Below are 56,109 nucleotides of genomic sequence, written 5' to 3'. Positions count from 1 at the left end.
CGAGCGGCGGATCGTTGCTGCGGCTGACCGCCAGCAGATCGAAGGCACGCCGCGGCTTGCCGCGCAGGTAGGGCGCGAGGATGGAAAGGATGTGGTAGCTCGCACCGTGCAGGTGGTCGCGGATGGCGTTCGGGTCGTTGTACTGGCGCGGGTGCTGCACGAACTGGAACGACAGCCAGTAGGTCGCCACCACGACGATGTTGGTGCACATGACGTCGACCTGCTCGGGCGTGGCTTCCATCTCGCCGTCTTCGATGAACTGATGGCAGATGTCCATCGCGAAGTGGCGCTTCTGCTCGACGATGCGCTTGAAGTTCAGCTCCAGCATGCGGTTGCGCGCAAGCAGGTCGTTGATGTCGCGGTACAGGAAGCGGTAGTTCCACAGGAACTCCGACATGTACTGCAGGTAGCCCCACGTCTCGTCGAGCGTGGCCTTGTGGTCGTCGGGCAGCTTCAGGCGACGGCTCATCTCCTGCTCGAACTGCACGAAGATCGAGTTGATGATGTCGTCCTTGTTGCGGAAGTGGTAGTACAGGTTGCCCGGGCTGATCTCGAGCTCTTCGGCGATCGTCGTGGTCGTGACGTTGGGCTCGCCCAGTTCGTTGAACAGGCGCAGCGACACCTCGAGGATGCGATCGCGCGTGCGGCGGGGGCCGGTGGAGTGCTGCTTGGTTTCCATTGAACTGCCAAGGCCGGTGGCCCTGTCTCCGTGGCATGTAGGTGCCCGGATTATAAGAGATCGTGCTGCGGCAACGACGCCCCACCCGCAGCGGGCGCGGCGCCGCCAAACGTTGTCGTGCCGCTTTTCAGCGCAGCAGCGACGCGATCCACGGCCAGGCGATGGCCGCCCACGTGCCCACGCACAGCAGCAGGGCCAGCATGACGGCCGCGCTGCCGAAATCCTTCGCACGCTTGGACAGGCCATGCTGCTCGAGCGAGATGCGATCGACTGCCGCCTCCACGCTCGAATTGAGCAGCTCGACGATGAGCACCAGTACCAGAGTGCCGATCATCATGATGCGCTCCACCACCGTGGCCGGGATGACGAACGCACACGGCAGCAGGATCGCGCACAGCGTCAGCTCCTGGCGGAACGCGCTTTCCTCGTCAATGGCGAAGCGGATGCCGCTGATGGAATTCTTGAGCGCAAACCACGCGCGCGTGATGCCGCGATTGCCCTTGTGCGGGTTGTCGGCGGGCGAATACGCATCCGCCGCAGAAGGCGCCGGCGGCCGTTCCGGCGGGGAGGTCGGCTTCATGGAACGCAAGACTCAGGCACCCGCGGCTGTGGACGGTTGAGCGGTCTTGGCATCGCCCGATGCGGAGGCCGGCATGGGCCGCAGATGCGCAAGGAATTGCTCCGACGCCGCGCGCCATGAGAACTTCTCGGCATGCGCGCGCGCCGTGGCGCGGTCGATGCGCAGCGCTTCCAGGCAGGCCTCACGCAGGTCTTCGCGCAGGGCGCCGGCCGGGGAATCGCCCAGCACGTCGATCGGACCCGTCACCGGATACGCCGCGACCGGCAGCCCGCTGGCCAGCGCTTCGAGCAGCACCAGGCCAAACGTATCGGTGCGGCTCGGAAAGACGAACACGTCGGCTGACGCATACACCTTGGCGAGTTCCGGCTGCTTGAGCACGCCGAGGTAATTGGCGTTCGGGTATTTCGCCTTCAGCCCGGGCAGTGCGGGGCCTTCGCCGACGACCCATTTGGAGCCGGGAAGGTCGAGCTCGAGGAAGGCCTCGACATTCTTCTCGACGGCCACGCGGCCGACGTACAGGAAGATCGGATGAGCGGTGTTCAGGACGTTGCCACGCTGCGCCGTGAAGATGTCCAGATCCACACCGCGCGTCCACAGCACGCCATTGGTGATGCCGTAGTCGGCGAGGTCTTTCAGCACCACGGGCGTCGGCGCCATCACCGCCTGGGCGGGGCTGTGGAACCAGCGCAGGAAGCGGTACGTCCACGCCAGCGGAATGCCGAAGCGCGCCTGCACGTACTCCGGGAAGCGCGTGTGATACGCCGTCGTGTACGGCAGCTTGTGGCGCAGCGCATAGGCGCGCGCGGCCAGCCCCAGCGGCCCCTCGGTGGCGATGTGCAGCGCCTGTGGCGCGAATGTTTCGATGCGCTCCCGCACGCGCTTGGAGGGCAGGATCGACAGGCGGATCTCCGGATACGTCGGGCACGGCACCGTCTTGAATTCAAGCGGCGTGATCATGTCGACGATGTGGCCCATGGCTTCGAGTTCGCGCCGCGTCTGGGTGAGGGTGCGGACGACGCCGTTGACCTGCGGTTCCCAGGCATCGGTGACGATCATGATTTTCACGGGCTCTCCTTGCGGTGTGGCGGATGTCGGATGAATGGCGAGGGCGGGCTGAACGAGATCGATGCCGGTTTGGGTCATGTGGGGTTCCATCAGGCGGTGGCCGCCGCGGCACGGCGTGCGCGGCGGGACGTGCGCGGTGCATCGAGCAGATGCGTCCAGTAGACGATCTGCAGTTCGCCTTCCATCGTTTCGACCAGGGCGGAGAGGCTCTCGACCCAGTCGCCGTCGTTGCAATACAGCTGGCCGTCGATCTCGCGGATCTCGGCCTTGTGGATGTGTCCGCAGACCACCCCGTCGCAGCCGCGTCGGCGGGCCTCGTCGGTCATCACCCGCTCGAACGAGTTGATGAAGTTCACCGCGTTCTTGACCTGGTGCTTGAGGTATTGCGACAGCGACCAATACGGAAACCCCAGCCGCACGCGGATGCGGTTGAAGTGACGGTTCATGGCCAGGATGAAGGTGTAGAGCGAGTCGCCCACGTAGGCGAGCCAGCGCGCGTGCTGCATGACGCCGTCGAACAGGTCGCCGTGCACGACCCACAGGCGCTTGCCCGTGGCCGTCACATGCACGGCGTCTTCCGCGACTTCGATGTCGCCGAAGTTCAGGCCGTGGAACTGGCGCGCCATCTCGTCGTGGTTGCCCGGGATGAACACGACGCGTGTGCCCTTGCGCGCGCGGCGCAGCACTTTCTGCACGACGTCGTTGTGGGCCTGCGGCCAGTACCAGCCCTTGCGCAGCTGCCAGCCGTCGACGATGTCGCCCACCAGGTAGAGCGTGTCGGACTCGTTGTGCTTGAGAAAGTCGAGCAGGTAGGCGGCCTGGCAGCCCGGCGTGCCGAGGTGGATGTCCGAGAGCCAGATCGTGCGGTAGCGGTGCACGTTCTCGGCAGGCGGGTCGGTGTCCTTGTCCGCCGATTGGCCGGGCGTGAGCGCCTGGGTCGGTGTGCTGGCTGGCGTCTCGTGATCTCGCACGTCACCCCGACCGGCCGGCGCGGCCGAGCCGAGCGCACCGGCGGCGGACAGGCCCGCGGCCAATTGCATCAGGGGCGGTGGAGCGTTCCAGTCGGAACCGGTGAGGAGGGCAGCGCGAAAGCGTTGCGCGAGGCGGCGGAGAAAACCAGGGCGCGATGGCAGATTGGGCGAGACCATGTCGGCAACGGAGGCTGCGTTGGACCGATTTCGCCACCGCTGCGTGAACAAGCCATGTCAAAAACATGACCGTCACATGACGGGGTCGCCGCAAGACAAGGCGGCGTTGGCCCGAGAGTCGTGCCGGTGGCGCGTTTCAGGCCGCAGGGGCCGGGAGGCTCGCTTCAATGCGCGCCAGCTCTGCCAGCACCGCCTGGCGTATGCGCGCGTCGCATAGCAGCGACACATGGCCAATGCCGGAGAACGCAATGTGCCGTGCGCCATCGAGCCACGATGCGCCGGCCGGCCCGACTATGGAGTCGTGCCACGAGAAGATCGACGTGATGCGCGCGCGCGCGGCGGCCGTTTCAGACGCTGCCAGGCGCCGCAGCCACGGGCTGGCCCACGCCATCTGGCGCACGTTGTGGCCGCGGCCCGTGCGCGCCATCGCCGTACCACGGTGCGGTGTGCCGAGTGTGATGACGTGCGCGATGAAGTCGGCCTCGCACTGCCGAAGCGCAGCGCGTGCCGCGAGGCCGCCCATGCTGTGGCAGAGCAGGACGGGCGCGCGGCCGTGGGCGTGCGTCAGGCGCGCAACGGCAGCGGATATGTCGCTGGCGTAGTCGTCGATGTCGCCCAGCAGCGGCATGAGGTCGATGGCCTCGGTCGGGTGGCCGGCAGCGGCCAGGTGCTTCTGCATGGGCAGCCACACCGCGCGGTTGCAGCCATAGCCGTGGATCATCAGTACAGGCACGCGCCTGCCGTCACGCGCCGGCGCATCGAACGCAGCATGTGCGCGAAACGGCTGCAGCACGTTGAACATCCACGCCACGGATACACATTCGCGGAGCCAGCAGCCGACGAAGCCGAGGAGGCCGATGCGTTGCGTGCTGGGCACGGGCATGCGGTCCCACGTCGGGTCGTCCGGTATTGCCACGCCCAGGTTCGTCGACGAGACGAGAAACGCCCAGCCGACCGACAGCAGATAGGCCATCACCAGCACGATGCCGGCGAGCAGCGCGGCCATGGGCCAGCGCCATCCGCCCCAGTGATGCAGGCCCCATGTCACGGCGACCGTCGCAGCGCACTGCAGCGCGACGGCAACGCGGCGTGCCGTGGCCGCCGTCAGGAAGGAAAGGGGAACCGTGGAGGCGGGCAGGTCGGCGCGCGTCATGTTGAACCGGCCGCCTGCAGGGTGGGGTCAGTCGCGCACCAGCCGCGTGCCGGCCAGGCGATCGTGCAGGAACTGCCGTTGCGGATCGAGCCACGCCAGCGCGCCCCAGGCGAGCAGACAGACCGCTGCCACGGCCGCACCCGTCCAGCGGGATGCCCCGCTCAGGTGGATGATGCCGACTGCCGCGGCTACCCACATCCACGCCAGCACGTAGCGCGCAACGGCACGGCCGAACGAAATGCGCGAACCGTCGGCATTGACCACGCGCATGCGCCATGTCTGCATCGCCAGGGTCCGGCCGCGCTTGCACCAGAACCCGACGAAGTAGGCGCCCATCGCCAGGAAGCCCCAGACCTGCAGGCCCACATCGCCGGTGCGCGCCAGCGGCGGCACGATGGCCCGCAGAAGCAGGAACACGGCGGTCGCTCCGAACATCACGCCGAACAGCAGCAAGCCTTCATAGAGCATGCCCGCTAGACGGCGGCGCAGGGTGGGCGCTGCGAGCGCATCGTGCGCCGCAGCCGAGGAAGCAGGGGAAGCGGGAGTGGCCATCGAACGGGTGAGCGCGGCAAGCGCAATCCAACATCCGCCGGCAAGGCTTGCGCGGCGCTGTTCAGATTATGCCAAAGGGTGTGCCGGCTCAGCCGCCGAGCACCGTGGACGGGGGCGGACTCCCCGATTCGCCCCCCGTCGTGGTGGACGGCGCGGCGGGCTGCGCAGGGGCGGGGGGCGTGCTTACCGGTGCGGGTGCCGCAACGGCGGGCGCCGAGGCAGCGTTCGGAGCCGGCGTGGCCGCGGGGCTGGACGCTGTAGCCGTCACCTTGCCAGGCGGCGTCGTGCGCGTCGTGCCAGGCTTCGTGCGCCCATGATGGACCGCCTTGGCAGCATCCTTGGCGAGGCTCGCATTGCCGGGCAGCGCCGTGACCGCAGACGGATGTTTCTGCGCCTTGGCGGCGGCCGCCAAGGCCTTCTTCTGCTCATCCGACAGCTTCTGGTAGCTCTGCCAGGCCTCGCTTTTCTTCTGCAGCGGCACGGACTTGGTGGTCTGGAAGTTCTCACGCGCACGGTGGCGCTGCTCGGGCGTGAGCTTGACCCAGTCGGCCATGCGGGTTTGCAGGCGCTGCTGCTGGGCCGGCGTGTATCTCGGATACGCCTGCGCGATCTGCAGCCACTTCTTGCGCGCAAGCTCCGGCATGTCGTTCCACTCCGGTGCCAGCGGCGCCAGGATGCGCTGCTGCACGATGGTCAGTTCCGACCAGTTCGGGTGGACGGAGGGCCGCGGATTGGTTGCAGGCGGCGTCGGCAGGTCGACCGGGGCGTTGACGATGACCCCCGATGCAGCAGGCACCGGCGCCGAAGCGCTGGTGCCCTGTGCGATCGCGAGCCCTGCCGTCAGTCCTGCGGTACCAAGCAGCAGGGCCACGCTGTTGCGCAGACGCCGGATCCGATCGCCGCGCGGTGGTTGGCCGTGGGTGTGGAAGACGTTGCTCATCGATCAGCCTGTCACTGATCGTGCTTCAGGTACTGGTGGAAACCTTGGTCGGCGTAGGCCGCCAGCGGCAGGTCGTCGAGCAGCATGGCGGTGTCGACCTCGGCGAGCTCGTCCACGCGCTGCTGTTGCTGCCACTGGTAGATTCCAGCGAGGCCCGCAACCAGCGCGATGGTCGGCCACAGCAGGCCGAACCGGCGCAGGAACGCTGCGGCGCGTTGCAGCGGCGAGGCGCCGCTTTCCATCTCGAACGACGCCGAACCGCCACCGGGCAGCGCCAGGGCGGGCGCATGGACCGTCCGCGGGGCTTCCGCTTTCTTGTGCGCAAGCGCCGTGCGGCGCGCCGCTGCGAGGCGGTCGCGCACATCGGGCGGCAACTGCCCGGCCGACTCGTTCAGAGCGGTGCGGACGGCGTGCACAAAACGGCGTTCTCGGAGTTCTGCCTTGTTCATAGTCGGATACCTCGCGCCCGCAGCGCCTGGGCCAGGGCGTGTGTTGCCCGCGAGCAGTGCGTCTTTACGCTGCCCTCGGAACAGCCCATTGCCAGGGCCGTCTCGGCAACATCCATGTCTTCCCAGTAACGCATCAGAAAGGCTTCCCGTTGACGTGTGGGGAGCTTCTCGATTTCGCGCTCCAGGATCTCGAGCACCTGCGCACGTTCCACCTTGTCGGCGCTGGACTCCGCCGCTGTGGAGCCGGCTTCGCTTTCGATGAGTTCGAGCGGGTCGGTGTCGTCGCCCTCGGCATCGGAGCGGAAGCTCGAGAACAGGCTCACCCAGGTGTTGCGCACCTTGCTGCGACGGAACCAGTCATGGATCGTGTTCTGCAGGATGCGCTGGAACAGCAGCGGAAGCTCGGCTCCGGGCTTGTCGCCGTATTTCTCGGCCAGCTTGATCATGGCGTCCTGCACGATGTCGAGCGCGGCATCGTCGTCGCGCACCGCAAAGACCGCCTGCTTGAAGGCGCGTTTTTCGACGCTTAGGAGGAAGGCCGACAGTTCCTGTTCAGAGGCCATACAACGGCGAGTGCGAATCCTGTGGGGCAGCCGGGGCGAAATTCACACTGTCATATGTGATCCTAGCGCCGCGTGGCAGCGACGGCCAAGGCCGTCAAAAATGTTGCGATGCTAGCAAAAATGCGGGTCGGCGGACACCCCGAGTGTCTGGGCGGGCGGCCCGACGTGGCGAATCTTGGCGCTGCTGGACCGCCATGCGGCATTCCAGTATCATCCCCGGTTCACAATATCTGTGGTTTGTCTCATCTGGCTGCCCATCAGGCGGTCCATCCATGCAGACGCGCAACCGCTCAAACCCGCGCCACAAGCCCGGTAGAGAGCATCCGAACAATTTTTTGCCGAAAATTGCAAAGGACTGAAATGAATATGCCAAGCGCGGAATTTTCCCACGCCAATAGCGGTTCATCTGCCGACATGATGGGGGCTGACATCCTCGTCAATGCGCTCGCGGCAGAGGGCGTCGAGTTCGTCTGGGGTTACCCCGGCGGCGCGGTGCTCTACATCTACGACGCGTTCTACAAGCAGAACAAGATCGAACACATCCTGGTGCGCCATGAACAGGCGGCAGTCCATGCGGCTGACGGCTATGCGCGCGCCACGGGCAAGGTCGGTGTCGCCCTCGTGACGTCCGGCCCCGGCGTGACGAACGCCGTGACCGGCATCGCCACCGCCTACCTGGATTCGATCCCGATGGTGATCATCACCGGTAACGTGCCGACGCACGCCATCGGCCAGGATGCCTTCCAGGAGTGCGACACCGTCGGCATCACGCGCCCGATCGTCAAGCACAACTTCCTGGTCAAGGACGTGCGCAATCTCGCCTCGACCATCAAGAAGGCGTTCTACATCGCCTCGACCGGCCGCCCGGGCCCGGTGGTGGTGGACATCCCCAAGGATGTCTCGCGCGAACTGTGCAGGTACGAGTACCCGAAGACCATCGAGATGCGCTCGTACAACCCCGTCAACAAGGGGCACTCGGGGCAGATTCGCAAGGCAGTAAGCCTGCTGCTGCAGGCCGAACGTCCGTACATCTATTCGGGCGGCGGCGTGGTGCTGGCCGAGGCCAGCGAAGAGCTGCGCCAGCTGGCCGCACTCACGGGCTACCCCGTCACGAACACGCTGATGGGCCTGGGCGCATTCCCCGGCACCAGCAAGCAGTTCGTGGGCATGCTCGGCATGCATGGGACGTACGAAGCCAACATGGCCATGCAGAACTGCGACGTGCTGATCGCCATCGGCGCGCGGTTTGACGACCGCGTGATCGGCAGCCCGGCACACTTCTCGTCGCAGCCGCGCAAAATCATCCACATCGACATCGATCCGTCGTCCATTTCCAAGCGGGTGAAGGTCGACATCCCCATCGTCGGCAACGTCAAGGACGTGCTGCAGGAGATGATCGCCCAGATCCAGTCGGGCGAAGCCAAGCCGAACAAGGCGGCGCTCGCGAAGTGGTGGGAGCAGATCGAACAGTGGCGCAGCGTCGACTGCCTGAAGTACGACCGCACCTCCCAGATCATCAAGCCGCAATACGTGGTCGAGAAGATCTGGGAACTGACCAACGGCGACGCCTTCATCTGCTCCGATGTGGGTCAGCACCAGATGTGGGCCGCGCAGTTCTACAAGTTCAACGAGCCGCGCCGCTGGATCAACTCCGGCGGTCTGGGCACGATGGGTGTCGGCCTGCCGTACGCGATGGGTATCAAGAAGGCGTTCCCGGACAAGGAAGTCGTCACCATCACGGGTGAGGGCTCGATCCAGATGTGCATCCAGGAACTGTCGACCTGCCTGCAGTACGACACGCCCGTGAAGATCTGCTCGCTCAACAACGGTTACCTCGGCATGGTCCGCCAGTGGCAGGAAATCGAGTACGACAACCGCTACTCGCATTCCTACATGCAGGCGCTGCCCGACTTCGTGAAGCTGGCCGAATCGTATGGCCACGTCGGCATGCGCATCGAGAAGACGTCTGACGTCGAGCCCGCACTGCGCGAGGCTTTCCGACTCAAGGATCGGACCGTGTTCCTCGACTTCCAGACCGACCCGACCGAAAACGTCTGGCCGATGGTCCAGGCAGGCAAGGGCATCTCCGAAATGCTGCTCGGCGCGGAGGACCTGTAATGCGTCACATCATTTCCGTCCTGCTGGAAAACGAACCGGGCGCGTTGTCGCGCGTGGTGGGCCTGTTCTCGGCGCGTGGCTACAACATCGAGACGCTGACGGTCGCCCCGACCGAAGACGCCTCGCTGTCGCGCATGACCATCGTCACGACCGGTTCGGACGACATCATCGAGCAGATCACCAAGCACCTGAACCGCCTGGTGGAAGTCGTCAAGGTCGTCGACCTGACCGAAGGTGCGCACATCGAGCGCGAGCTGATGCTCGTGAAGGTGCGCGCCGTCGGCAAGGAACGCGAGGAGATGAAACGCACCGCGGACATCTTCCGCGGCCGCATCATCGACGTGACCGAGAAGACCTACACGATCGAGCTGACCGGCAACGGCAGCAAGCTCGACGCGTTTCTCGATGCCATCGATCGCACTGCCATTCTCGAGACCGTTCGCACAGGCGGCTCGGGCATCGGCCGCGGCGAGCGCATTCTGAAGGTTTGAACCGGCGCGTGCACCAGCGTGCAGCTGCGGCCGGACCCCATCGATATCGAAGTATCTGAAAATTAGGACATCAACATGAAAGTGTTTTACGACAAGGACGCCGACCTCTCCCTGATCAAGGGCAAGAACGTCACCATCGTTGGCTATGGCTCGCAAGGCCACGCCCACGCCCTGAACCTGAACGACTCGGGCGTGAAGGTGACGGTCGGCCTGCGCAAGAACGGCGCGTCGTGGAACAAGGCCGTCAACGCCGGCCTGCAGGTCAAGGAAGTGGCCGAGGCGGTGAAGGAAGCCGACGTTGTCATGATCCTGCTGCCGGACGAGCAGATCGCCGATGTGTACAAGAACGAAGTGCACAACAACATCAAGCAGGGCGCCGCACTGGCATTCGCGCACGGCTTCAACGTGCACTATGGTGCCGTGATTCCGCGTGCCGACCTGGACGTCATCATGATCGCCCCGAAGGCGCCGGGTCACACCGTGCGCGGTACGTACACGCAAGGTGGCGGCGTGCCGCACCTGATCGCCGTGCACCAGGACAAGTCGGGCACCGCGCGTGACATCGCCCTGTCGTACGCCACCGCCAACGGCGGCGGCCGCGCCGGCATCATCGAGACGAACTTCCGAGAAGAAACCGAAACCGACCTGTTCGGCGAGCAAGCCGTGCTGTGCGGCGGTACCGTCGAACTGATCAAGGCTGGTTTCGAGACGCTGGTCGAAGCGGGTTACGCTCCGGAAATGGCTTACTTCGAGTGCCTGCATGAGCTGAAGCTGATCGTCGACCTGATCTATGAAGGCGGCATCGCCAACATGAACTACTCGATCTCGAACAACGCCGAATACGGCGAGTACGTCACCGGCCCGCGCGTGGTGACGGAAGAGACCAAGAAGGCCATGAAGCAATGCCTGAAGGACATCCAGACCGGCGAATACGCCAAGAGCTTCCTGCTGGAGTACAAGGCCGGCCAGCCGACGCTGATCTCGCGCCGCCGCCTGACCGAAGAGCACCAGATCGAGCAAGTTGGCGCCAAGCTGCGTGCGATGATGCCGTGGATCGCCAAGAACAAGCTGGTCGACCAGTCGAAGAACTGATCGGACGCATCTTGTGCGAGAAAGCCAGCCTTCGGGCTGGCTTTTTTTTATGCTGATTCCAGGACGCCAGATACTGTTTCAAGTGCTGGCGCGGCCCCGTGTCGGCTAGAATGCCGCATTTCCTTCAAGACGCTGTCGAGGTCTGAGTTGAACAACACGTATCCGCATCCCATCATCGCCCGTGAGGGCTGGCCGTACCTGGGCGCGATCTTCGTCGTCTCGCTCATCGTGCAGATGGCCGCCGGCTTTGGCTGGGCGTGGCCGTTCTGGGTGCTGACGCTGTTCGTGCTGCAGTTTTTCCGCGATCCGGCGCGCCCCGTGCCAACGCAGGCCAACGCGATTCTCTCGCCGGCGGACGGCCGCATCGTTGCCGTCGAACAGGTGCGCGACCCGTACGCCGATCGCGATGCGCTGAAGATCAGCGTGTTCATGAACGTGTTCAACGTCCACTCCAACCGCGCGCCGGTCGATGGCACGGTGCAGCAGGTGCAGTACTTCCCCGGCAAGTTCGTCAACGCAGACCTGGACAAGGCGTCGCTCGAAAACGAGCGCAACGCCATCGTGCTGCGCCGCGGCGACGGCCAGCTCGTCACGTCCGTGCAGGTGGCCGGCCTCATTGCGCGGCGCATCCTTTGCTACACCAGGGTTGGAGAGACGCTCGCGCGCGGGCAGCGCTACGGTTTCATCCGCTTTGGCTCGCGCGTCGACGTGTATCTGCCGCTCACTGCCCGGCCGCGCGTGACGATCGGCGAGAAGGTGTCCGCCACCCTCACGGTGCTCGCCGAGCTGGACTGACCGGAGGCCGCCATGCCCGCGTTCAACCGCCGCAAGAAGCGCTTCACCGCCGGCAACGTGACGCACCTGCGTCCGCTGCGACACAACCAGCCGCGCTCGGATGACGACGATCTCGAAATCGTGCGCCCGCGCCGCCGCGGCATCTATCTGCTGCCCAACGCGTTTACGACGGCTGCGCTGTTCGCCGGCTTCTTCGCCATTGTGCAGGCGATGAACCTGAACTTCGAGACGGCTGCCATCGCCATCTTCGCGGCGATGGTGCTCGATGGCATGGACGGCCGCGTCGCGCGCATCACCAACACGCAAAGTGCATTCGGCGAGCAATACGATTCGCTGTCGGACATGGTGTCGTTTGGCGTGGCGCCGGCGCTGGTCATGTACGAATGGATCCTGCGGGATCTGGGCAAGTGGGGCTGGCTCGCCGCGTTCGTGTATTGCGCGGGGGCCGCCCTGCGCCTGGCACGCTTCAACACCAACATTGGCGCGGTCGACAAACGCTTCTTCCAGGGTATGCCAAGCCCCGCTGCGGCAGCCCTGATCGCCGGTTTCGTCTGGCTGGCCATCGACAACAAGCTGCCCGTCAAGGAGCTCTGGATGCCGTGGGTAGCATTCGGGCTGACGCTGTACGCAGGGCTGTCGATGGTGTCGAACGCGCCGTTCTACAGCGGCAAGGCGCTCGACGTGCGGCATCGCGTGCCGTTCGGTGTGATGGTGCTGGTGCTCGTGCTCTTCGTCGTGGTGTCCAGCGACCCGCCGGTCGCGTTGTTCGGGCTCTTCGTGGGCTACGCGGTGTCAGGCTACCTGCTCTGGGGCTGGCGCACGTTGCACGGGCAACAGGGCAGTCCGCGCCTGCCGAAACAGGTTTCCGACGATGTGCACGAGTGATCCGTGCGTGACGTTTTTGTGCGCTTGCGTCAATTTTTGAATTCGTCTATAGTCGTTCGCATGCTTTCGCGCCCGATTTCCATTCTGATTACGCTAGTCTCGATTGGTGGCCTACTAGGTCATCAGGTCGGGACACGCGCATAGGAAATCGCAAGACGAGGCAAGCAAAACCGCCAAGTTTTCGCGAACCAGGATTCAACAGCGCCCCGGCCTGCAACCATGCATGCCGGGGCGTTTTGCATTCTGCGCCGCAAAAAACGATCCGAGACACCATCAAGACCGACGCCAAAAACGTCACCCCCACCAAGGAGCCGCCATGAGCGACAAACTCATCATTTTCGACACCACCTTGCGCGACGGCGAGCAGTCCCCGGGTGCGTCGATGACCAAGGAAGAGAAGATCCGCATCGCCAAGCAGCTCGAGCGGCTCAAGGTGGACGTGATCGAAGCCGGCTTCGCAGCCAGCTCGAATGGTGACTTTGAGGCGATCCGCGCGATTGCGCAGTCGGTCAAGGATTCGCGGATTTGCTCGTTGGCCCGTGCGAATGATCGCGACATTTCCCGCGCTGCCGAGGCGCTCAAGCCGGCGGGGCAGTTCCGCATCCACACGTTCATCGCCACGTCGGCGCTGCATATGGAGAAGAAGTTGCGCATGACGCCGGACCAGGTGTACGAGCAAGCGCGTCTGGCGGTGCGCTTCGCGCGCCAGTTCACGGACGACATCGAGTTCTCGCCCGAAGACGGCAGCCGCTCCGACATGGACTTCCTCTGCCGCGTGCTGGAAGGCGTGATCGCCGAGGGCGCGACCACCATCAACCTGCCCGACACAGTGGGCTATGCGGTGCCGGAGGGCTACGCCGGGCTGATCCGCTCGGTGCGCGAACGCATTCCGAATTCGGACAAGGCGATCTGGTCGGTGCATTGCCACAACGATCTCGGCATGGCGGTCGCCAATTCGCTGGCGGCCGTCAAGCTTGGGGGCGCACGCCAGATCGAATGCACGATCAACGGCCTGGGCGAGCGCGCCGGCAACACGAGCCTCGAAGAGATCGTGATGGCGGTCAAGACGCGCCGGGACTACTTCAACCTCGATGTCGGCGTCGATACCACGCAGATCGTGCCGGCCTCCAAGCTGGTTTCGCAGATCACCGGTTTTGTCGTGCAGCCGAACAAGGCCGTGGTGGGCGCCAATGCCTTCGCTCACGCGTCGGGCATTCACCAGGACGGCGTGCTCAAGGCGCGCGACACCTACGAAATCATGCGCGCCGAAGACGTGGGCTGGACGGCCAACAAGATCGTCCTCGGCAAGCTCTCGGGCCGCAACGCATTCAAGCAGCGCCTGCAGGAACTCGGCATCGAGCTGGATTCGGAAGCCGAACTGAACGCCGCATTCCAGCGCTTCAAGGAACTGGCGGACCAGAAGGCCGAGATCTTCGACGAGGACATCGTCGCCATCGTCTCCAATGAAGCGCAGCACAGCGAGGGCGAGTACTTCCGCTTCGTGTCGCTGTCGCAGCGCTCGGAAACCGGTGAGCGCCCGCACGCGCGCATCGTCTTCGTGGCCGACGGCAAGGAAGTGACCGGTGAAGCCGAGGGCAACGGCCCCGTCGATGCCACGCTCAACGCCATCGAAAGCCGGGTCGCCAGCGGCGCGGAGCAGCTTCTGTATTCGGTCAACGCCATCACGACGGGCACGCAGGCTCAGGGCGAGGTGACGGTGCGTCTGTCCAAGTCCGGCCGCATCGTCAACGGCGTGGGCACCGACCCGGACATCGTCGCGGCGTCGGCCAAGGCCTATCTGGCCGCCCTGAACAAGCTGCAGGACAAGAGCAGCGAGAAGCTCAATCCGCAGATCTGAGCGCCGGCCTCAACGCACACCCCAGGAGCGACTCGACCTACACGATCACAACAGAGCGCGCACCCGGTTACCCGCCGGGCCGCGAAGCGGGTGCGGCGGCACCGGACACGCCAAGAGCGTGATTGCCGTGCCGGCCGCCTTTGAGAGCGATGTCCGTGCCATCCACGACGCCGCCGACCCGAACATCCACGCCAGGTGATGCGCCTTGCGTGGATGTTGCCGTTGCGACGAACCGTCCTCTGTTGACCAGCGGCTGCGCGTGCCTTGTGTTGGCGTGCGCAGCCGCTTTACCATCCGCGCTTCACGGAGGTTTGACATGGTGTTTCGTTGGTTCGTGACCGCGCTGGCGGCTGTGGGGATGTGCGGGGCCGCAGCGGCCCAGCCTGAAGCTGGGCCCATTCGGTTGGCCTTGATCGAGGGGCTGTCAGGACCGTTCGCCAATGCGGGTGAGGCGGTGGACCGCAATCTGCGCATTGCCATCGAAGGCGTGAACGCGCGCGGCGGCGTGAAGCTGCCGGATGGGCGTCATCCGCTTGCGCTGGTGCGTTTCGACAGCAAGAACACGGTCGATGAGTCGCTGCTGCAATTGCAGGCGGCCACCGATGCCGGCATCCGGTTCGTCCTGCAGGGCAACAGTTCATCGGCCGCGGCGGCCTTGTCGACGTCCATTTCGCGCTACAACGAGCGACATCCGGACGCGCGCGTGCTGTTCCTGAACTATGCGGCCGTCGACCCCGCGCTCACCAACGAGGCGTGCAGCTTCTGGCATTTCCGTTTCGATGCGTCGGCCGACATGCGCATGCACGCACTCACCGAAGTGATCCGCACCGACAAGGCCGTCAAGAAGGCCTACCTGATCGGCCAGGACTACACGTTCGGGCGCCAGGTCGCGCAGCTGGCGCGTCAGCAGTTGGCCGAAAAGCGCCCCGACGTGGCCATCGTCGGCGAGGTACTGCACCCGATCGGCAAGGTGAAGGATTTTGCGCCATACGTGGCGCGCATCGCGGCGTCCGGCGCCGATACGGTCATCACCGGCAACTGGGGGAATGATTTGACGCTGCTCGTCAAGGCGGCGCGGGATGCGGGGCTCAAGGCCCGGTTCTTCACGTTCTACGGCAACTCGCTCGGCGCGCCGGCGGCCATGGGCGAGGCAGGGGTCGGCCGCGTGGTGGCCGTGGCGGAATGGCATCCGAACCTGGGTGGCGTGAAGTCGGATGCGTTCTACAAGACCTTCCGTGCGCGCTATCCAGCACCCGCAGACGACTACCCGCTGCTGCGCGATCAGATGATGATCGACATGCTCGCGGCCGCCATCGAGCGCGCCGGCACAACGGAGGCAACAGCCGTGGCGCGTGCACTGGAAGGCGCTTCCCTTGACACCGGCTTCCACCGGATCACGCTGCGTGCCGACGACCATCAGGCCATCCAGCCGCTTGTCGTGATGCAGATGGAGCGGGCCGGCACGGGTGCTGCGCCCTTCGATATCGAGGGATCGGGCTACGGCTTCCGTACGCTCAGAGTGATTCCCGCGCCGCAAACCGCCTTGCCGACCACGTGCAAGATGGTGCGCCGTTAAGCGCTCCTGGCGCGGAGTGTCGTTGCGGGCCGGTTCTGCGCTATAATCGCGGTCTTGCCGTCCAGACCGGTCTTGGGATGGATGGCCGGATCATTGTTCAACACGGCACCGGCGGCGGCTAATGAGGCGCTGCAGTGTCCGCAAGTCAAAGGAATCGAAATGTCCGTCGCTGACATCAACAAGCAAGAAATCGTCAAGGATAACGGCCGCAGCGCCAACGACACGGGCAGCCCGGAAGTGCAGGTTGCACTGCTGACCGCCCGCATCAACGAACTGCAGCCGCACTTCAAGGCGCACATGAAGGATCACCACAGCCGTCGCGGCCTGCTCAAGATGGTGAGCCGTCGCCGTCGTCTGCTGGACTACCTCAAGAGCAAGGACGCTGACCGTTACACCGCGCTGGTTGCCAAGCTGGGTCTGCGTAAGTAATGGTGGGTCTCACGCACTGCGCGTGATGAACAAGTGCCTGCGTCAGCATGCTGATGCAGGCATTTTGTTTTTGGCGGCCGCGTTGGCGGCTGCGCCGGGCAACCGGCAATGATGGCGATCGGTGATGAAGCCGGTCGTTGGGACCGGGGGCGGCAGGAAGCGGAATCTTGTGTCATTCCAGCGCGGCATTGGGCGCCAGCGCTGCGCTGGAATGGCATAAACACACTTCTGCAACCGCACCGTCTCCCGGAACGTGTTTGTCGTGGCGAAGCGTCATGAAGCTCGCCGCGAATACTGAACAGGAGATGCTATGACCATGTTCAACAAGGTCGTCAAGGAATTCCAATGGGGCGGCCACAAGGTCCGCATGGAAACGGGTGAGATCGCCCGCCAGGCGAGCGGCGCTGTGCTGCTCGACATGGAAGACACCGTTGTGCTCGCCACCGTGGTGGGCGCCAAGAACGCCAAGCCGGGCCAGGACTTCTTCCCGCTGACGGTCGACTACATCGAGAAGACCTATGCCGCCGGCAAGATCCCGGGCGGCTTCTTCAAGCGTGAAGGCCGTCCGTCGGAAAACGAAACGCTGACCTCGCGCCTGATCGATCGTCCGCTGCGTCCGCTGTTCCCGGAAGGCTTCTACAACGAAGTCCAGGTCGTCGTGCACGTGCTGTCGATGAACCCCGAAGTGCCGGCTGACATCCCTGCGCTGGTGGCGGCTTCGGCTGCGCTGGCCGTGTCGGGTCTGCCGTTCAACGGCCCGGTGGGCGCTGCCCGCGTCGGCTACAAGGATGGCCAGTACCTGCTGAACCCGAACCGCGCGCAACTGGCGCATTCCGAGCTGGATCTGGTTGTGGCCGGTACCGAGCGTGCCGTGCTGATGGTCGAGTCCGAAGCCAACCAGCTGTCGGAAGAGGTCATGCTCGGCGCCGTGGTGTACGGTCATGAGCAGATGCAGATCGCTATCAACGCGATCCACGACCTGGTGCGTGAGGGCGGCAAGCCCGAGTGGGATTGGCAAGCCGCTCCGAAGAACGAAGCGCTGATCGCCAAGGTGTCGGAACTGGGGCTGGCCGATCTTCAGGCCGCTTACCAGCTGCGCCAGAAGCAGGCACGCAGCCAGAAGCTGAAGGAAGTCTACAAGTCGGTGGCAGAGAAGCTGGCCGAAGCCGGCGTGGAAGCCGACGGCGTGGAAGTGGACAACATCCTGTTCGAGCTCGAGTCGAAGATCGTGCGCGGCCAGATCCTCAACGGCGAGCCCCGTATCGACGGGCGCGACACCCGCACGGTGCGCCCGATCGAGATCCGCTCGTCGGTGCTGCCGCGTGCGCACGGCTCGGCGCTGTTCACGCGCGGTGAAACGCAGGCGCTGGTGGTGGCGACGCTCGGCACCAAGAGCGACGAGCAGATCATCGACGCGCTGCAGGGCGAGTACCGCGACCGCTTCATGCTCCACTACAACATGCCGCCGTTCGCCACCGGCGAAACCGGCCGCGTGGGCAGCCCGAAGCGCCGCGAAATCGGCCACGGCCGTCTGGCCAAGCGCGCACTGATCCCGGTGCTGCCGAAGGAAGATGAATTCGCCTACACGATCCGCCTGGTGTCCGAAATCACCGAGTCGAACGGTTCGTCGTCGATGGCGTCGGTGTGCGGCGGCTCGCTCGCGCTGATGGACGCTGGCGTGCCGATCAAGGCGCACGTGGCCGGTGTGGCCATGGGCCTGATCCTCGAAGGTAACAAGTTCGCCGTGCTGACGGACATCCTGGGTGACGAAGATCACCTGGGCGACATGGACTTCAAGGTGGCGGGTACCGATGCCGGTATCACCGCGCTGCAGATGGACATCAAGGTGCAGGGCATCACCAAGGAAATCATGCAGGTCGCGCTGGCGCAAGCCAAGGAAGGCCGTCTGCACATCCTGGGCAAGATGCAGGCTGCCATGGGCGGCGCACGCACCGAGCTGTCGGAGCACGCTCCGCGCATGATCACCGTCAAGATCAACCCGGAGAAGATCCGTGACGTGATCGGCAAGGGCGGCTCGACCATCCAGGCGCTCACCAAGGAAACCGGCTGCACGATCGACATCCAGGAAGACGGCACGATCACCATCGCGTCGACGTCGTCCGAAGGCATGGCCGAAGCCAAGCGCCGTATCGAAGCGATCACGGCCGAAGCCGAAGTGGGCAAGATCTACAACGGCACCGTGCTCAAGCTGCTGGACTTCGGCGCGATCGTGAACATCCTGCCGGGCAAGGATGGCCTGCTGCACATCTCCGAGATCGCCAACGAGCGCGTGAACCAGGTCTCCGACTACGTGAAGGAAGGCCAGGCCGTGCGCGTGAAGCTGCTCAGCACCGACGAGAAGGGCCGCATGCGTCTGTCGATCAAGGCCGCCAAGGCTGAAGAAGGCGACGTGCCCGCCGCTGCCCCGCAGGCGCCGGGCGCTGGCGACGCTGTCTCGCAACAGCAGCAGCAACAGCAGCAGTAAGCGAGCGGTTTTCGCAGCGAAGAACGGCTGGACGATGTCCAGCCGTTTTTTTGTTTACACTGCGTCGCGAGTTCTCCACCTGGGCCTGACCATGAGCCGCCTGTTCGAGCAAAATCGCATCGCCATCGTCTGGGATTTCGACAAGACGCTGATCCCGCGCTACATGCAAGTGCCGCTGTTCGAGCGCTTCAACATCGCCGAGCAGGCCTTCTGGGACGAGGTCGCCGCCGGTTCGAAGGCAATCGAATCGCGGGGCCAGAAGGTCAACCACGAGACGTTCTACCTCAATGTGCTGCTGCGCCATGTGCGCGACGGCCGCATGGGCGGTCTGGATAATGCTACGTTGCGCGAGCTCGGGGCCGACCTCGAGTTCTTCCCGGGCGTGACCGACTTCTTTGAGCGCAGCAAGGCCTGGGTGCGCGAAAACGCGGCGTATCAGGCGTTCGACATCAAGCTTGAGCACTACATCGTCAGTACCGGCCTGACCGAGATGATCAAAGGCTCCCCCATCGCGCCCTACATCGACGGCGTGTGGGGATGCGAATTCCTGGAGGCCCCCGATGCAAGCGGCCGGCCGGTTATCTCGGAGGTGATCTATGCCATCGACAACACCACCAAGACCCGTGCGCTCTTCGAGATCAACAAGGGTGTCAACAAGCACCCCGAGGCCGTCAATGTGAACTCATCGATTGCCGAGGACGAACGCCGCGTGCCGTTCGCCAACATGATCTATGTGGCCGACGGCCCGAGCGACATTCCGGCGTTCTCGGTGGCGCGCAAGGGCGGCGGTCGCACGTATGCGGTCTACAACCCCGAGAGCCCGCGCTCGTTCGAACAGGCCGACAACCTGCGTGCTGATGACCGCGTCGACATGCTGGGCCCGGCCGACTACCGCTCCGGATCACCGACCGAGATGTGGCTCAGATTGCATATCGGCAAGATTGCCGACGCCATCGTCCACGGCAAGCAGGAAATCCTGCGCGAAACCACGCGCGGCATCCCGCAGCACTTTGTCGAGCCCAAGCGCGCTGCGTCATAACCCTCACCGATCCGATTCTCATGAAAGCGATTGAAATTACCGAGTACGGCGCTCCCGAAGTCCTGAAGCTCGGCGAGCGCCCGATGCCTGAGCCCAAGGCGGGTGAAGTGTTGATCCGCGTACGTGCCGCCGGCGTGAACCGTCCCGACGTGTTTCAGCGCACCGGCAACTATCCGGTGCCACCGGGCGCGTCGGACATTCCCGGCTTGGAAGTCGCAGGCGAAATTGTGAGCGGCGATCTTTCACATGCCGACAACCGCTACGGGTTGAAGGCCGGCGATCGGGTTTGCGCGCTGGTGCAGGGCGGCGGGTATGCGGAATTCTGCACCGCGCCCCTGGGCCAGGTGCTGCCGGTGCCGACCGGGCTGTCTGATGTCGAGGCTGCCGCGCTGCCTGAGAACTACTTCACCGTGTGGTCCAACGTCTTTGATCGCGGCCTGCTCGGCAAAGGCGCACACGGTGCCGATGAAACGCTGCTCGTGCAGGGCGGGTCCAGCGGCATCGGCACGACGGCCATCCAGATCGCGTCGGCACTCGGCCATCGCGTGTTCGCCACGGCGGGGAGTGCCGACAAATGCGCCGCCTGCGTGGAGCTCGGTGCCACGCGTGCGATCAACTACAAGACCGAGGATTTCGTCGAGATCGTCAAGGCAGAAACGGGGCGGGGCGCCGACGTCGTGCTCGACATGGTCGGGGGCAGCTACGTTGCACGCGAGATCGCCTGCACGGCCGACGATGGCCGCATCGTGCTGATCGCACTGCTGGGCGGCGCCAAGGCCGAAGTGCCGCTCGCCGACATCCTGCGCCGGCGCATCACGCTGACCGGCTCGACGCTGCGCCCGCGTCCGGTGGCGTTCAAAGCCGCAATCGCCGCCCATCTCTACGAGAAGGTCTGGCCGCTGCTGGCGTCCGGGCGCATCAAGCCGGTGATCCATGAGGTCATGCCGACCGCACAGGCTGCGCAAGCCCATGCGCTGATGGAGTCGAGCGCCCACATCGGCAAGATCATGTTGGTTTGGGACTGACCGCGGGACGCCAAAATTGACCCTGTTTTTGCCGCCACGGTAGAATGCCGGGTTTATTTGACAGTCGACCGGGCAAAAAACGTGAACGCTAGACCGAAGCTGGTGGTGGGTAACTGGAAGCTGCATGGCAGCCTGAACACCAATGCGGCACTGCTCGAGCAGATCAAGGCTGCCGGAAAGACCCGTGCTGCACTGGCGGTCTGCGTGCCGTTCCCTTACCTGGCGCAGTGTCAGGCGCTGCTGGCGGGCTCGGCGGTGGGTCTCGGTGCACAAGACGTATCGACCGAGACGCGCGGAGCGTTCACCGGCGAGGTGGCGGCATCGATGCTGACGGAGTTCGGCTGCGGCTACGTGATCGTCGGCCACTCCGAGCGCCGCACGTATCACGGCGAGACGGACGCACAAGTGGCGACCAAGGCGCTGCGCGCACTCGAGCATGGGATCACCCCGATCGTCTGTGTTGGCGAAACGCTGGCCCAGCGCGAGGCCGGCGAAACCGAGCAGGTGGTGGGCCGCCAGCTGGATGCCGTCCTGGAAGCGCTGTCCGTCGAGCAGCTGGGTCGTATCGTCGTCGCCTACGAGCCCGTGTGGGCGATCGGGACCGGCAAGACGGCCACGAGCGAGCAGGCGCAGGCGGTGCATGCCTTCCTGCGTGCACGTGTTGCGGCCCGGGATGCGGGTGTGGCACAGCGGCTGCCGATTCTGTACGGCGGCAGCGTCAAGCCCGATAACGCGGCAGAGCTGTTTGCGATGGCTGACATCGATGGCGGCCTGATCGGCGGGGCGTCGCTGAAAGCAGAAGATTTCGTGGCGATCGGCCGCGCTTAAACGGCCGTTCGGGCCGTCATGTGAAAGCGCTGACGCTCGCAACATATTATTGAGAGAAATGAAATGGCAATTCTGAAGACTCTGCTGGTCGTGGCGCAAATCCTGAGTGCGCTCGGCGTGATTGGCCTGGTGCTGCTGCAGCACGGCAAGGGCGCCGACGTGGGTGCGGCTTTCGGCTCTGGCGCGTCGGGCAGCCTGTTCGGTGCGACCGGCTCGGCCAACTTCCTGTCGCGCACCACGGCGGTACTGGCAACGGTGTTCTTCGTGGCCACGCTGGCGCTGACGCTGATTGGTACCAACAAGGGCAGCGTGTCGGCGGGTGTGATGGGTTCGGTTGCGCCGGTTGCGCCTGCAGCATCGGCTCCGGCCGCTTCTGCGCCCGCTGCTCCGGCCGCTGCTTCCGCGCCTGCCGTTCCCAAGTAATCTGATGTAACGGAAGGGGGTGTGCCGTCGGCTTTTCGGTGGGCTCCCGAGCATAAGTTTTTTGTTTGTGCATTGAACAAAAGCTGCGCTTTGCGGTAGAATGCAAGGCTTGAAACAACACGGGAAACGGCAACGGCGCCTAGCCTGATCCGGCCTCCTGATCGAGTTTCTTCCCCCAGCCGACGTGGTGAAATTGGTAGACACGCTATCTTGAGGGGGTAGTGGCGAAAGCTGTGCGAGTTCGAGTCTCGCCGTCGGCACCAATCAAATTTCGGGGTCTGTTCAACGGGAGTGTTCCGCGCAGGCCCCTCCGCAAGGCGGCGCGCAGTCAGGCGTCGTGAGGCTGCGGACCCGGCGCCTTTGATGGGGCGACAAGGCGCCGCCTGCGGGCAGTGCTGTTGCAACCATTCAAAAAGGCGGGCGTCCCTTGAACCTCGAAGCCTATTTCCCCGTACTGCTGTTCATCGTTGTCGGCGTTGGCCTTGGCCTGGCGCTGATGACCATCGGCCGTGTCCTCGGTCCGAACAATCCCGATCCTGACAAGCTCTCGCCGTACGAGTGCGGCTTCGAAGCATTCGAAGACGCGCGCATGAAGTTCGACGTGCGCTATTACCTCATCGCCATCCTGTTCATCCTGTTCGATCTGGAGACTGCGTTCCTCTTTCCGTGGGGCGTGGCGCTGCGTGAGATCGGCTGGCCGGGCTTCTTCGCGATGGGCGTGTTTCTTCTCGAGTTTCTCGTGGGCTTCGTCTACATCTGGAAAAAAGGCGCGCTCGATTGGGAGTGATGTGAAATGGCGATCGAAGGCGTACTCAATGAGGGCTTTGTCACGACCACCGCTGACAAGCTGATCAACTGGACCCGTACCGGGTCGCTGTGGCCGATGACGTTCGGCCTGGCCTGCTGTGCCGTGGAAATGATGCACGCCGGTGCGTCGCGTTATGACCTGGACCGCTTTGGCGTGGTGTTCCGCCCGTCGCCGCGTCAGTCCGACGTGATGATCGTGGCAGGCACGCTGTGCAACAAGATGGCGCCGGCCCTGCGCAAGGTGTACGACCAGATGGCCGAGCCGCGCTGGGTCATCTCGATGGGCTCGTGTGCCAATGGCGGGGGGTATTACCACTACTCGTATTCCGTCGTGCGCGGCTGCGATCGTATCGTGCCGGTCGACGTGTATGTGCCGGGCTGTCCGCCGACGGCTGAAGCGCTCATCTACGGCATCATCCAGCTGCAGGCGAAGATCCGCCGCACCAACACCATCGCGCGCAAGGGCTGAGATGACCGACAAGCTAGCCACCCTGAAGGCCGCGCTGGAGAAGGCGCTCGGCAACCGCATTCAGAGCCTGACCGAGGCGGTTGGTGAATTGACTCTCGTGGTCAAGGTTGTCGACTACCTCGACGTCATGCGCACGCTGCGCGACGACGCATCGCTGAAGTTCGAACAACTGATGGATCTGTGCGGCGTCGATTACGCCGACTACGGTGACGGCGCCTGGAACGGCCCGCGCTTTGCCGCCGTATCACACCTGCTGTCGGTGTCGCACAACTGGCGCGTGCGTGTACGCGTGTTTGCGCCCGATGACGATTTCCCCGTCGTTCCGTCGGTGGTCGACATCTGGAACTCCGCCAACTGGTTCGAGCGTGAAGCGTTCGACCTGTACGGTCTGGTGTTCGAAGGCCACCCGGACCTGCGCCGTATCCTGACCGACTATGGCTTCATCGGCCATCCGTTCCGCAAGGACTTCCCTGTGTCGGGCTATGTGGAAATGCGCTACGACCCGGTGCAGCGGCGCGTGGTCTACCAGCCGGTGACCATCGAACCGCGCGAGATTACACCGCGTGTGATCCGCGAGGATCAGTACGGTGGTCTGAAGCACTGAAGGGCGCCCGATCATGGCAGATATCAAGAACTACACTCTGAACTTCGGCCCGCAGCACCCGGCCGCACACGGCGTGCTGCGCCTGGTGCTTGAGCTGGACGGCGAAGTCATTCAACGTGCCGATCCGCACATCGGCCTGCTGCACCGCGCGACCGAAAAGCTCGCCGAACAGAAGACCTGGATCCAGAGCGTGCCGTACATGGACCGGCTCGACTACGTGTCGATGATGGTCAACGAGCACGCGTACGTCATGGCCATCGAGCGCCTGCTCGGCCTCGAGGTGCCGCTGCGCGCGCAGTACATCCGCGTCATGTTCGACGAGATCACGCGGATCATGAACCACCTGATGTGGATCGGTTCGCACGCGCTGGACGTGGGCGCCATGGCGGTGTTCCTCTACGCCTTCCGTGAGCGCGAAGACCTGTTCGACATGTACGAGGCAGTGTCGGGCGCGCGCATGCACGCGGCTTACTATCGTCCGGGCGGCGTGTATCGCGACCTGCCCGACACGATGCCGCAATACAAGGCATCCAAGGTGCGCAACGAGAAGGCGCTGGCCGCCTTGAACGAGGCGCGTTCCGGCTCGCTGCTGGACTTCATCGAAGACTTCACCAACCGCTTCCCGAAGTACGTCGACGAGTACGAAACTCTGCTGACCGACAACCGCATCTGGAAGCAGCGTCTGGTCGGCATTGGCGTGGTCAGCCCGGAGCGTGCGCTCCAGAAAGGGTTCTCCGGCGCGATGCTGCGCGGCTCGGGCATCGAGTGGGATGTGCGCAAGAAGCAGCCGTACGAAGTGTACGACCGCATCGACTTCGACATCCCGGTCGGCGTGAACGGCGATTGCTACGACCGTTACCTGGTGCGCGTGGAAGAAATGCGCCAGAGCAACCGCATCATTCGCCAGTGCATCGAGTGGCTGCGCAAGAATCCCGGCCCGGTGATCACCGACAACCACAAGGTGGCACCGCCGTCGCGCGTGGACATGAAGACCAACATGGAAGAGCTGATTCACCACTTCAAGCTCTTCACCGAAGGTATCCATGTGCCCGAAGGCGAAGCCTATGCGGCGGTCGAGCACCCGAAGGGCGAATTCGGTATCTACGTGATCTCGGACGGTGCCAACAAGCCGTATCGCCTGAAGATTCGTGCCCCCGGCTTTGCGCATCTGGCCGCGCTCGACGAGATGGCGAAGGGCCACATGATCGCCGACGCCGTGACGATCATCGGGACGCAAGACATCGTGTTTGGCGAGATCGACCGCTGAACCCGCAAGAAAGAACGGTTTGACGCGCAGGCAAGCGCGGCTGTGAAACGAGGACGCACGCCGGGGCCGACAGAAGCAACAGGCCCCGCGTCCCGCACCAATCGCAACGAAAATGCTATCAGCAGAAGCTCTCAAGGAAATCGACCGGGCGGTCGCGAAGTATCCCGCCGACCAGAAGCAGTCCGCCGTGATGGCGGCGCTGGCGGTCGCGCAGAGCGAAAAAGGCTGGGTATCGCCCGAAGTCATGCAGTTCGTGGCCGAGTACCTCGAAATGCCGCCGGTGTGGGTCGAGGAAGTGGCGACGTTCTACAACATGTACGACACGAAGCCGGTGGGCCGCTTCAAACTGACCGTGTGCACCAACCTGCCGTGCGCGCTGTCCGGTGGCGAGCGTGCTGCGGAATACCTGAAGAAGAAGCTGGGCATCGGCTTCAACGAGACCACGCCCGACGGCAACTTCACGCTGAAGGAAGGCGAGTGCATGGGCGCGTGCGGCGATGCACCGGTCATGACCGTCAACAACACCCACATGTGCAGCTTCATGAGCAACGAGAAGCTGGACGCACTGATCGCCGACCTCCAGGCGAAGGCGTCCGCCAACGGAGCAGGCAAGTAAATGACCTCCCTGCACGATCGACACATCCAGCCGCTGATTCTCGCCGGCCTGAACGGCGACAACTGGCACCTCGAAGACTACGTCAAGCGTGGTGGCTATCAGCAGCTCAAGCGCATCCTCACCGAGAAGGTCTCGCCCGAGCAGGTCATTGCCGACGTGAAGGCGTCGGGCCTGCGTGGCCGCGGCGGTGCGGGCTTCCCCACGGGCCTGAAGTGGAGCTTCATGCCGCGTCAGTTCCCGGGGCAGAAGTATCTCGTCTGCAATTCGGACGAGGGCGAGCCGGGTACGTTCAAGGATCGCGACATCCTGCGCTACAACCCGCATGCGCTGATTGAAGGCATGGCCATCGGCGGTTATGCGATGGGCATCACCGTGGGCTACAACTACATCCACGGCGAGATCTGGGAAGTCTACAAGCGCTTCGAAGAGGCGCTGGAAGAAGCGCGCGCCGCTGGCTTCCTGGGCGACAACATCCTCGGCTCGGGTTTCAGCTTCCAGCTGCATGCTCACCATGGCTATGGCGCGTACATCTGTGGCGAAGAAACCGCGCTGCTCGAGTCGCTGGAAGGCAAGAAAGGCCAGCCGCGCTTCAAGCCGCCGTTCCCGGCGAGCTTCGGCCTGTACGGCAAGCCGACGACGATCAACAACACCGAAACCTTTGCCGCAGTGCCGTTCCTCCTGGCGATCGGCCCGGACAACTACCTGAAGATGGGCAAGCCCAACAACGGCGGCTCGAAGATCTTCTCGGTGTCCGGCGACGTTGAACGCCCGGGCAACTACGAAATTCCCCTCGGCACGCCGTTCCCCAAGTTGCTTGAATTGGCCGGCGGCATGCGCGGCGGCAAGAAGCTCAAGGCCGTCATCCCGGGTGGGTCGTCGGCGCCGGTCGTGCCGGCCGACCTGATGATGGCCTCGGACATGGACTATGACTCGATTGCCAAGGCCGGGTCGATGCTGGGTTCGGGCGCGGTCATTGTGATGGACGAAACACGCTGCATGGTGAAGTCGCTGCTGCGCCTGTCGTACTTCTATTACGAAGAATCGTGCGGCCAGTGCACGCCTTGCCGCGAAGGTACGGGCTGGCTGTACCGCGTGGTCGATCGCATCGAGCACGGCAAGGGTCGCCAGGAAGACCTGGACCTGCTGAACAGCGTGGCCGAAAACATCATGGGCCGGACCATCTGCGCGCTCGGCGATGCCGCTGCGATGCCGGTCCGCGGCATGCTCAAGCACTACTGGGATGAGTTCGCGTATCACGTCGAACACAAGCAGTGCATGGTGCCCACCTACATTTAAGCGTGGCAGAACATGGTTGAAATCGAAATCGATGGCAAGAAGGTCGAGGTTGCCGAAGGCAGCCTGGTGATGGAGGCGGCTCGCCAGGCGGGCACCTACATTCCTCACTTCTGCTATCACCGCAAGCTATCGGTCGCGGCCAACTGCCGGATGTGTCTGGTCGAGGTCGAGAAGGCGCCCAAGGCACTGCCGGCCTGCGCCACGCCGGTGACGGCGGGCATGAAGGTCTTCACCAACTCCGAGAAGGCGGTGAAGGCGCAGAAGTCCGTGATGGAGTTCCTGCTGATCAACCACCCGCTGGATTGCCCGATCTGCGATCAGGGCGGCGAGTGCCAGCTGCAGGATCTGGCCGTCGGGTACGGCAAGTCCGAATCGCGCTACAAGGAAGAGAAGCGCGTGGTGTTCCACAAGAACGTGGGCCCACTGATCTCCATGGAAGAGATGACGCGCTGCATTCACTGCACGCGTTGCGTCCGCTTCGGCCAGGAAGTCGCTGGCGTGATGGAGCTCGGCATGCTCAACCGCGGTGAGCATTCGGAAATCACGACATTCGTTGGCCAGACGGTCGACTCCGAACTGTCGGGCAATATGATCGACCTGTGCCCGGTCGGTGCGCTGACCAGTAAGCCGTTCCGCTACTCGGCCCGCACGTGGGAGCTGGCACGCCGCAAGTCGGTGTCGCCCCACGATGGCCTGGGCGCCAACGTGATCGTCCAAACCAAGAACCAGCGTGTGATGCGCGTGCTGCCGCTGGACAACGAGGCGATCAACGAATGCTGGCTGTCCGACAAGGACCGCTTCGCCTACGAAGGCCTGAACAGCGACGACCGCCTGACCCAGCCGATGCTCAAGCAAGGCGGTCAGTGGAAGGCCGTCGACTGGACCACAGCGCTGGAATACGTCGCCAACGGTCTGAACAGCATCAAGCGCGACCACGGTGCCGAGCAGATCGGCGCGCTCGCCAGCCCGCACAGCACGCTGGAAGAGCTGTTCCTGCTTCAGAAGCTGGTGCGTGGCATCGGCAGCGACAACGTCGACTTCCGCCTGCGCCAGTCCGATTTCTCGGTCAAGCCGACCGGCGCACCGTGGCTGGGCATGCCGATCGCCGACGTTTCGCTGCTGCAGCGTGCGCTGATCGTGGGTTCGTTCCTGCGCAAGGATCATCCGCTGCTGGCCGCGCGTCTGCGCCAGGCCGGCAAGAAGGGCGCGCAGTTGAGCGTGATCGGTGCCGGTGGTGAAGATCTGCTGATGCCGGCTACGCAACTGCTGGGCGCGCCGTCGCAGTGGCTTGCGTTGCTGTCGCAAGTCGCGGTGGCCGTGGCGGCTGCCAACAACGTGGCCCGTCCGGGCGGCACCGACGGCATCGAAGCCGGTGACGTTGCCAAGCGCATTGCCGCGAGCCTCGCTTCGGGCGAGCGCAAGGCCGTGTTCCTCGGCAATGCTGCGGTGGCGCATCCGCAATTCTCGCGACTGCACGCGCTGGCCCAATGGGTTGCGCAGCAGACCGGTGCCACGCTGGGCTTCCTGACCGAAGCAGCCAACACCGTGGGCGGCTACATTGCCGGCGCACTGCCGCAAGGCAACGGCCTCGACGCCGCGGCCATGCTCGCGCAACCGCTTCGCGCCTATGTGCTGCTGGGCGCAGAGCTGGAGTTCGACTCCGCCAATCCGGCACAAGCGCGTGCGGCGCTGGACCAAGCTGATACCGTGGTCGTGCTGTCGCCGTTTGCATCGCGTGCCGCGCTCGAATACGCAGACGTACTGCTGCCGACGGCACCGTTCACAGAAACCTCGGGCACCTTTGTCAACTGTGAAGGCCTGCCGCAGAGCTTCAACGGCGTGGTCCGCAGCCTGGGCGATTCGCGTCCGGCGTGGAAGGTCCTTCGTGTGCTGGGCAACCTGCTGAACGTTTCGGGCTTCGAGTACGACAGCTCCGAAGCAGTGCGTGACGAAGTGCTCGCCACGCCGGCCGCCGATCGTCTGTCCAACGCAACCACGGCGCAGACCACGGCTCCGGCAGTCACCAACGCCGGCATTGAGCGCCTGGCCGACGTGCCGATTTACCACGCCGATCCGATCGTTCGCCGCGCGGGTTCGCTGCAACTGACGGCCGCCGCACGTGCTGCAGTGCGTGCCAGCCTGCCGGCCGATCTGTACGCGCAACTTGGTCTCTCCAATGGCGATGCCGTGCGCGTGACGCAAGGGCAGGCCAGCGTGGTGCTGCCGGCCGTGCTGGACAAATCGCTGGCCTCTGGCGTGATCCGTGTGCCTGCCGCCACCGAAGCCTCGGCTCAACTGGGCGCGATGTTCGGCGCGGTAAGCGTTGAGAAGGTTGAATCGTCCGCGCTGGCGGCTACGGTGTAAGGGTCAACATGATCGAGTCGATTACTTCTTTCGGTACCGCCACCTTTGGTGGCTGGTGGCCGCTGATCTGGACGCTGGTCCGCGCGGTCTGCATCGTCGTGCCGCTGCTGCTCTGTGTGGCGTACCTGATCCTCTGGGAGCGCAAGCTCATCGGCTGGATGCACGTGCGCCTGGGTCCGAACCGGGTGGGCCCGATGGGCCTCCTGCAGCCGATTGCCGACGTGCTGAAGCTGCTGCTCAAGGAAGTCATGGTGCCGAGCGCGGTCAGCCGAGGCATGTACATCATTGCGCCGCTGATGGTGCTGATGCCCGCGGTGGCGATCTGGGCGGTGGTGCCGTTCCAGGCGGAAGCCGTGGTATCGAACATCAACGCGGGCCTGCTGTACGTGATGGCAATCAGTTCGGTGGGCGTGTACGGTGTGATCCTGGCGGGTTGGGCCTCCAACTCGAAGTACGCATTCCTGGGTGCGATGCGTGCGTCCGCTCAGATGATCTCGTACGAAATCGCCATGGGCTTCGCGCTGGTGACGGTGCTGATGGTGACGGGCAGCCTGAACCTCTCGGACATCGTCAACTCGCAGAACCGCGGCTTCTTTGCAGACCACGGCGTCAACATCCTGTCGTGGAACTGGCTGCCGCTGCTGCCGATGTTCGGCGTGTACTTCATCTCCGGCGTGGCCGAAACCAACCGCCATCCGTTCGATGTGGTCGAAGGCGAGTCTGAAATCGTGGCCGGCCACATGATCGAGTACTCCGGTATGGCGTTCGCGCTGTTCTTCCTGGCTGAGTACATCAACATGATCGTCATCTCGGCGATGACGGCAACGATGTTCCTGGGGGGCTGGGCTCCGCCCATCGACGCGCCGGTGTTCAACTGGATCCCGGGCTTCTTCTGGCTGCTGATCAAGGTCTTCCTGCTGCTGTCGGTCTTCATCTGGCTGCGTGCATCGTTCCCGCGCTATCGCTATGACCAGATCATGCGCCTGGGCTGGAAGATCTTCATTCCGCTCACTGTGGGCTGGCTGGTCGTCGTCGCCATCTGGTTGGTGTCGCCGTGGAATATCTGGAAGTAACGGGACAATAGGAAGGCACCATGTTGCTTGCCATCAAGGAATTCTTTAACAGCCTGCTCCTGAAGGAACTCTTCAAGGGGCTGGCGCTGACCGGGCGCTACCTGTTTGCGCGCAAGATCACCGTTCTCTTTCCGGAAGAGAAGACGCCGCTGTCGCCGCGCTTCCGCGGCCTGCATGCGCTGCGTCGCTATCCGAACGGAGAAGAGCGCTGCATCGCCTGCAAGCTGTGCGAAGCCGTCTGCCCGGCCCTGGCCATCACGATCGAGTCCGACCAGCGCGACGACGGCACCCGCCGTACCACGCGCTACGACATCGACCTGACCAAATGCATTTTCTGCGGCTTTTGCGAGGAAGCTTGCCCGGTGGACGCCATCGTCGAGACGCACATCCTGGAATACCACGGTGAGAAGCGCGGCGACCTGTATTTCACCAAGGACATGCTGCTGGCCGTGGGTGACCGCTTCGAGCCGGAAATCGCGGCCAACAAGGCGGCTGACGCAAAGTACCGCTGATTCAGGACGCCCGCCGGGCAGTTGGCGGGCGGCGCAGTTGAACTCCCGCAAGGACTTCGGCTCCTCGTGAGCCAACCAGCTATGGCGGCAAGTCGCAATCTTGCCGCCACGGCTTTGGACAAGCGCGTGCCGCAAAACGGCACGCGTCAGGATCATGGAAATCACGACGATCATCTTCTACTGTTTCGCGCTCGTGCTGGTGCTCTCAGCGCTGAAGGTCATCACCGCGAAGAATCCCGTGCACGCGGCGCTGTTCCTCGTGCTCTCGTTCTTTACCGCGGCGGCGATCTGGATGCTGCTCAAGGCCGAGTTTCTGGCCATCACGCTGGTGCTGGTCTACGTGGGGGCGGTGATGGTGCTGTTCCTCTTCGTGGTGATGATGATCGACATCGACATCGAGCACCTGCGGCGGGATTTCTGGACTTACGTGCCCATGGCCGCCTTCGTGGGTGTTGTCATCATCCTGGAAATGGCCGTGGTGCTGACCAAGACCTTCATGGGGCGCGTACAGCCGGTGCAGGAATTGCCCAAGGGTTTCAACGGCCCGAATACGCAGGCGCTCGGCAAGCTGATCTACACCGACTACATCTACGCCTTTGAAGTGGCGGGCGCGGTGCTGCTGCTGGCGATCGTCGCAGCCGTTGCGCTGACGGCACGCCGCCGCAAGGACACCAAGACACAAAACCCGGCCGAGCAGATCCGCGTGCAACGCAAGGACCGCGTGCGCCTGGTTTCGATGCCGGCGGAAAAGTCGTCTGGCGCAGCTTCGGCTGAATCGAACAGCTGAGCCCCGGGAGAACCCACATGTCTTCGCTATCCCTTGCCCATTACCTCGTGCTCGGTGCGGTGCTGTTTGCCATCAGCATCGTCGGCATCTTCCTGAACCGCAAGAACGTCATCGTGCTGCTGATGGCGATCGAGCTGATGCTGCTCGCGGTCAACCTGAACTTCGTCGCGTTCTCCCATTACCTGGGCGACCTGGCGGGGCAGGTGTTCGTGTTTTTCATCCTGACGGTGGCCGCGGCGGAATCCGCGATCGGTCTCGCCATCCTGGTGGTGCTGTTCCGTAACCTGGACACCATCAACGTCGACGATCTGGACAGCCTCAAGGGCTGACCGGCGCAACCACTGATAAGAAGCTCCATGGCAACCACGCTCAATCCCAACCTGCTGCTGGCGATTCCGCTCGCGCCGCTGGCCGGCGCGGCGATCGCCGGGCTGTTCGGCACGAAGTTCTTCGGCGAGAAGATCGGCCGCGCGGCGTCCCACAGCGTCACCATCCTTGGTGTTGCGATCGCCTTTGTTCTCTCGGCGCTCACGCTGTCCGATGTCATGAATGGTGCGGGCTACAACGGCACCGTCTATGAATGGATGACGCTCGGCCCGCTGAAGATGGAAGTCGGCTTCCTCATCGATTCGCTCACGGCGATGATGATGTGCGTGGTGACCTTCGTGTCGCTGATGGTTCACATCTACACCATCGGCTACATGCACGAAGACCCGGGCTACAACCGCTTCTTTGCCTACATCTCGCTGTTCACGTTCTCGATGTTGATGCTCGTGATGAGCAACAACTTCCTGCAGCTGTTCTTCGGCTGGGAAGCAGTGGGCCTGGTCTCGTACCTGCTGATCGGTTTCTGGTTCAAGCGTCCGACGGCCATCTACGCCAACATGAAGGCGTTCCTGGTCAACCGCGTGGGTGACTTCGGCTTCGTGCTCGGTATCGGTCTGCTGCTCGCATACAGCGGTAGCCTGAGCTACGCAGACGTGTTTGCCGCTCGTGACAAGCTGGCCGCCATTGGCTTCCCGGGCACCGACTGGCACATGCTGACGGTGGCCTGCATCTGTCTGTTCATCGGTGCGATGGGCAAGTCCGCACAGTTCCCGCTGCACGTGTGGCTGCCGGACTCGATGGAAGGCCCGACGCCGATTTCCGCATTGATCCACGCGGCGACCATGGTGACGGCCGGTATCTTCATGGTAGCGCGCATGTCGCCGCTGTTCGAGCTGTCGGACGCCGCGCTGTCGTTCGTGCTGGTCATCGGCGCCATCACCGCGCTGTTCATGGGCTTCCTCGGCATCATCCAGACCGACATCAAGCGCGTGGTGGCGTACTCGACGCTGTCGCAGCTCGGCTATATGACGGTGGCGCTGGGCGCTTCAGCCTACCAGGTGGCCGTGTTCCACCTGATGACGCACGCGTTCTTCAAGGCGCTGCTGTTCCTTGGTGCCGGCTCGGTCATCATCGGCATGCACCACGATCAGGACATGCGCAACATGGGCGGCCTGCGCAAGTACATGCCGATCACGTGGCTGACGTCGCTCGTGGGTTCGCTGGCGCTGATCGGTACGCCGTTCTTCTCGGGGTTCTATTCGAAGGATTCGATCATCGAGGCGGTGCGTGAATCGCACCTGCCGGGCGCGCAGTTCGCCTACTGGGCGGTGCTGGCCGGCGTGTTCGTGACCGCGTTCTATTCGTTCCGCATGTATTTCCTGGTGTTCCACGGCGAGGAGCGTTTCGGCAAGGCCGATCAGCATCACGACGAGCACCACGAAGAGGAAGACGGCGGCAACGAGCACCATGGTCTGGCGCCGGGCGAGAAGCCGCACGAGTCGCCATGGGTGGTGACGGTGCCGCTGGTGCTGCTGGCTATCCCGTCGGTCATCATCGGTGCGATGGCGATCCAGCCGATGCTGTTCGGTGAGTTCTTCAAGCACGGCGTGGTCTTTTCGGAAGTCATCTTCAACGGCGAAAACCATGAAGCCATGAAGGTGCTGGCCGAAGACTTCCACGGCTGGGTGGCGATGGCGCTGCACGGCTTTACATCGGCACCGTTCATTCTGCTGGTGGCGGGTGTCGTGCTGTCATGGTTCTTCTACCTGAAGCGGCCGGATATTCCGGCGGCGATCGCCAAGCGTTTCTCCGGCGTCTACAAGCTGCTGGACAACAAGTACTACATGGACAAGATCAACGAGATCGTCTTTGCCAACGGGGCGGTCAAGTTCGGCCGCGGCCTGTGGAAGGGCGGCGATCAGGGCGTGATCGACGGCGTGGTCGTCAACGGCAGCGCGCGTCTGGTGGGCTGGTTCGCGAGTGTCGTGCGCCTGCTCCAGTCCGGCTTTATCTATGACTATGCGTTCGCGATGATCATCGGCACGGTAGCGCTGCTGACGTACTTCGTGTTCCTGGCAGGCAAATAAGGGATTACAAAAATGGTTCTGTCTTTTGCGATCTGGCTGCCGATCTTCTTCGGCGTGCTGGTGTTGGCCTCGGGCTCAGACCGCAATCCCGGTTATGTCCGCTGGATGTCGCTGATCGGCTCGCTGATCAGCTTCGTGATGACGCTGCCGCTCGTCACGGGCTTCGACAAGTCGACGGCCGCGATGCAGTTCGTCGAGAAGTCGACCTGGATCGAGCGCTTCCACATCAGCTACTACCTCGGCGTGGACGGCCTGTCGATGTGGTTCGTGGTGCTGACTGCCTTTATCACCGTGATCGTCGTGATCTCGGCCTGGGAGGTGATCACCGAGCGCGTGGCCCAGTACATGGCTGCGTTCCTGATCCTGTCGGGCCTGATGATTGGCGTGTTCGCGGCGCTCGACGGCCTGCTGTTCTACGTGTTCTTCGAGGCCACGCTGATTCCGATGTACATCATCATCGGCGTGTGGGGCGGACCGAACCGCGTGTATGCAGCCATCAAGTTCTTCCTGTACACGCTGCTCGGCTCGCTGCTGATGCTGATCGCACTGCTGTACCTGTACTTCCACAGCGGCACGTTCGAAATCCTGCAGTGGCACCAGGTCAAGCTGTCGATGAACGAGCAGATCCTGTTGTTCATCGCTTTCTTCATGGCGTTCGCCGTGAAGGTACCTATGTGGCCGGTGCACACGTGGTTGCCGGACGCCCACGTGGAGGCGCCGACCGGCGGCTCCGTCGTGCTGGCCGCGATCATGCTGAAGCTCGGCGCGTATGGCTTCCTGCGGTTCTCGCTGCCGATCGCACCCGATGCGAGCCACAGCCTGTCTGCGTTCATCATCGCGATCTCGCTGGTGGCCGTCATCTACATCGGCCTGGTGGCGCTGGTGCAGGCCGACATGAAGAAGCTGGTCGCGTATTCGTCGATCGCCCACATGGGCTTCGTCACGCTGGGCTTCTTCATCTTCAACGAGATCGGTATCGAGGGCGGCATCGTTCAGATGATCTCGCACGGTTTCATCTCCGGTGCGATGTTCCTGTGCATCGGCGTGTTGTATGACCGTGTGCACTCGCGCCAGATCGCCGATTACGGCGGCGTGGTGAACACGATGCCGAAGTTCGCAGCGCTGTCGGTCTTCTTTGCGATGGCCAACTGCGGTCTGCCGGCCACCTCGGGCTTCGTGGGCGAATTCATGGTGATCCTGGGTTCGGTCCAGTTCAATTTCTGGATCGGTCTGCTGGCAGCCACCGCGCTGATCTTTGGTGCGGCGTATTCGCTGTGGATGGTCAAGCGCGTGATCTTCGGCGATGTGACGCACAAGCACGTAGCCGAGCTGAAGGACCTGAATTGCCGTGAGTTCTTCATGCTGGGCGTGCTGGCGATCGCCACCCTGTACATGGGCCTGTATCCGAAGCCTTTCACCGATGTCATGCATGCGTCCGTGGTCAATCTGCTGAACCACGTGGCCCAGACCAAGCTGTAAGCAGCGAGAAGAAACTATGCAATCGTCCTCCTCCATTGCGGCTGTTGCCCCAATCATTTTTCTCGCGCTAGGCATTGGTGCCGTCAACTGGATCGATCTGGCGCGCGGCAAGAACCGGAGCAGCGTTGCCTATCCGGTCTCGCTGGTGATCACGCTGGTGCTGACGGTCTGGTTTGCGTTGAATGCCGCCGCCGGTGAAACGCACTACGCATTCGGCAACATGGCCGTGATCGACCCGATGGCCAACGTGCTGTCGTCGTTCTGCGCGCTGACGCTGTTCGTGACGCTGGTCTATACGCGCCGCTATCTGAACGATCGCGAGATGTCGGCCGGCGAGTTCTACATGTTCGGCTTGTTCACGTTGGGTGGGCAGGTCGTTATGATCACCGGCAACAACTTCCTGGTGCTGTACCTGGGCCTGGAGTTGCTGTCGCTCGCTTCGTACACGCTGGTTGCTCTGCGCCGTCGCTCCAACGTGTCGTCCGAATCGGCGATGAAGTACTTCATCCTGGGTGCGCTGGCTTCGGGGCTGCTGCTCTACGGCATGTCGATGCTCTACGGCGCAACCGGTTCGCTCGAACTGGGCAAGGTGTTCGACGCCATCAAGAGCGGTGAGATCAACAAGACGATCCTCGTGTTTGGCGTGGTCTTCATCGTTGCCGGCCTGGCCTTCAAGCTCGGTGTGGCGCCGTTCCACATGTGGGTGCCGGATGTCTATCAAGGCTCGCCCACGGCAGTGACGCTGCTGATTGCCGGCGCGCCCAAGGTGGCGGCGTTCGCGATGGCGCTGCGCATCCTGGTGGAAGGGCTGCTCCCGCTGGCATTCGACTGGCAGAACATGCTGATCGTGCTGGCCATCGTGTCGCTCGCCGTCGGCAACATCACCGGTGTGGTTCAGACGAACTTCAAGCGCCTCCTGGGCTATTCGACGGTGTCCCACATGGGCTTCCTGCTGCTCGGCATGTTGTCGGGCGTGAGCTCCGGCAAGCCGGATCTGACGGCTCAAGCCTACAGTGCGTCGATGTTCTACGCCATCACGTACGTGCTGACCGCGCTGGGCGCCTTCGGCGTGATCCTGCTGCTGGCGCGCAAAGGCTACGAGGCCGAGGAGATCGCCGACCTGAAGGGCTTGTCGAAGAAGAGCCCGTGGTTTGCATTGCTCATGCTGTTCATGATGATGTCGCTGGCGGGCCTGCCCCCGACGGTCGGCTTCTATGCCAAGCTGTCGGTGCTGGGCGCGGTGGTCGATGCAGGCATGCCGTGGCTCGCCGTGGTGGCGGTCCTGTTCTCTCTGGTGGGTGCGTTCTACTACCTGCGTGTCGTGAAGGTGATGTACTTCGATGCACCGGCCGACGAGGGCCCCGTGGAAGCGACCTTCGGCCTGCGCTCGCTGCTGTCCGTCAATGGCCTCTTGGTGCTGGTGCTCGGCATCTTCCCGGCCGGCCTGATGAGCCTGTGCTACCAGGCCATTCGCCTCACGCTGGCTTCGTAAAGTAGCCGGCACCATGAGCACCTCGACGGGCGGCCTGTTTGTCATCGTGTTGGCACTGGTGTGTGCGAACCTGCCGTTCGTCAATCAACGCGTGCTCGCCCTGGTGCCGGCACGCTGGCCGCGCAAGCCGTTCTGGCTGCGCGGCGCCGAGCTGATTGCCATGTATGTGGTGGTTGGGCTGGTCGGCTTCGGCATTGAATCGAGCCAGGGCAATGCGTTTGCGCAGGGCTGGCAGTTCTACGCGATCACCGCTTGCCTGATGCTGGTGTTTGCGTTTCCCGGCTTCACTTGGCAATACCTGGTTCGTCATCCCCGTTGAACCCGCCGGGCAGGTCCTCTCTGTCTCGGCATGAGAGCCTGCCATGTCCGATTCCACCCCACCGAACCCGAACACCCCCGCCAACGCCGCGGACGATGCCGATGCCGGCCTGCGCGAGACCCCCATTGCGTCTGCCTTGATGCACCAGGGGAAGTTCCTGACGCTCAAGCAGGACATTGTCCGCCTGCCGGACGGGCGCCATGCCAGCCGGGAATACCTGATCCATCCAGGCGCCGTCATGATGATTCCGCTGTTTGATGACGGTACCGTGCTGATGGAGCGGCAATTTCGCTACCCGGTCGGGCAGGTGATGATCGAGTTCCCGGCCGGCAAGCTCGACCCGGAAGAAGGCGGACTGGCATGCGGCAAGCGCGAACTGCGCGAGGAAACCGGCTACACGGCCGAGCGCTGGGACTATCTCACGCGCATCCATCCGGTCATTTCGTACTCCACCGAATTTATCGACATCTATCTTGCGCGCGACCTGAAGCAGGGCGATGCCGCGCTTGACGAAGGCGAGTTCCTGGAGACCTTCATCGCGCCGGCAGGCCAGTTGATCGACTGGGTGCGCGAGGGCAAGATCTCCGACGTGAAAACCATCATCGGGGTGTTCTGGCTCGAGAAGATCTTGTCGGGCGCGTGGGCCCCGAGTGGCGCCTGATCCGCTTGTACTTGCGGTTTTCCGCCCCCATCTTCTGTTAGTCAATCCTGTGGCGAACGGTCGTGCGAAAAAATTAGCACGACCGTTCACAAATTTCCGAATCGGGGATACACTCATCCCCACGCGCTGGACCGATCATGAAAGTGCTGGACCTCCGCTGTGCCAATGACCACCGCTTCGAAGGCTGGTTCGGCTCCGATGCCGACCTCCAATCGCAGCAGGAACGCGGGCTGTTGACGTGCCCGGTTTGCGGTCACACCGAGGTTGAGCGCCTGCCGAGTGCACCGCGCCTGAACCTGTCGTCGTCCCGGGCGGAGACCTCCGCGAAGGACGGCACCGCCAAGGCAGCGGCAAGCGAGGCTCGCGCGCAAGCCGCGACCCTGCAGCAGCTCTATCTGAAGGCCGTCCGCCATGTCCTGGCCAATACGGAGGACGTTGGCGAGCGGTTTGCCGAAGAGGCGCGCCGTATGCATTACAACGAGGCGCCGGAGCGCGGGATTCGCGGGACGGCCTCGCTGGAAGAAGCGCGGGAGCTGGCAGAGGAGGGCATCGACGTGATGCCGCTGTTGGTGCCCGAGGCGCTCAAGCAGCCCGTGCACTAGTTGCCCGATTCGGGTCCGCGCCGGTCCGACAAGAACGTTCTTCGCTGGTTTGCCGCAGCGGAGAGCCAACCACAGGAGACAGGCATGGATCTGAACTACTCGGCGGCCGACGATGCGTTCCGCCAGGAAGTCCGCAGCTGGCTGCAAGCCAACCTGCCCAAGGACATCCAGGACAAGGTGTTGAACCACCGCCGCCTGAACCGCGACGATTTCGTCCGCTGGCACAAGGCGCTCGCGGCCAAGGGCTGGTCCGTGCCGCACTGGCCTGTCGAGTGGGGCGGCACGGGCTGGTCTCCCATCCAGAAGCACATCTGGGACGAAGAGTGCGCGCAGATTGGCGCGCCCGGCGTGCTGCCGTTTGGCGTGAGCATGGTGGCGCCGGTCATCATGAAGTACGGCAACGAAGCGCAGAAGCGCTACTACCTGCCGCGCATTCTGGACTGCACAGATTGGTGGTGCCAGGGCTATTCCGAGCCGGGGTCCGGTTCGGACCTGGCCTCGCTCAAGACACGCGCCGTGCGCGAGGGCGATCACTACATCGTCAACGGCCAGAAGACCTGGACCACGCTCGGCCAGCACGCCGACATGATCTTCTGTCTCGTGCGCACGGACCCGGAAGCCAAGAAGCAGGAAGGCATCTCGTTCCTGCTCATCGACATGAAGACGCCGGGCATCACCGTGCGGCCGATCATCATGCTCGATGAAGAACACGAAGTGAACGAGGTGTTCTTCGACAACGTGAAGGTGCCGGTTGAAAACCTCATCGGCGAAGAAAACCGTGGATGGACGTACGCCAAGTACCTGCTCGGCCATGAGCGCACCGGCATTGCGCGCGTGGGCAATTCCAAGCGCGAACTGGCGTTCCTCAAGCGCGTCGCTCTGCAGCATCAGAAGAACGGTAAGCCGCTGCTGGAGGATCCGGTGTTCGCGGCCAAGGTGGCTTCGCTCGAGATCGAACTCCTGGCCCTCGAAATGACGGTGCTGCGCGTGGTGTCGAGCGAGAGCGCCGGCAAGGGGCCCGGCCCGGAGGCGTCGCTGCTCAAGATCAAGGGCACGCAGATCCAGCAGATGCTGACCGAGCTGATGGTCGAGGCTGCCGGGCCGTATGCCCAGCCGTTCGACCCCAGCTACCTGGAAGGCGAAACGCAACAGGCCATCACGGGCGACAACGATGCCGCGCCCCTGGCACCGTACTACTTCAACTATCGCAAGACCTCGATCTACGGCGGGTCGAACGAGATCCAGCGCAACATCATCAGCCAGATGATCCTCGGCGTCTAACGAGCAACGGATAACGGAGACAACCATGGATTTCTCGTTCACCGACGAACAGAAGCAACTGGCCGATGCAGTGCGCCGCTTCATCGACAAGGACTACGGTTTCGAGGCGCGCAACAAGGTGGTGTACTCGCCCGAAGGCGTGTCCCAGGCGCACTGGGACGCGCTGGCCGAACTGGGCCTCACCGCGTTGCCAGTGCCGGAAGCACAAGGCGGCTTTGACGGCCGCGCGATGGACCTCCTGGTAGTGATCCAGGAACTCGGCCGTGGCCTCGTGGTGGAGCCCTATCAGGCCACCGTGCTCGGTGCCCAGGCACTCAAGCTGGCGGGCGGACAGGACGCACTGCTCGAAGACGTGGCCGGTGGCGCCGTGAAGCTCGCCATCGCGTTCCACGAACGCCAGTCGCGCTACGAACTCTTCAACGTGACGACGCGCGCCGCCCAGCAGGGCAGCGGCTGGGCGCTTACGGGCGAGAAGACCGTCGTCGTGCACGGCGCGCAGGCCGGCAAGCTCATCGTGTCGGCACGCACCGGCGGCGAAGCGCGTGACACTGCCGGCCTGTCGCTGTTCCTGGTTGACCACGATGCAGCCGGTGTGGCGGTCAAGGACTACCGCACCATCGACAACCTGCGTGCCGCTGACATCCGCTTCGACAACGCGCCGGCCACGCTGCTCGGCAAGGTCGGCGAGGCATGGGAGACGATCGATGCCGTCGCAGACCTGGGCTGCGTGCTGCTGTGCGCGGAAGCGATCGGCCTGATCGATGCGCTGAATGCCGCCACGCTCGAATATACGAAGACGCGGCAGCAGTTCGGCGTGCCGATCGCACGCTTCCAGGCGCTGCAGCACCGCATGGTCGACATGTTCATCCACGCGGAGCAGGCGCGTTCGATCACGTATCTCGCTGCCGCGCACTTTGAGGACGGCGATGCCGAGGCGCGCCGCCGTTATGTGTCGGCGGCCAAGGCGCGCGTGGGTCAGGCAGCGCGTGACGTCGGCCAGGAAGCCGTGCAGTTGCACGGCGGCATGGGCGTGACGAACGAGCTGCCGGCCGCGCACATGTTCAAGCGCCTGACGATGATCAACACGACGCTGGGCGACGTGGATCACCACCTGGCACGGTTCGCATCGCTGGCGGGCTTCAAGAACGCAGCATAAGCGCAAGTTCGAGCGCCCCGCATTCGTGCGGGGCGTTGTCATTTGGAGGAGACAACATGGTAGAAGCAACGCGGTCGTACGAGTTTTACTTCGACGATTTCGAGGTCGGCCGTACGCTGGAGATGGGCACGTACACCGTCACCGAAGAAGAGATCCTGACTTTTGCGCGGCAGTACGATCCCCAGCCGTTCCACATCGACGAAGAGGCGGCCAAGCACAGCATCTACGGCGGGATCATTTCGAGCGGCTGGATGACATGCTCGATCATGATGCGGCTGATGGTGCAGGGTTTCCTGAGCAAGGCGGCCAGCATGGGTTCGCCTGGCGTGGACGAGATCCGCTGGATCAAGCCGGTGTATCCGGGCGATACGCTGTCGGTGTCGAGCACGTGTATGGAAGTGCGGCCGTCCCAGTCGAAGCCGGATCGCGGCGTGGCGGTCAACCGCTGGGAAGCACGCAACCAGCGCGGCGAACTGGTCTGCACGGTGACTGGCATGGGCTTGTTCGGCCGCCGGCCCAAAGTCTGATTCGCTGCGCATTCCACCACCCGAGGAGACAAACCACATGCGCATCATCGAATCGCTCGACGAGCTCAAGGGGCTGGTCGGCCAGGAAGTCGCGGTGAGCGACTGGACCGAGATCACGCAGCACCAGGTGAACCTGTTTGCCGAGGCCACGGGCGATCACCAGTGGATTCACGTCGATGTGGAACGCGCCAAGCGCGAATCGCCGTTTGGCGCGCCGGTGGCGCACGGGTTCCTGACGCTGTCGCTGTTGCCGATGCTGATGGAGAAGGCCCTGAAGATGTCCGACGTGAAAATGGGCGTCAATTACGGCCTGAACCGGGTCCGCTTTACGGCACCCGTGCCGGTTGGCAGCCGCGTGCGAGCGCGCGTGAAGCTGCTCGAGATGGAGCTGCTGCCGCCGCTGCCCAATGCCCCCGCCCTGACCGGTGCACAGATGACGTGGGCCGTGACGTTCGAGCGTGAAGGACAGGAGCGCCCGGTGTGCGTGGCAGAAACGATCTCGCGCCGCTACTCCTAGCGGCACGCTCTTCAGGCTTCCAAGGGCCGGCGCAATGCCGGCCTTTCTTTTTGCGCGCGCGTGAGCTTGCGCTTCGCCCGTTTTGTTGCTTATCGACGCCTGCCCCACGTCTGAGCACGACCACGCCCCAATGCGCGGAGTTGGAGCGGTATTGGCACCGTTTTGGCGCCGATTTCCCATCGAGCGAGCGAAAAGCGATGGCACGGTAGTTGCACTTTCGGCCCCGGGAGTCGTTCTCACTACCAACAAGAGGAGCCGCAATGAAACGTCGTGAGCTGTTGAAGCTGTCAGCCGTCGCTGGCGCAACGCTGTTGTCCATGTCGAGCCTGGCGTTTGCGCAGGCAAAGGATCCGATCAAGGTCGGCATCCTGCATTCGCTCTCAGGCACCATGGCGATCTCCGAAACGTCGTTGAAAGACGTGGCGCTGATGACCATCGACGAGATCAACAAGAGCGGCGGCGTGCTGGGCCGCAAGCTCCAGCCGGTGGTAGTGGATCCGGCGTCGAACTGGCCGCTGTTTGCCGAGAAGGCGCGCGGGCTGCTCACGCAGGACAAGGTGGCCGTGACGTTCGGCTGCTGGACGTCGGTGTCGCGCAAGTCGGTGCTGCCGGTGTATGAAGAGCTGAACGGCCTGCTGTTCTACCCGGTGCAGTACGAAGGCGAAGAAATGTCGAAGAACGTCTTCTACACTGGCGCGGCGCCTAACCAGCAGGCCATTCCGGCCGTGGAATACCTGATGAGCAAGGAAGGCGGCGGTGCCAAGCGCTTCTTCCTGCTCGGTACCGATTACGTCTATCCGCGCACGACCAACAAGATCCTGCGCGCGTTCCTGCACAGCAAGGGCGTGAAGGACAGCGACATCGAAGAGGTCTACACGCCGTTCGGCCACTCCGATTACCAGACCATCGTTGCCAACATCAAGAAGTTCTCGCAGGGCGGCAAGACTGCGGTCATCTCGACCATCAACGGCGACTCCAACGTGCCGTTCTACAAGGAACTCGGCAACGCGGGCCTGAAGGCCAAGGATGTGCCGGTGGTGGCGTTCTCGGTCGGTGAGGAAGAGCTGCGCGGCATCGACACCAAGCCGCTGGCCGGCCAGCTTGCCGCATGGAACTACTTCATGTCGGTCAAGAACCCCGTCAACGAAGACTTCAAGAAGAAGTGGGCTGCATGGGTCAAGGCCAACAACCTGCCGGGCGGCGACAAGCGCGTCACCAACGACCCGATGGAAGCGACCTACGTCGGCATCATGATGTGGAAGCAGGCCGTCGAAAAGGCCGGCACCACCGACGTGGACAAGGTGCGTCAGGCGATGTACGGCCAGCAGTTCAAGGCGCCGTCGGGCTACACGCTCGTGATGAACAACAACCATCACCTGAGCAAGCCCGTGATGATTGGCGAGGTCAGGGGCGATGGCCAGTTCAACGTCGTGTGGAAGACGCCGACGGTGATCCGCGCCAAGCCGTGGAGCCCGTACATCCCCGGCAACGAAGGCAAGCCCGACATGGTTGCAAGCAAGTGATGTGACCTCGCGGGCCGGCCATGTGACGAGCATGGCCGCCTTTTGAACGACGCTGTACGACGTGGCTGGCCGGGCTCCGTGCCGGCCGCCACGCATCGGATTGCCATGACCCGCTTTCTTGCCGCACTGCTGTGCGCCCTGTGCTTGGTGGCTGTACCTGCCGCCCAATCGTGGGCCGCAGGGCAGCCGCTCACTCAGGCCGACCTCAAGCCTCTGGCCGGAGACGACTTCGATGCCAAGGTCAAGGCGCTCAACGCGCTGACCGCTGCGCCCGCCGAACAAGCCGGGCCGATTCTGCAAGCCTTGCAGAACGACGCGTTGTTCTTCGCGCCTGCCGCCGGCATGGTGCGTCAGGACGGCGAGAAGTACCTGGACGCGATCACTGGCCAACCCGTCACCGTCAAGGCCGACGATCTGCAGTCCCTCACACTGAACAATGCCCTGCGTGCGCAAGTGGACAGCGCGGCGAGCGGCTTCGTGCTGCAATCGCCCGATCGTGCCGTGCGCGCGCAGGCCGTCGATACGTTGCTTGCGCATCCCGAGACGGCGTCGCGCCCCATTGTCGATGCCGCACGCAAGCATGAAACCGATCCGGAGTTGCGCAGCAAGCTGCATGTCCTCTGGGCCAATCTCGCGCTTGACGACGGCACGCATGCCGAGAAGCTCGAGGCGCTCAAGCTGCTTGCGGGCGACACCAACCCGCAGACGCGCCAGCGCATCGCCCCGTTGCTTGCCAAGGACAGCGGCGCAGACGATGAACTGCGCGCCGCGGCCCAACAGGCGCTCGACGGCCTCGCCGCGCAGCAACGCAAGGCCGAGCTGGTCGGCAACCTGTTTGCGGGGCTGAGCCTCGGCTCGGTGCTGCTGCTGGCGGCGCTTGGGCTAGCCATCACCTACGGGCTCATCGGCGTCATCAACATGGCGCACGGTGAGTTCCTGATGATCGGTGCCTACGCCACCTACGTGGTGCAGACGATTTTCCGCAACTACTTTCCGAACGCGTTCGACTGGTATCTGCCCGCGGCGCTGCCTGCTGCGTTCCTGGCGGCGGCCATCGTCGGCTTTGCGCTGGAGCGGCTGGTGTTGCGTCACCTGTATGGCCGTCCGCTCGAAACGCTGCTCGCCACGTTCGGGATCAGCCTGCTGCTGATGCAGGCCGTGCGTTCGATCTTCGGTGCGCAGAACGTGGAGGTGGCGAACCCGAGCTGGATGAGCGGCGGCATTGCGCTGTATCCGGGCCTCGTGCTGCCGTACAACCGGCTCGTCATCCTGCTGTTTGCGCTGGCCGTGGTGGCGATTGCGTGGGCGGTGCTCAACCGCACGCGCCTGGGCCTGTTCGTGCGGGCCACCACGCAGAACCGCACGATGGCGGCCTGCGTTGGCGTGCGCACGTGGAAGGTCGACAGCTACGCGTTTGCATTCGGTGCCGGTATTGCCGGCCTGGGCGGCTGCGCGCTCTCGCAGCTCGGCAACGTCGGGCCGGACCTCGGCCAGAGCTACATCATCGATTCGTTCATGGCCGTGGTGCTGGGCGGGGTGGGGCAACTGGCCGGCACGATCATCGGTGCGTTCGGGCTGGGTCTCATCAACAAATTCATCGAGCCGTTCTATGGCGCGGTGCTGGCAAAGATCATCGTGCTGGTGCTGATCGTGCTGTTCATCCAGAAGCGTCCGCAGGGCCTGTTCGCCCTGAAGGGCCGCAGCGCCGAGGCCTGATATGACGACGACCAAGTTCTCTCTCGATATCCCGGCGCGCATGCCGCTGCTGTCGGGGCGCGGGTGGTCTGCGCTGGTGCTCGTGTCGCTCATCGTGTGCATTGGCGCGCCGGTGTGCGCGCTGCTGGTGCCGGAGGGTAGCCCGCTGCATCTGTCGGCGTATGCGCTCACGCTCATCGGCAAGATCATGTGCTACGCGCTCGCGGCGCTGGCGCTCGATCTGGTGTGGGGCTATTGCGGCATCCTGAGCCTCGGGCACGGGCTGTTCTTCGCGCTCGGCGGTTATGGCATGGGCATGTACCTGATGCGCTCCATCGGCCGCGAAGGCGTGTACAAGAGCGACCTGCCGGACTTCATGGTCTTCCTCGACTGGAAGGAGCTGCCGTGGTTCTGGCATGGCACCGAGCATTTCGCCTGGGCGATGCTGCTGGTGATTCTGGTGCCCGGCGTACTGGCGTGGCTGTTCGGCTTCTTTGCCTTCCGCTCGCGCGTCAAAGGCGTCTACCTGTCGATCATCACGCAGGCGATGACGTATGCGGCCATGCTGCTGTTCTTCCGTAACGAGACGGGCTTTGGCGGCAACAACGGCTTTACGGATTTCAAACGCATCCTCGGCTTCCCGATCTCCGCATTGCCGACGCGCACGGTGCTGTTCGTGGCGACGTTCGTGGCGCTCGTGCTGGCGTTCATCGCCTGCCGCGCCATCGTCACGTCCAAGTTCGGCCGCGTGGTCACCGCCATTCGCGATGCCGAAGCGCGCGTGATGTTCTCCGGTTACAACCCGCTCGGCTACAAGCTGTTCGTCTGGACGTTCTCCGCCGTGCTGTGCGGCATTGCGGGCGCGCTCTACGTGCCGCAGGTCGGCATCATCAACCCAGGCGAGATGTCGCCGGGCAACTCCATCGAGATGGCCGTGTGGGTGGCCGTGGGCGGGCGCGGCACGTTGATCGGCCCCATCATCGGCGCGTTCCTCGTCAACGGCGCGAAGACGCTGCTGACCGCATGGGTGCCGGAGTACTGGCTGTTCGTGCTGGGCGCGATCTTTGTGCTGGTCACGCTGTATCTGCCAAACGGTGTGCTGGGACTGATGAACCAATGGCGCCTGCAAAAGCGCTTGCCGACACCCGCCGCACCGCCGAGCGAAGCGGCCGCCGCCACGCCGCCCGCCGGAGACCACGCATGAGCACGTTCACCGAACTCCCCGACCGTGCCGAGACGGGCACCGCCACCGGCATGGGCCATCTGGTCGAGCCGGACACGATCGACGTCTCGCACGGCGCCATTCTGTATCTCGAAGACGTGACCGTGCGCTTCGGCGGCTTTCGCGCACTGAACGCGCTCACGCTGTCGATCGACCACGGCGAGCTGCGCTGCATCATCGGCCCCAACGGCGCGGGCAAGACCACGATGATGGACGTGATTACCGGCAAGACCGGGCCGCGCAATGCCGACGTGACCGGCCGTGTCTTCCTCGGCCAGACCATCGACCTGCTGCGCCTGACCGAGCCGCGCATCGCGCAGATCGGCATCGGCCGCAAGTTTCAGAAGCCGACCGTGTTCGAGCAGCACACCGTGTGGGAAAACCTGGAACTGGCCATGAAGGCCGACAAGCGCTGGTGGGTCTCGCTGCGCGCGCGTCTGCTGAGCGACGGCCGCCAGCGCATCGAAGAAACGCTCGGCCGCATCCACCTGGAAGCGGAGGCCTATCGGCCCGCCGGGCTGCTCTCGCACGGGCAGAAACAGCGGCTGGAGATCGGCATGCTGCTGATGCAGCAACCGCAACTGCTGCTGCTTGATGAGCCTGTCGCCGGCATGACGGATGAAGAGACGATGCAGCTTGCAACGTTGCTCAACGGCCTGCGTGGCACGTGCTCGATCATGGTCGTGGAACACGACATGGAGTTTGTCGCCGCCCTGGCGGGGGCAGAAGGGCGCGTGACCGTGCTGGCTGAGGGCAGCGTCCTGGCCGAAGGCACGCTCGACGCCGTCAAGCGCGATGAGCGAGTGATCGAATCCTATCTGGGGCGTTAGAAGGCTCCGCAAAGCTACTGCGCGTCCCGATCTTGCCCCTGTGATGCTCGCCGTACCCGTGTACGGCTGCGCTTCTCGGGCCAACATCGGACCGCTCGCTACGTTTTTCAGAGCCTTCTCAAGGCAAAAGGAAAGAACGCGATGTTGCAGGTCCAACAACTGAACCAGTACTACGGCGGCAGCCACATCCTGCGCAACGTCAGTTTTGACGCCCCTACGGGCAAGCTGACCACGCTGCTTGGCCGTAACGGCGTGGGCAAGACGACGCTGCTCAAATGCTTGATGGGGGTGGTGCCCACCGCCAGCGGCGCGATCGATTGGGAAGGGCGCACCATCCAGAAGCTGCCCGCGTATGAGCGTGTCTCGCAGGGGCTCGCCTATGTGCCGCAGGGGCGCGAGATCTTTCCGCGGCTGACGGTGGAAGAGAACCTGCTGATTGGCGCGGCCGCCAAGCGCGCGCCGTCCAAGGTGCCCGATTCCATCTACGAGCTGTTTCCAGTGCTCAAGGAGATGAAGGGCCGGCGCGGCGGCGATCTGTCTGGCGGCCAGCAGCAGCAACTCGCCATCGGCCGCGCGCTGATGAGCGAGCCGCGCCTGCTGATCCTGGACGAGCCGACCGAAGGCATCCAGCCGTCGATCATCCAGGAGATCGGCCGCACGCTGCGGCGCCTGGTGGACGAGTTCGGCATGTCGGTGCTGCTGGTCGAGCAGTACTACGACTTTGCGCGCAGCATTGCCGACCGCTACGTCGTCATGAGCCGTGGCGAGGTCATCGCCCAGGGCGACGGCGCCAATATGGAAGCTGATGGCGTGCGTGATCTGGTCGCCGTTTGATGCCCCGGCTGATGTCCCGGTATTCGACGGAAAATGTCGAATGCCAAATCTGTGGCATCTGGCTATGATGAGAAAATTCCTAGCCGCCGTGCTGCCTTCCTGATGCGCCATCCCGATTTTCCTGTCCCGCCGCAGACCGATTCGTTCGCGTCCTGGGAAGCCTCGCTGCACCTGGCGTTTGCACGGCGCGGTGAGCGCACCGTGCTGGCCACGTGCCGGCATCAGGGGCCGCTGCGGGTGCAGAAGGCGCTGTATCCGGAAGGCGAGGGCGTGTGCCATGCCGTCATGCTGCATCCGCCTGCAGGCATTGCCGGCGGCGATGTACTCGATATCGACATCGAACTCGGTGCCGATGCGCACGCCGTGCTGACCACGCCCGGCGCCACCAAGTGGTACAAGTCGCTCGGCCGCACGGCCACGCAGCGCGTTGCCATCCGGGCGGAGGCGGGGGCGCGGCTCGACTGGCTGCCGCAAGAGAACATCGTTTTCAACCAGGCCCGCCCGATCATCGACCTGACGCTGGACCTGGCACCCGGCGCCACCGCCATCGGTTGGGACACCACCATGCTCGGCCGCCACGCCGCCGGTGAATCATGGGCCGAAGGCCGCATCGCCATGCGCACCGCTCTGCGTTGCAACGGTCAGCCGCTGTGGATCGAGTCTGCCGCGTTCGACGCGCAATCGCCCGTGCTGAATGCGACGACGGGCATGGCCGGCTTCCACGTGGTCGGCACGCTGTGGGCCGTGGGCGAGGGCGCCACCGAAGCCCTCGCCGAATCGATGGCCGAGCACCTGCCGTACAACGCCGACCTGCGCGCGGGCGTCACGTGTCTCACGCAAGATGCGCCCGGCCTGCCAAACGTTTTGTTGCTGCGCGTGCTCGCACGCCGGCCCGAAGATGCGCGCGCGTTGCTGTCACAGACGTGGCTTGCGCTGCGCGAACCGATGCATGGCGTGGCGGGCCGTCCGCTGCGCCTCTGGTCTACATGACGGCCACATGTTGGCGACCCGACCTCGCATCGCCCGATCTGCACTGAACTGAATTGACCCTCACCGAAGAGAGCCCCTCGTGGAACTGACCCCGCGCGAAAAAGACAAGCTGCTGATCTTCACCGCCGCCTTGCTGGCCGAGCGCCGCAAGGGCCGCGGCCTCAAGCTCAATTACCCGGAAGCCGTCGCCTTCATCAGCGCCGCCATCATGGAAGGCGCACGCGATGGCAAGACGGTCGCCGAGTTGATGCACTACGGCACGACGCTTCTCACGCGCAATGACGTGATGGACGGCGTGGCCGAGATGATTCCCGACATCCAGGTCGAAGCCACGTTCCCGGACGGCACGAAGCTCGTCACCGTCCACCACCCCATCGTTTGAATTTTGATTTCCAAGTTTGAAGTCCGCACGCCACTCACCACTACGAGTCCTGCCATGACGCCAACCCTGTCTCGCTTCGTCCGGCCCGCTGCGGCCATCGCGCTTACGTTTGGCGCCTCCATCGCGTTTGCCCACCCGGGGCATCCGGGCCATACCGCTGAGGGCAGCCTGCTCGCCGGGTTCCTGCATCCGCTCACAGGCGCAGACCACTTGCTGGCGATGGTGGCCGTGGGCGTGTGGAGCGCACTGGCCTCGCGCTCGGTGCGCGATGCGCTGTGGGCGCCCGTCGCCTTTGTCGCGTTGATGATCCTGGGCGCGCTGCTGGGCGCAGGCGGCGTGGCGGTGCCGATGGCGGAGCCGATGATCGCCGCATCGCTGCTCGTGTTCGGCCTGCTGATTGCCGCACGCGCGCAGCTGCCGACGTGGGGCGGTGCGCTGCTGTGCGGCGCGTTCGCGCTGTTCCATGGCTATGCGCACGGCACGGAATTCCCCGCCGGGGCGCAGGCCATGTTCCCGTATTTCGTCGGCGGCTTTGCCGTGGCGACGGCGCTGCTGCACACCGCCGGCATCGGCGCGGGCTTTGCGCTGAAGCCGCGTCTGGCATGGCTGGCGCGTCTGTCGGGCGTGGGCGTGGCGCTGTACGGCGCAGGCCTGCTCGTCACGGCCATCTGAGGGGGCTTGCACCATGATCCCCGGTGAACTCCTGCCGCAAGACGGCGATCTCGAACTCAATGCAGGCCGCGCGACGGTGACGGTCACGGTGGCCAACACCGGCGACCGCCCCGTGCAGATCGGCTCGCACTACCACTTCTATGAAGTGAATGACGCGCTGCGCTTTGACCGCGAAGCCGCGCGCGGGTATCGGCTCAATATCGCCGCCGGCACCGCCGTGCGCTTCGAGCCGGGGCAGGAGCGCACGGTCGAACTCGTGGCGCTGGCCGGTGACCGCGTGGTCTACGGCTTTGCCGGCCGCGTGATGGGCAAGCTTTGAGCGAGACACGGACATGACATTGAAGATCAATCGCCGCGCGTATGCGGAAATGTTCGGCCCCACGACCGGCGACCGCGTGCGCCTGGCCGATACCGAACTCATCGTCGAAGTCGAACGCGACTTCACCCTCTACGGCGAGGAAGTGAAATTCGGCGGCGGTAAGGTCATCCGCGACGGCATGGGTCAGAGCCAGCGCGAATCGAAGGACTGCGCCGACACCGTCATCACCAACGCGCTGATCATCGACCACTGGGGCATCGTCAAGGCCGACATCGGCCTGAAGCACGGCCGCATCTCGGCGATCGGCAAGGCGGGCAATCCGGACATCCAGCCCGGCGTGACCATCGTCATCGGCCCCGGCACCGAGATCATCGCGGGCGAGGGCATGATCGTCACCGCTGGCGGCGTCGACTCGCACATCCACTTCATCTGCCCGCAGCAGATCGACGAGGCGCTCAACAGTGGCGTGACGACGATGATCGGCGGCGGCACCGGCCCCGCCACCGGCACCTACGCCACCACCTGCACGCCGGGCCCGTGGTACATGCAGCGCATGCTGCAGGCCGCGGATGCGTACCCGATGAACATCGGCTTCCTGGGCAAGGGCAACGGCAGCCTGCCGGGCGCGCTGCGCGAGCAGATCGACGCAGGCGCCATCGGCCTGAAGCTGCACGAAGACTGGGGCTCCACGCCTGCCGCCATCGACTGCTGCCTGGGCGTGGCGGACGACACCGACACGCAGGTCGCCATCCACACCGATACGTTGAACGAATCGGGCTTTGTCGAGGCCACCGTCGCCGCATTCAAAGGCCGCACGATCCACACGTATCACACCGAAGGCGCGGGCGGCGGGCACGCGCCCGACATCATCCGCGTGTGCGGTGAATCGAACGTACTGCCGTCGTCGACCAACCCGACGCGGCCGTTCACCGTCAACACGCTGGACGAGCACCTGGACATGCTGATGGTGTGCCATCACCTCGATGCGTCCATCGCCGAAGACATCGCCTTTGCCGAGAGCCGCATCCGCCGCGAGACGATTGCCGCCGAAGACATCCTGCACGACCTCGGCGCGTTCTCGATGATCTCCAGCGACTCGCAAGCCATGGGCCGCGTCGGCGAAGTCGTACTGCGTACGTGGCAGACCGCCCACAAGATGAAGGTGCAGCGCGGCAAGCTGGCCGGTGATCCGAACGATGCGCGCGGCGGGCATGACAATTTCCGCGTCAAGCGGTACGTGGCGAAGTACACGATCAACCCCGCGCTCACGCACGGCATCGCACATGAAGTCGGCTCGGTTGAAGTCGGCAAGTGGGCAGACCTCGTGCTGTGGAAGCCGGCGTTCTTTGGCGTGAAGCCGAGCCTGATCCTCAAGGGCGGGATGATTGCCTCTGCGGCGATGGGCGATGCGAATGCGTCGATCCCGACACCGCAGCCGGTGCACTATCGGCCGATGTTTGGGTCGGCGGGCGGGGCGCTGGGGCGGACGTCGTTGACGTTTCTGTCGCAATCAGCTGCTGCGGCTGGCGTGGCGGAGCAGTATGGGTTGGCCAAGACGACAGCGGTGGTCAAGGGCACGCGTACTGTGAGCAAGGCGGACATGATTCATAACGACTGGCGGCCTGACATTACTGTGGACCCGGAGACGTATCAGGTGGTGGCGGATGGGACGGTGTTGACTTGTGAGCCGGCGGAGGTGTTGCCGATGGCGCAGAGGTACTTTTTGTTTTGAGTTTTTGGGGAAAGGGCCTTGGTGGTCCATCCCCTTTTCGTACCCTGCCGGGCACGACCTACTTTTCTTTGGCAAGACAAAGAAAGTGAGTCGCTCCCGGCAGGGGGTGAAATGAGAAATGCGCTGCCACGCCGAGATCAAAACTCCACGCTTGGAGATCAGAACTCGACACTTGAAGTTCCGAACCCGGTGCTTGGTGTCTAGGAACCCAACGCTTGAGGTTCAGAACTCGACGCTTGAGGTTCGGAACTGAACCTTTGAAGTTCAGAACCCCACGTTTGGAGTTCAGAACTCCACGCTTGAAGTTCCGAACCCGGTGCTTGGAGTTCTGAACTCGACGCCCGGAGTTCCGAACTCGATGCTTGGAGTTCTGAACTCAGCGCGTGGAGTTCAGAACTTCGAGCTTCATAGTTGGATGACGAATCAGGTCGTAAAAATGCTTTCCATCAACAAACACCTCCCCGCACCACATGGTCTGGCCTCCGTGCTGGTCAAGCGTGCGCCCAAGCTGGTGCTCCCCTTCCTGGAGCGCAGCCGCAGCCGCCTGCGCGCCACGCTCGACGATGGCCGTGAAGTGGCCGTCGTGCTGCCGCGCGGCACCGTCATGCGCGGCGGCGATGTGCTGGTCGCTGAAGACGGCACACTGGTGGAAGTGCAGGCCGCCCCTGAACAGGTCCTGCGCGTGAGCAGCGACAACCGTCTTGCGCTGATGCGCGCTGCCTACCACCTCGGCAATCGCCACACGCCCGTGCAGGTCAGCGCCGATGTGCTGCAGCTCGAGGCCGATCCGGTGCTTGAAGACATGCTGGTCCGCCTCGGCGTGACCGTCGCGCATGTGGAAGCGCCGTTCGAGCCCGAGGCGGGCGCTTATGGCGGCGGCCATCGTCACGGCCACGATGCGACGTTCGAAGAGGACTACGCGGCCGCACAGGCGCTCTACCACGAGCACCACGGGCACGATCATGGCCACAGTCACGCGCATGACCACGGCCACGAGCACGACCACGACCACGGCCATGTGCATGGCCCCGGCTGCGGCCATCACCACCATCACCATGACTAACGCGGCGCAGCTCACCGCCTTGCTGCATCTCGCGTCCCCGGCGCTGCCGGTGGGCGCGTTCAGCTATTCGCAGGGGCTGGAGGCGGCGGTGGACGTGCGGCACGTGACCGATGAGGCGTCGGCTGCCGCGTGGATTGTTGAGGGGCTCGACGTGCTGGCCGCCTGCGAGGCGCCGTTGTGGCTGCTGCAGTTTGCCGATTGGCAGGCCGGCCGCTTCGATGCCGTGGCCGAGCGCGATGCGTGGTTCCTCGCGACCCGCGAGACGCGCGAGCTGCGGCTCGAAACGTCGCAGATGGGCTGGTCGCTCAGTCGCCTCATCCAGCAGATGGCGTGGGGCGACGAAGCACTGCGCAGCGCATTGGCCGCGCGCGCTTCAGTGACGTTTCCGACCGCCTTTGCCGCCGCCGCTGCCGCACTGAATGTCGACCCGCGCGACGGCGTGACGGCGTACTGCTTTGCCTGGGTGGAAAACCAGATGGCAGCGGCGGTGAAGGCCGTGCCGCTCGGGCAGGCTGCAGGGCAACGGATTCTCTTTGGCCTGCACGCAGCGGTGGCGCGTGCGGTCGAAGAGGCTACCCGGCGTGCGGCCTGTCATCCGCCTGAACTGTCTACGTTTTCGCCCGGGCTGGGCGTGTTGTCTGCCCGGCATGAAACGCAATACTCACGACTCTTTCGATCCTGAACCTGATCAACATGCGAACCAAGAAACTTCCTGCCCTGCGCGTTGGCGTGGGCGGCCCGGTGGGCTCCGGCAAGACCACGCTGCTCGAAATGCTCTGCAAGGCCATGCGCGAGCGCTACGACCTCGTGGCGATCACCAACGACATCTATACGAAGGAAGATCAGCGCCTGCTGACCATCTCCGGCGCGCTGCCGGCCGAACGCATCATGGGCGTCGAGACGGGCGGCTGCCCGCACACGGCCATCCGTGAAGATGCGTCGATCAACCTCGAAGCGGTGGATCGCATGCTCTCCAAGTTTCCGGATGCGGATGTGGTCTTCATTGAGTCGGGCGGGGACAACCTCGCGGCGACGTTCAGCCCCGAGCTGTCGGACCTGACCATCTATGTGATCGACGTGGCGGGCGGCGAGAAAATCCCCCGCAAGGGCGGCCCGGGCATCACCAAGTCGGACCTGCTCATCATCAACAAGACGGACCTGGCGCCGTATGTCGGGGCATCACTGGAGGTGATGGAGAGCGATACGCGCAAGATGCGCGGCGACCGGCCGTTCGTGATGTGCAATCTGCGGGCGCAGGGTGGGTTGGATGAGGTGATTCGGTTTATTGAGAAGCAGGGGATGTTGGTGGGGGGCTAGAGTTTTTGGGGCGGTGTGTTGCCTGCGGTGGGCGGTTGTGGTTCATCTCTGTTTCGTACCCTGCCGGGCAAGACTTACTTTCTTTGTCTTGCTGTACGGACCGGAGACATAGGTGACAGGTGTGCGAGGACATGGTTGACACTTTGAGCGGCACATTCGCTCGGAGGTCAGGCCATGCCCTGGAGCACACGAGACACCATGAGCCTTCGTCAGGAATTCGTTCTACTGGCCCTGCAGGAAGGGAGTAATCGGCGCGAACTGTGCCGGCGCTTCAGCATCAGCCCGCAGACCGGCTACAAGTGGCTGGCACGTTACGTTGAGTCGGGGGACGCCGGTCTGGCTGACCGGACGCGCCGTCCCTCGCACAGCCCGATGCGTACCGACGCCCCGCTTGAACAGGCTGTCATCGCGCTACGCCAGCAGCACCCTGCGTGGGGCGGGCGCAAGATCAGCCGCCGCTTGGCCGACTTGGGCTGGAGTGATGTACCGGCACCCAGCACCGTGACGTCCATCCTGCATCGGCATGGGTTGATTGCACCCGAAGCCTCAAACGCCTCCACGCCCTGGCAGCGTTTCGAGCACGCCGAACCGAACCAGCTCTGGCAGATGGACTTCAAGGGCGGGTTCGCGTTGGCCGACGGCCAGCGCTGCTCGCCGCTGACCGTGATCGACGATCACTCCCGCTTCAACCTGGTGCTGGCCGCCTGCACGCAGACGCAGAGCGCGGTCGTGCAGCGCCACTTGCGCCAGGCCTTCGAGCGCTATGGGCTGCCGCTGCGCATCAATGCCGATAACGGGGCGCCCTGGGGCAGCCCTACCAGTCAGGGCAACTTACGGGCCTGGGCGTCTGGCTTATCCCCCTCGGTGTGCGCCTGGGCTACAGCCGCCCGGCCCACCCGCAGACCGACGGCAAGGACGAGCGCTTCCACCGCACGCTCAAGGCCGAGGCCCTGGCCGGGCGCTACTTCGCCTCTTGCGAGGCCGTCCAGCACGCGCTGGATGCCTGGCGCACCGTCTATAACTGCGAGCGTCCGCACCAGGCCATCGACCTGGCCACGCCCCATCTTCAGTGCTCGGCTGACCGACTCGGCATGCAGGCTCTCGTGCACGTGGT

General features: G+C 64.0%; 56 protein-coding genes, 1 tRNA gene and 1 pseudogene (1 of these 58 only partly in view). 49 read left to right on the top strand and 9 right to left on the bottom strand.

Going from position 1 to position 56,109, the window contains the following annotated elements:
* The 9 genes from A6M56_RS18625 to A6M56_RS18585 form a co-directional block, all read right to left on the bottom strand.
* A protein-coding gene (locus A6M56_RS18625; protein ID WP_045787233.1) for a TetR/AcrR family transcriptional regulator crosses the window boundary here: on the bottom strand, positions 1-679 show its 5' portion. 23 nt of this gene lie to the left of the window's left edge; only the first 679 of its 702 coding nucleotides appear in the window; the start codon lies at positions 677-679; its stop codon lies beyond the left edge, outside the window.
* A 127-nt stretch (positions 680-806) separates the two neighbouring features.
* Positions 807-1,259 (bottom strand): diacylglycerol kinase, encoded by a 453-nt coding sequence (locus A6M56_RS18620; protein WP_045787232.1) that lies wholly within the window; start codon positions 1,257-1,259, stop codon positions 807-809.
* A 12-nt stretch (positions 1,260-1,271) separates the two neighbouring features.
* Positions 1,272-2,315 (bottom strand): glycosyltransferase family 4 protein, encoded by a 1,044-nt coding sequence (locus tag A6M56_RS18615; RefSeq protein WP_180964254.1) that lies wholly within the window; start codon positions 2,313-2,315, stop codon positions 1,272-1,274.
* Between the two features lie 98 nt (positions 2,316-2,413).
* Entirely contained in the window at positions 2,414-3,364 is a 951-nt protein-coding gene (locus tag A6M56_RS18610) for a UDP-2,3-diacylglucosamine diphosphatase (protein ID WP_045787231.1), read from the bottom strand.
* Positions 3,365-3,608: 244 nt separating this feature from the next.
* Positions 3,609-4,625 (bottom strand): esterase/lipase family protein, encoded by a 1,017-nt coding sequence (locus tag A6M56_RS18605; RefSeq protein WP_045787230.1) that lies wholly within the window; start codon positions 4,623-4,625, stop codon positions 3,609-3,611.
* Between the two features lie 27 nt (positions 4,626-4,652).
* Positions 4,653-5,177, bottom strand: a complete 525-nt coding sequence (locus tag A6M56_RS18600; protein WP_062738368.1) for an RDD family protein — start codon at positions 5,175-5,177, stop codon at positions 4,653-4,655.
* A gap of 88 nt (positions 5,178-5,265) precedes the next feature.
* Positions 5,266-6,117: a DUF3106 domain-containing protein gene (locus A6M56_RS18595; protein WP_062738369.1), complete on the bottom strand. Its 852-nt coding sequence runs from the start codon at positions 6,115-6,117 to the stop codon at positions 5,266-5,268.
* Between the two features lie 11 nt (positions 6,118-6,128).
* The gene (locus tag A6M56_RS18590) at positions 6,129-6,566 is read right to left on the bottom strand and encodes a DUF3619 family protein (protein ID WP_045787227.1); all 438 of its coding nucleotides are present in this window, start codon (positions 6,564-6,566) and stop codon (positions 6,129-6,131) included.
* On the bottom strand, positions 6,563-7,129 hold the full coding sequence (locus tag A6M56_RS18585; protein WP_045787226.1) for an RNA polymerase sigma factor: 567 nt from the start codon (positions 7,127-7,129) through the stop codon (positions 6,563-6,565). Before A6M56_RS18585 ends, A6M56_RS18590 begins: the two co-directional genes overlap by 4 nt.
* Before the next feature lie 360 nt (positions 7,130-7,489).
* Between A6M56_RS18585 and A6M56_RS18580 the strand changes: the two genes are divergently transcribed.
* The 49 genes and pseudogenes from A6M56_RS18580 to A6M56_RS18340 all read left to right on the top strand — a co-directional run.
* Positions 7,490-9,247, top strand: a complete 1,758-nt coding sequence (locus A6M56_RS18580; protein WP_102079940.1) for an acetolactate synthase 3 catalytic subunit — start codon at positions 7,490-7,492, stop codon at positions 9,245-9,247.
* Entirely contained in the window at positions 9,247-9,738 is a 492-nt protein-coding gene (gene ilvN, locus A6M56_RS18575; RefSeq protein WP_004630835.1) for an acetolactate synthase small subunit, read from the top strand. Before A6M56_RS18580 ends, ilvN begins: the two co-directional genes overlap by 1 nt.
* Positions 9,739-9,813: 75 nt before the next feature.
* A complete protein-coding gene (gene ilvC / locus A6M56_RS18570; RefSeq protein ID WP_045787224.1) occupies positions 9,814-10,830 on the top strand; it encodes a ketol-acid reductoisomerase in 1,017 nt (338 codons plus the stop codon).
* A gap of 147 nt (positions 10,831-10,977) precedes the next feature.
* Positions 10,978-11,625, top strand: coding sequence for a phosphatidylserine decarboxylase (locus tag A6M56_RS18565; protein ID WP_045787223.1), 648 nt, complete (start codon positions 10,978-10,980; stop codon positions 11,623-11,625).
* 12 nt (positions 11,626-11,637) lie between these two features.
* On the top strand, positions 11,638-12,510 hold the full coding sequence (pssA, locus tag A6M56_RS18560) for a CDP-diacylglycerol--serine O-phosphatidyltransferase (RefSeq protein ID WP_045787222.1): 873 nt from the start codon (positions 11,638-11,640) through the stop codon (positions 12,508-12,510).
* A 316-nt stretch (positions 12,511-12,826) separates the two neighbouring features.
* The gene (locus A6M56_RS18555) at positions 12,827-14,368 is read left to right on the top strand and encodes a 2-isopropylmalate synthase (protein WP_102079939.1); all 1,542 of its coding nucleotides are present in this window, start codon (positions 12,827-12,829) and stop codon (positions 14,366-14,368) included.
* A 316-nt stretch (positions 14,369-14,684) separates the two neighbouring features.
* On the top strand, positions 14,685-15,944 hold the full coding sequence (locus tag A6M56_RS18550; RefSeq protein WP_102079938.1) for a branched-chain amino acid ABC transporter substrate-binding protein: 1,260 nt from the start codon (positions 14,685-14,687) through the stop codon (positions 15,942-15,944).
* 159 nt (positions 15,945-16,103) lie between these two features.
* Positions 16,104-16,373 (top strand): 30S ribosomal protein S15, encoded by a 270-nt coding sequence (gene rpsO / locus A6M56_RS18545; RefSeq protein WP_045787219.1) that lies wholly within the window; start codon positions 16,104-16,106, stop codon positions 16,371-16,373.
* Between the two features lie 310 nt (positions 16,374-16,683).
* A complete protein-coding gene (pnp, locus tag A6M56_RS18540) occupies positions 16,684-18,858 on the top strand; it encodes a polyribonucleotide nucleotidyltransferase (RefSeq protein WP_045787218.1) in 2,175 nt (724 codons plus the stop codon).
* A gap of 91 nt (positions 18,859-18,949) precedes the next feature.
* Positions 18,950-19,897, top strand: a complete 948-nt coding sequence (locus tag A6M56_RS18535) for an HAD family hydrolase (protein WP_045787217.1) — start codon at positions 18,950-18,952, stop codon at positions 19,895-19,897.
* A gap of 20 nt (positions 19,898-19,917) precedes the next feature.
* Entirely contained in the window at positions 19,918-20,922 is a 1,005-nt protein-coding gene (locus A6M56_RS18530; RefSeq protein ID WP_062738372.1) for an NAD(P)H-quinone oxidoreductase, read from the top strand.
* A gap of 81 nt (positions 20,923-21,003) precedes the next feature.
* Positions 21,004-21,750, top strand: coding sequence for a triose-phosphate isomerase (tpiA, locus tag A6M56_RS18525; protein ID WP_045787215.1), 747 nt, complete (start codon positions 21,004-21,006; stop codon positions 21,748-21,750).
* 63 nt (positions 21,751-21,813) lie between these two features.
* Positions 21,814-22,173 (top strand): preprotein translocase subunit SecG, encoded by a 360-nt coding sequence (gene secG, locus A6M56_RS18520; RefSeq protein ID WP_045787214.1) that lies wholly within the window; start codon positions 21,814-21,816, stop codon positions 22,171-22,173.
* Between the two features lie 178 nt (positions 22,174-22,351).
* A tRNA-Leu gene (locus tag A6M56_RS18515) sits at positions 22,352-22,436 on the top strand.
* A 164-nt stretch (positions 22,437-22,600) separates the two neighbouring features.
* Positions 22,601-22,960, top strand: coding sequence for an NADH-quinone oxidoreductase subunit A (locus tag A6M56_RS18510; RefSeq protein ID WP_004630810.1), 360 nt, complete (start codon positions 22,601-22,603; stop codon positions 22,958-22,960).
* Positions 22,961-22,966: 6 nt separating this feature from the next.
* Positions 22,967-23,449: a NuoB/complex I 20 kDa subunit family protein gene (locus A6M56_RS18505; RefSeq protein ID WP_003261929.1), complete on the top strand. Its 483-nt coding sequence runs from the start codon at positions 22,967-22,969 to the stop codon at positions 23,447-23,449.
* A gap of 1 nt (position 23,450) precedes the next feature.
* The gene (locus A6M56_RS18500) at positions 23,451-24,053 is read left to right on the top strand and encodes an NADH-quinone oxidoreductase subunit C (RefSeq protein WP_102079937.1); all 603 of its coding nucleotides are present in this window, start codon (positions 23,451-23,453) and stop codon (positions 24,051-24,053) included.
* Positions 24,054-24,066: 13 nt separating this feature from the next.
* Entirely contained in the window at positions 24,067-25,320 is a 1,254-nt protein-coding gene (locus A6M56_RS18495; protein ID WP_045787212.1) for an NADH-quinone oxidoreductase subunit D, read from the top strand.
* Positions 25,321-25,432: 112 nt separating this feature from the next.
* Positions 25,433-25,936: an NADH-quinone oxidoreductase subunit NuoE gene (gene nuoE / locus A6M56_RS18490; RefSeq protein ID WP_102079936.1), complete on the top strand. Its 504-nt coding sequence runs from the start codon at positions 25,433-25,435 to the stop codon at positions 25,934-25,936.
* Positions 25,937-27,232 carry an NADH-quinone oxidoreductase subunit NuoF gene (gene nuoF / locus A6M56_RS18485; RefSeq protein WP_045787210.1) on the top strand — a complete coding sequence of 432 codons (1,296 nt, stop codon included), beginning with the start codon at positions 25,937-25,939 and terminating at the stop codon, positions 27,230-27,232.
* 12 nt (positions 27,233-27,244) lie between these two features.
* The gene (gene nuoG / locus A6M56_RS18480) at positions 27,245-29,596 is read left to right on the top strand and encodes an NADH-quinone oxidoreductase subunit NuoG (RefSeq protein ID WP_045787209.1); all 2,352 of its coding nucleotides are present in this window, start codon (positions 27,245-27,247) and stop codon (positions 29,594-29,596) included.
* Positions 29,597-29,604: 8 nt separating this feature from the next.
* Positions 29,605-30,669 carry an NADH-quinone oxidoreductase subunit NuoH gene (nuoH, locus tag A6M56_RS18475; RefSeq protein WP_045787208.1) on the top strand — a complete coding sequence of 355 codons (1,065 nt, stop codon included), beginning with the start codon at positions 29,605-29,607 and terminating at the stop codon, positions 30,667-30,669.
* Between the two features lie 20 nt (positions 30,670-30,689).
* Positions 30,690-31,181 (top strand): NADH-quinone oxidoreductase subunit NuoI, encoded by a 492-nt coding sequence (gene nuoI / locus A6M56_RS18470; protein WP_003261939.1) that lies wholly within the window; start codon positions 30,690-30,692, stop codon positions 31,179-31,181.
* A gap of 154 nt (positions 31,182-31,335) precedes the next feature.
* The gene (locus A6M56_RS18465) at positions 31,336-31,968 is read left to right on the top strand and encodes an NADH-quinone oxidoreductase subunit J (protein ID WP_062738376.1); all 633 of its coding nucleotides are present in this window, start codon (positions 31,336-31,338) and stop codon (positions 31,966-31,968) included.
* A 17-nt stretch (positions 31,969-31,985) separates the two neighbouring features.
* Entirely contained in the window at positions 31,986-32,297 is a 312-nt protein-coding gene (gene nuoK / locus A6M56_RS18460) for an NADH-quinone oxidoreductase subunit NuoK (protein ID WP_004630788.1), read from the top strand.
* Positions 32,298-32,324: 27 nt separating this feature from the next.
* Entirely contained in the window at positions 32,325-34,382 is a 2,058-nt protein-coding gene (gene nuoL, locus A6M56_RS18455) for an NADH-quinone oxidoreductase subunit L (protein WP_045787206.1), read from the top strand.
* 12 nt (positions 34,383-34,394) lie between these two features.
* Positions 34,395-35,861: an NADH-quinone oxidoreductase subunit M gene (locus A6M56_RS18450; protein WP_045787205.1), complete on the top strand. Its 1,467-nt coding sequence runs from the start codon at positions 34,395-34,397 to the stop codon at positions 35,859-35,861.
* 16 nt (positions 35,862-35,877) lie between these two features.
* Positions 35,878-37,353 (top strand): NADH-quinone oxidoreductase subunit NuoN, encoded by a 1,476-nt coding sequence (gene nuoN / locus A6M56_RS18445; RefSeq protein WP_045787204.1) that lies wholly within the window; start codon positions 35,878-35,880, stop codon positions 37,351-37,353.
* Positions 37,354-37,366: 13 nt separating this feature from the next.
* Positions 37,367-37,672 carry a DUF2818 family protein gene (locus A6M56_RS18440; protein WP_045787203.1) on the top strand — a complete coding sequence of 102 codons (306 nt, stop codon included), beginning with the start codon at positions 37,367-37,369 and terminating at the stop codon, positions 37,670-37,672.
* 43 nt (positions 37,673-37,715) lie between these two features.
* Positions 37,716-38,333: an NUDIX domain-containing protein gene (locus tag A6M56_RS18435; protein WP_102079935.1), complete on the top strand. Its 618-nt coding sequence runs from the start codon at positions 37,716-37,718 to the stop codon at positions 38,331-38,333.
* Positions 38,334-38,470: 137 nt separating this feature from the next.
* A complete protein-coding gene (locus A6M56_RS18430) occupies positions 38,471-38,935 on the top strand; it encodes a DUF1178 family protein (RefSeq protein WP_045787201.1) in 465 nt (154 codons plus the stop codon).
* A gap of 84 nt (positions 38,936-39,019) precedes the next feature.
* On the top strand, positions 39,020-40,216 hold the full coding sequence (locus A6M56_RS18425) for an acyl-CoA dehydrogenase family protein (protein WP_045787200.1): 1,197 nt from the start codon (positions 39,020-39,022) through the stop codon (positions 40,214-40,216).
* Between the two features lie 25 nt (positions 40,217-40,241).
* Positions 40,242-41,372, top strand: coding sequence for an acyl-CoA dehydrogenase family protein (locus A6M56_RS18420; protein ID WP_102079934.1), 1,131 nt, complete (start codon positions 40,242-40,244; stop codon positions 41,370-41,372).
* A 56-nt stretch (positions 41,373-41,428) separates the two neighbouring features.
* Positions 41,429-41,899 carry a MaoC family dehydratase gene (locus A6M56_RS18415; RefSeq protein ID WP_045787198.1) on the top strand — a complete coding sequence of 157 codons (471 nt, stop codon included), beginning with the start codon at positions 41,429-41,431 and terminating at the stop codon, positions 41,897-41,899.
* Between the two features lie 37 nt (positions 41,900-41,936).
* Positions 41,937-42,416 carry a MaoC family dehydratase gene (locus tag A6M56_RS18410; RefSeq protein WP_045787197.1) on the top strand — a complete coding sequence of 160 codons (480 nt, stop codon included), beginning with the start codon at positions 41,937-41,939 and terminating at the stop codon, positions 42,414-42,416.
* A 260-nt stretch (positions 42,417-42,676) separates the two neighbouring features.
* The gene (gene urtA, locus A6M56_RS18405) at positions 42,677-43,939 is read left to right on the top strand and encodes an urea ABC transporter substrate-binding protein (RefSeq protein WP_045787196.1); all 1,263 of its coding nucleotides are present in this window, start codon (positions 42,677-42,679) and stop codon (positions 43,937-43,939) included.
* A gap of 105 nt (positions 43,940-44,044) precedes the next feature.
* Positions 44,045-45,655 (top strand): urea ABC transporter permease subunit UrtB, encoded by a 1,611-nt coding sequence (gene urtB, locus A6M56_RS18400; RefSeq protein ID WP_045787897.1) that lies wholly within the window; start codon positions 44,045-44,047, stop codon positions 45,653-45,655.
* Position 45,656: 1 nt separating this feature from the next.
* A complete protein-coding gene (gene urtC, locus A6M56_RS18395) occupies positions 45,657-46,838 on the top strand; it encodes an urea ABC transporter permease subunit UrtC (protein WP_102079933.1) in 1,182 nt (393 codons plus the stop codon).
* Complete coding sequence (urtD, locus tag A6M56_RS18390) at positions 46,835-47,686, top strand: urea ABC transporter ATP-binding protein UrtD (RefSeq protein ID WP_045787194.1); 852 nt, start codon at positions 46,835-46,837, stop codon at positions 47,684-47,686. The genes urtC and urtD overlap by 4 nt, the downstream gene beginning before the upstream one ends.
* Before the next feature lie 141 nt (positions 47,687-47,827).
* Positions 47,828-48,520, top strand: coding sequence for an urea ABC transporter ATP-binding subunit UrtE (urtE, locus tag A6M56_RS18385; RefSeq protein ID WP_045787193.1), 693 nt, complete (start codon positions 47,828-47,830; stop codon positions 48,518-48,520).
* 102 nt (positions 48,521-48,622) lie between these two features.
* Complete coding sequence (locus A6M56_RS18380; RefSeq protein WP_102079932.1) at positions 48,623-49,510, top strand: urease accessory protein UreD; 888 nt, start codon at positions 48,623-48,625, stop codon at positions 49,508-49,510.
* A 79-nt stretch (positions 49,511-49,589) separates the two neighbouring features.
* Positions 49,590-49,892 (top strand): urease subunit gamma, encoded by a 303-nt coding sequence (ureA, locus tag A6M56_RS18375; RefSeq protein ID WP_045206205.1) that lies wholly within the window; start codon positions 49,590-49,592, stop codon positions 49,890-49,892.
* A gap of 54 nt (positions 49,893-49,946) precedes the next feature.
* The gene (locus tag A6M56_RS18370) at positions 49,947-50,564 is read left to right on the top strand and encodes a HupE/UreJ family protein (RefSeq protein WP_027681050.1); all 618 of its coding nucleotides are present in this window, start codon (positions 49,947-49,949) and stop codon (positions 50,562-50,564) included.
* A 13-nt stretch (positions 50,565-50,577) separates the two neighbouring features.
* Positions 50,578-50,883 (top strand): urease subunit beta, encoded by a 306-nt coding sequence (locus A6M56_RS18365; RefSeq protein WP_012762288.1) that lies wholly within the window; start codon positions 50,578-50,580, stop codon positions 50,881-50,883.
* Positions 50,884-50,896: 13 nt separating this feature from the next.
* Positions 50,897-52,615, top strand: coding sequence for an urease subunit alpha (ureC, locus tag A6M56_RS18360; RefSeq protein ID WP_045787189.1), 1,719 nt, complete (start codon positions 50,897-50,899; stop codon positions 52,613-52,615).
* A gap of 436 nt (positions 52,616-53,051) precedes the next feature.
* Positions 53,052-53,678 carry an urease accessory protein UreE gene (gene ureE, locus A6M56_RS18355; protein ID WP_102080266.1) on the top strand — a complete coding sequence of 209 codons (627 nt, stop codon included), beginning with the start codon at positions 53,052-53,054 and terminating at the stop codon, positions 53,676-53,678.
* Positions 53,671-54,360 carry an urease accessory protein UreF gene (locus tag A6M56_RS18350; RefSeq protein ID WP_045787896.1) on the top strand — a complete coding sequence of 230 codons (690 nt, stop codon included), beginning with the start codon at positions 53,671-53,673 and terminating at the stop codon, positions 54,358-54,360. The genes ureE and A6M56_RS18350 overlap by 8 nt, the downstream gene beginning before the upstream one ends.
* An 11-nt stretch (positions 54,361-54,371) precedes the next feature.
* A complete protein-coding gene (ureG, locus tag A6M56_RS18345; RefSeq protein WP_027681054.1) occupies positions 54,372-54,995 on the top strand; it encodes an urease accessory protein UreG in 624 nt (207 codons plus the stop codon).
* Between the two features lie 174 nt (positions 54,996-55,169).
* Positions 55,170-56,109 (top strand): annotated as a pseudogene (locus tag A6M56_RS18340) (IS481 family transposase); the annotation flags it as partial.

This window comes from Ralstonia sp. RL (assembly GCF_001683835.1).
Taxonomy (GTDB): Bacteria; Pseudomonadota; Gammaproteobacteria; order Burkholderiales; family Burkholderiaceae; genus Ralstonia; species Ralstonia mannitolilytica.
This window is presented reverse-complemented; position numbering and strand designations above follow the sequence as displayed.

What these genes read in the sequence shown, in the direction of transcription:
- A6M56_RS18585 (WP_045787226.1), bottom strand. Translation starts at nt 7,129, where the DNA reads ATGGCCTCTGAACAGGAACTGTCGGCCTTCCTCCTAAGCGTCGAAAAA.
- A6M56_RS18440 (WP_045787203.1), top strand. Translation starts at nt 37,367, where the DNA reads ATGAGCACCTCGACGGGCGGCCTGTTTGTCATCGTGTTGGCACTGGTG.
- secG (WP_045787214.1), top strand. Translation starts at nt 21,814, where the DNA reads ATGGCAATTCTGAAGACTCTGCTGGTCGTGGCGCAAATCCTGAGTGCG.
- A6M56_RS18430 (WP_045787201.1), top strand. Translation starts at nt 38,471, where the DNA reads ATGAAAGTGCTGGACCTCCGCTGTGCCAATGACCACCGCTTCGAAGGC.
- A6M56_RS18410 (WP_045787197.1), top strand. Translation starts at nt 41,937, where the DNA reads ATGCGCATCATCGAATCGCTCGACGAGCTCAAGGGGCTGGTCGGCCAG.
- A6M56_RS18435 (WP_102079935.1), top strand. Translation starts at nt 37,716, where the DNA reads ATGTCCGATTCCACCCCACCGAACCCGAACACCCCCGCCAACGCCGCG.
- A6M56_RS18420 (WP_102079934.1), top strand. Translation starts at nt 40,242, where the DNA reads ATGGATTTCTCGTTCACCGACGAACAGAAGCAACTGGCCGATGCAGTG.
- nuoN (WP_045787204.1), top strand. Translation starts at nt 35,878, where the DNA reads ATGCAATCGTCCTCCTCCATTGCGGCTGTTGCCCCAATCATTTTTCTC.
- nuoH (WP_045787208.1), top strand. Translation starts at nt 29,605, where the DNA reads ATGATCGAGTCGATTACTTCTTTCGGTACCGCCACCTTTGGTGGCTGG.
- nuoK (WP_004630788.1), top strand. Translation starts at nt 31,986, where the DNA reads ATGTCTTCGCTATCCCTTGCCCATTACCTCGTGCTCGGTGCGGTGCTG.
- rpsO (WP_045787219.1), top strand. Translation starts at nt 16,104, where the DNA reads ATGTCCGTCGCTGACATCAACAAGCAAGAAATCGTCAAGGATAACGGC.
- A6M56_RS18425 (WP_045787200.1), top strand. Translation starts at nt 39,020, where the DNA reads ATGGATCTGAACTACTCGGCGGCCGACGATGCGTTCCGCCAGGAAGTC.
- nuoF (WP_045787210.1), top strand. Translation starts at nt 25,937, where the DNA reads ATGACCTCCCTGCACGATCGACACATCCAGCCGCTGATTCTCGCCGGC.
- A6M56_RS18580 (WP_102079940.1), top strand. Translation starts at nt 7,490, where the DNA reads ATGAATATGCCAAGCGCGGAATTTTCCCACGCCAATAGCGGTTCATCT.
- ureG (WP_027681054.1), top strand. Translation starts at nt 54,372, where the DNA reads ATGCGAACCAAGAAACTTCCTGCCCTGCGCGTTGGCGTGGGCGGCCCG.
- urtC (WP_102079933.1), top strand. Translation starts at nt 45,657, where the DNA reads ATGACGACGACCAAGTTCTCTCTCGATATCCCGGCGCGCATGCCGCTG.
- A6M56_RS18465 (WP_062738376.1), top strand. Translation starts at nt 31,336, where the DNA reads ATGGAAATCACGACGATCATCTTCTACTGTTTCGCGCTCGTGCTGGTG.
- A6M56_RS18450 (WP_045787205.1), top strand. Translation starts at nt 34,395, where the DNA reads ATGGTTCTGTCTTTTGCGATCTGGCTGCCGATCTTCTTCGGCGTGCTG.
- nuoE (WP_102079936.1), top strand. Translation starts at nt 25,433, where the DNA reads ATGCTATCAGCAGAAGCTCTCAAGGAAATCGACCGGGCGGTCGCGAAG.
- urtB (WP_045787897.1), top strand. Translation starts at nt 44,045, where the DNA reads ATGACCCGCTTTCTTGCCGCACTGCTGTGCGCCCTGTGCTTGGTGGCT.
- nuoL (WP_045787206.1), top strand. Translation starts at nt 32,325, where the DNA reads ATGGCAACCACGCTCAATCCCAACCTGCTGCTGGCGATTCCGCTCGCG.
- urtA (WP_045787196.1), top strand. Translation starts at nt 42,677, where the DNA reads ATGAAACGTCGTGAGCTGTTGAAGCTGTCAGCCGTCGCTGGCGCAACG.
- A6M56_RS18380 (WP_102079932.1), top strand. Translation starts at nt 48,623, where the DNA reads ATGCGCCATCCCGATTTTCCTGTCCCGCCGCAGACCGATTCGTTCGCG.
- A6M56_RS18370 (WP_027681050.1), top strand. Translation starts at nt 49,947, where the DNA reads ATGACGCCAACCCTGTCTCGCTTCGTCCGGCCCGCTGCGGCCATCGCG.
- nuoI (WP_003261939.1), top strand. Translation starts at nt 30,690, where the DNA reads ATGTTGCTTGCCATCAAGGAATTCTTTAACAGCCTGCTCCTGAAGGAA.
- A6M56_RS18365 (WP_012762288.1), top strand. Translation starts at nt 50,578, where the DNA reads ATGATCCCCGGTGAACTCCTGCCGCAAGACGGCGATCTCGAACTCAAT.
- A6M56_RS18495 (WP_045787212.1), top strand. Translation starts at nt 24,067, where the DNA reads ATGGCAGATATCAAGAACTACACTCTGAACTTCGGCCCGCAGCACCCG.
- A6M56_RS18555 (WP_102079939.1), top strand. Translation starts at nt 12,827, where the DNA reads ATGAGCGACAAACTCATCATTTTCGACACCACCTTGCGCGACGGCGAG.
- A6M56_RS18415 (WP_045787198.1), top strand. Translation starts at nt 41,429, where the DNA reads ATGGTAGAAGCAACGCGGTCGTACGAGTTTTACTTCGACGATTTCGAG.
- A6M56_RS18505 (WP_003261929.1), top strand. Translation starts at nt 22,967, where the DNA reads ATGGCGATCGAAGGCGTACTCAATGAGGGCTTTGTCACGACCACCGCT.
- pnp (WP_045787218.1), top strand. Translation starts at nt 16,684, where the DNA reads ATGACCATGTTCAACAAGGTCGTCAAGGAATTCCAATGGGGCGGCCAC.
- urtD (WP_045787194.1), top strand. Translation starts at nt 46,835, where the DNA reads ATGAGCACGTTCACCGAACTCCCCGACCGTGCCGAGACGGGCACCGCC.
- urtE (WP_045787193.1), top strand. Translation starts at nt 47,828, where the DNA reads ATGTTGCAGGTCCAACAACTGAACCAGTACTACGGCGGCAGCCACATC.
- A6M56_RS18535 (WP_045787217.1), top strand. Translation starts at nt 18,950, where the DNA reads ATGAGCCGCCTGTTCGAGCAAAATCGCATCGCCATCGTCTGGGATTTC.
- A6M56_RS18550 (WP_102079938.1), top strand. Translation starts at nt 14,685, where the DNA reads ATGGTGTTTCGTTGGTTCGTGACCGCGCTGGCGGCTGTGGGGATGTGC.
- A6M56_RS18600 (WP_062738368.1), bottom strand. Translation starts at nt 5,177, where the DNA reads ATGGCCACTCCCGCTTCCCCTGCTTCCTCGGCTGCGGCGCACGATGCG.
- pssA (WP_045787222.1), top strand. Translation starts at nt 11,638, where the DNA reads ATGCCCGCGTTCAACCGCCGCAAGAAGCGCTTCACCGCCGGCAACGTG.
- A6M56_RS18590 (WP_045787227.1), bottom strand. Translation starts at nt 6,566, where the DNA reads ATGAACAAGGCAGAACTCCGAGAACGCCGTTTTGTGCACGCCGTCCGC.
- ureC (WP_045787189.1), top strand. Translation starts at nt 50,897, where the DNA reads ATGACATTGAAGATCAATCGCCGCGCGTATGCGGAAATGTTCGGCCCC.
- A6M56_RS18350 (WP_045787896.1), top strand. Translation starts at nt 53,671, where the DNA reads ATGACTAACGCGGCGCAGCTCACCGCCTTGCTGCATCTCGCGTCCCCG.
- A6M56_RS18605 (WP_045787230.1), bottom strand. Translation starts at nt 4,625, where the DNA reads ATGACGCGCGCCGACCTGCCCGCCTCCACGGTTCCCCTTTCCTTCCTG.
- A6M56_RS18620 (WP_045787232.1), bottom strand. Translation starts at nt 1,259, where the DNA reads ATGAAGCCGACCTCCCCGCCGGAACGGCCGCCGGCGCCTTCTGCGGCG.
- A6M56_RS18610 (WP_045787231.1), bottom strand. Translation starts at nt 3,364, where the DNA reads ATGCAATTGGCCGCGGGCCTGTCCGCCGCCGGTGCGCTCGGCTCGGCC.
- ilvC (WP_045787224.1), top strand. Translation starts at nt 9,814, where the DNA reads ATGAAAGTGTTTTACGACAAGGACGCCGACCTCTCCCTGATCAAGGGC.
- ilvN (WP_004630835.1), top strand. Translation starts at nt 9,247, where the DNA reads ATGCGTCACATCATTTCCGTCCTGCTGGAAAACGAACCGGGCGCGTTG.
- A6M56_RS18595 (WP_062738369.1), bottom strand. Translation starts at nt 6,117, where the DNA reads ATGAGCAACGTCTTCCACACCCACGGCCAACCACCGCGCGGCGATCGG.
- ureE (WP_102080266.1), top strand. Translation starts at nt 53,052, where the DNA reads ATGCTTTCCATCAACAAACACCTCCCCGCACCACATGGTCTGGCCTCC.
- A6M56_RS18615 (WP_180964254.1), bottom strand. Translation starts at nt 2,315, where the DNA reads ATGATCGTCACCGATGCCTGGGAACCGCAGGTCAACGGCGTCGTCCGC.
- A6M56_RS18500 (WP_102079937.1), top strand. Translation starts at nt 23,451, where the DNA reads ATGACCGACAAGCTAGCCACCCTGAAGGCCGCGCTGGAGAAGGCGCTC.
- nuoG (WP_045787209.1), top strand. Translation starts at nt 27,245, where the DNA reads ATGGTTGAAATCGAAATCGATGGCAAGAAGGTCGAGGTTGCCGAAGGC.
- A6M56_RS18530 (WP_062738372.1), top strand. Translation starts at nt 19,918, where the DNA reads ATGAAAGCGATTGAAATTACCGAGTACGGCGCTCCCGAAGTCCTGAAG.